This window comes from Promicromonospora iranensis, from assembly GCF_028994775.1.
GTDB lineage: Bacteria > Actinomycetota > Actinomycetes > Actinomycetales > Cellulomonadaceae > Promicromonospora > Promicromonospora iranensis_A.
This window is the reverse complement of the sequence record NZ_JAJQMN010000002.1, coordinates 172,111-229,604: the sequence shown is the minus strand read 5'-3', so window position 1 is coordinate 229,604 and position 57,494 is coordinate 172,111. Positions and strand designations below refer to the sequence as shown.

Below are 57,494 nucleotides of genomic sequence, written 5' to 3'. Positions count from 1 at the left end.
CAACGGGGTCAGCGGGGAGATGGCGGACGCGCTGCTGCCGCGCATGCTCGAGGCGGTGCCCGTGCGGTTCGCGGCGCACACCGAGGACGTGCGCGACCTGGGCTCCGTGCTCCCCGGGGCCATGCAGGCGCTCAAGGCCGTCGCGGCGGAGCCGGGCGTGGTGTCGACGGTCCTGACGGGCAACCTCCAGGCGAACGCCCTGATCAAGCTGCAGGTGTTCGGTATGGAGCGGTACGTGGACGCCACGGTGGGCGGCTTCTCGTCCGACGACCCGCACCGGCCGGCCCTCGTGGCGATCGCCCAGCGCAGGGCGGGCAAGCGGTACGGCAGCGCGTTCGACGTCGGGAACACGGTGATCATCGGGGACTCGCTGGAGGACGTACGGACGGGACGCGAGGGCGGGGCGCGGGTGATCGCCGTCGCCTCGGGTACGACGCCGGCGGACAGGCTCGCCGAGGCGGGGGCCGACGTGGTGCTCCCGGACCTCACGGACGCCGCTCGGCTGCTCCAGGAGATCCGCGAGCTCACCACGGGTGCGGGACCCCGGTAAACACGGCCCGATCCGGGTGCGAACCTCCTGCGGTTACGACATAGTGACTGGCGTCACATGTGGGTAGACTCTGGTCTCTTCCCGCTATCGACGTTGCCGGCGGGACGCAGAGGCCTTGTACGGGTCAACCCCGTGCAGGGCAAAACACTTTCTGGGGGACCTCCCTGGAGCTCGTCGAGGAGGACGAATGCTCGAAGACGGCATTGTTTTCGGCACAGGCAGCTACACCACGGTGGCGGTGATCGCTCTCATCGCGGTCCTCGCTCTCGGGTGCGCCTTCGTGCTGCGCCGCCAGGTGCTCGCCGCACCTGATGGGACTGCGAAGATGCAGGACATCGGCCAGGCCGTGCAGGAGGGAGCCTCCGCCTACCTCAAACGGCAGTTCCGCACCCTCGTGCTGTTCGCCTTGGTCGTGTTCGGTCTGCTCTTCCTGCTGCCTGGTGACAGCGGCATCCGGATCGGGCGCTCCATCGCGTTCGTGTTCGGCGCCGGGTTCTCCGCGGCGATCGGCTATCTGGGCATGTGGCTGGCGGTGCGGGCGAACGTCCGCGTCGCCTCGGCCGCTACCCGTCCGGGCGGCCGGGCCGAGGGTGCCCGCATCGCCTTCCGTACCGGCGGCGTCGTCGGCATGTCCGTGGTGGGCCTCGGCCTGCTCGGCGCCGCGCTCGTCGTCCTCGTGTACGACGTCGACGCGCCCGCCGTGCTCGAGGGCTTCGGCTTCGGCGCCGCGCTGCTCGCCATGTTCATGCGGGTGGGCGGTGGCATCTTCACCAAGGCGGCCGACGTCGGCGCCGACCTGGTGGGCAAGGTCGAGCAGGGCATCCCCGAGGACGACCCCCGCAACGCCGCCACCATCGCGGACAACGTGGGCGACAACGTCGGCGACTGCGCGGGCATGGCCGCCGACCTCTTCGAGTCCTACGCCGTCACCCTCGTGGCCGCGCTCATCCTCGGCAAGGCCGCCATGGGTGAGCAGGGCCTCGTGTTCCCGCTGATCGTCACCGCGGTCGGCGCTTTCGTCGCGCTCCTGGGCGTGTTCATCACCCGGATCCGCGGGTCGGAGAGCGGCCTCGCCGCGATCAACCGCGGGTTCTACGTCTCCGCCGTCGTCGGCGCCGCGCTGGCCGGGATCGCCGCCTTCGTCTACCTGCCGTCGTCGTTCGACCAGGTACCGGGCACCGCCGACCTCTCCGGTGTCACCGCTGACCCGCGGGTCGTCTCCGCGCTGGCTGTTCTCATCGGCGTGGTCCTGGCGGGCGTCATCCTGTGGGTGACCGGGTACTTCACGGGCACGGACAAGAAGCCGACGCTGCACGTGGCGGCGACCTCCCGGACGGGTGCGGCGACCGTCGTCCTCTCCGGCATCGGCGTGGGCTTCGAGTCCGCGGTGTACACGGCGGGCATCATCGCCGCCGCGATCTGCGGTGTGTTCCTGCTGGCGGGCGGCTCCGTGCCGCTCGCGCTGTTCCTCGTCGCCCTCGCGGGCTGCGGCCTGCTCACCACCGTCGGCGTCATCGTCGCCATGGACACGTTCGGTCCGGTGAGCGACAACGCGCAGGGCATCGCCGAGATGTCGGGCGACGTCGACGAGGAGGGCGCGCAGATCCTCACGGACCTGGACGCCGTCGGCAACACCACCAAGGCCATCACCAAGGGCATCGCCATCGCCACGGCGGTGCTCGCGGCCACCGCGCTGTTCGGCTCCTACGCCGACGCCGTGTCGCACGCGCTCGCGCAGGTCGGCGACGTCGGCACGGGCCTGGTGACCTCCATGCTCAGCTACGAGATCATCTCGCCGGTCACCCTCGTGGGCGTCATCCTGGGCGGGGCCACCGTGTTCCTGTTCTCCGGGCTCGCGATCGACGCCGTGACGCGCGCCGCCGGCGCCATCGTGTTCGAGGTGCGCCGCCAGTTCCGCGACCACCCGGGCATCATGACGTACGAGGAGCGTCCCGACTACGCCAAGGTCGTCGACATCTGCACCCGGGACTCGCTGCGCGAGCTCATCACCCCGGGTCTGCTGGCGGCGTTCGCACCCATCGCCGTCGGCTTCGGCCTCGGCGTCGGGCCGCTGGCCGGCTTCCTCGCCGGGGCCATCGGGACCGGTGTGCTCATGGCGATCTTCCTGGCGAACTCGGGCGGTGCCTGGGACAACGCGAAGAAGATCGTCGAGGACGGCAAGTACGGCGGCAAGGGCTCGGACGCGCACGCGGCGACCGTCATCGGTGACACCGTGGGCGACCCGTTCAAGGACACCGCCGGCCCGGCGATCAACCCGCTGATCAAGGTGATGAACCTGGTCGCGCTGCTGATCGCTCCCGCGGTGGTGGCGATGAGCGTCCCGGCGGACGCCAACCACACGCTCCGCATCGGCATCGCCCTCGTGGCGGCGGGCGTGGCGTTCGGCGCCGTCGTCTGGTCCCGGATGCGGGCCTCCCGCGTGGACGCCGAGCAGCAGGAGGAGCAGGACCGCGCGGAAGAGAGCGCGGTCGTCTGACGCCCAGGTAGTCACTTGGCGAGGTAGTCATGAGGCGAGGTAGTCAGCCAGCTCCACTCGGCTGACCACCTCGCCTCATCACTACCTCGGCGGGGTGGTCATTGGCCCACGCGGCCGTCTATGCACTCGCGCAGCAGGTCGGCGTGGCCCACGTGGCGGGCGTACTCCTCGACCATGTGGACCAGGACGTCACGGACGGGGATCTCGTCGTCACCGCGGCGCACGGTGCGGCCCAGCTCGTCCTCGGGCAGAGTCGCCAACCAGGCGTCGGCTGCCGTCACCTCACGCCGCCAGTTCTCCCAGGCGTCCTCGACGACCGCAGGATCCCCGACGGCGTCGTCGAAGTCAGCATCCGGATTCTCCGGCGACTTGCCGAACAGCTTGGGCAGGTCCGGCTGATCCTGCAGGATCCGCTGGAACCAGCTCTGCTCGACGTGTGCGAGGTGCCGCACCAGTCCCAGGAGCGACAGCGTCGACGGCGGCACCGCACGCAGGGCGAGCTGCTCGGCGTCGAGTCCCTCGCACTTCATCTCCAGCGTGAGCCGGTAGTGCTTGAGATAGTTCCAATACGTTTCCTTCTCCCCGACCGGTTTCGACAGCGCCTCGCGCGGGTCCTTGTCGGGGTCGGTCCACATGTCGGGGTAGACGGTGGCGGCGGTCCATCGCTCGGTGGTCATGACGTCAGTGGACCGCCGCATGCCACCGCGGTCAACGGCTTTCTCGGCGTACACGACGGCCGACCGTGGAAACCTCGCCGTGAACTCTCCGCCCCAGATGTTTCCCGTGCGGCAGGGTCGTGGGCCAGAATTGGCCGACTCGCCGCTGGGGAGGCACCTTGCTCGCTCGAACTCGTTCGCTCGCCGTGATGACCGGCGCGGTGCTCACCGGCGCCGCGCTGGCGGCGGGCTCGTTGGCGGCGCCCGCCGTGGCGCAGCCCTCGGGCGCGTTCGTGGACGGCCGGGCGACCACGGGAGTCGTGACCACGGGAGCCGCGACCACGGGAGTCGCGACGGCGGGCCTGGGCCGGGGCGTCGAGGCCGGCGTCCTGACCGACCCGATGGCGGACGACGGCCACGGCACGGCCGACCCGCCGGCCCCGCTGCCGGAGCGCGGCGGGACCGCCCTGCGTATGCCGGCGTCGTACCCGTACCAGCCGGAGCTGCGCTCCTTCCCGCAGGACGAGGCGGATGCCACCGAGCGGAACGGGACGGTCAGCCACGCGGATCTCGCGCCCCGCCTGACCAGGCTGATGGAGCTCAGCGACCGGGTGTCCACCCAGGTCGTCGGCAGGTCGACGGAGGGGCGCGACCTCTACCTCGTCACCGTGACGGCGCCCGAGCGCCGCGGGGAGACCGCCCGGCAGACCGCGTGGCGCGAAAAGATCAAGGAGCGGCCGGACGAGGCCCTCCGGGACGCCGAGCTGCGGGCGGGCTACAAGACGCCGATCTGGATCAGCGCCAACATCCACGGCGACGAGTGGGAGGGCACGGACGCCGCGCTGCGGGTGGTCGAGCGGCTCGCCACCGCGAGCGATGCGGGCACCCGGGGCGTGCTGGAGCACCACCGGCTCGTGTTCAGCCTCACGCTCAACCCGGACGGCCGGACGCACGCGACACGTGCCACGTCCCTGGGCCTGGACGCGAACCGCGACATGATCACGCTCGCCACGCCGGAGGCGCGCTCGTACGTACGCACGGCGCAGGTCGTGCAGCCGCTGTTCGCGGCCGACTTCCACGGCTACACGGACGTGCTCCAGGTCGAGCCGGCCGGCCCGCCGCACGGCGAGAACTACGAGTACGACCTCTTCCTGCCGCACGGCTACGCGATCGCACGCCAGGTGGAGGACGACGTCGTCGCGGCCGAGATCGCCGGCAACACCTACTACGACCCGGACACCGGCGACGTCGCGGCGGAGAACACGGGGTTCATCAAGATCCCGTACCGGGACACGCCATCAGGCTGGGACGACTACCCGCCGGTCTTCACCGCGCAGTACGCGCCGCTCCACGGTGCCGTGACCAGCACCGTCGAGCTGCCGCTCGGTCTGACGGGCCGGACCACCACACGCTTGGACGCGGCGGTGAACACCGAGGTGGCGGTCACGGTGATGCGGTCGATGATCGACTACGTCCACACCCACTCGGACGCGATGCTCGCCGACCAGGCAAAGCTGTTCCGCCGCGGCGTCACGGGCGCGCCGAAGGCCGCACTGACCGCCGAGAACATCGGCGAGGTCCCCGGACCGGACGAGTGGAAGCGGCTCTGGGACGCGGCTGACGACCAGGGGAAGGTGCGCCTGCCACGCGCGTACGTGATCCCGGTCGGCCCCGGCCAGCGATCGGCGTCCGACGCCGAGGAGCTGGTCGACGCGCTGCTGTTCCACGGCGTCGAGGTGGAGCGGCTGTCCGCCCCCGCGCACGTCGCCGGCACCACCTACCCGGCCGGCTCGTACGTGGTAGACCTGCACCAGCCCCTGCGCGGGCTGGCGAGCGCGCTGCTCGCCCTCGGCTCGGACGTCTCCGACGAGGTCCCGGCCATGTACGACATCTCCGCGTGGTCGGCCGCCTACCTCTGGGGCGCGACGGTGGACCGGGTGGGCGTCACCACCGACGACCCGATCGGGCGGACGACGCCGGTGCGCGGTGCGGCCCCGCGCGGGAGCGTCCCGGGCGGCGCCCGGTACGCCACCTTCGACGTGGCGGGCGTCGCGGACCACCGCGCCCTGAACGACCTCCTGGGACAGGGCGTCGCCGTGCGGCTGACGACGGACGGGCGTGCCGCCGTCGGGCCGCGCGGGCTCCGGGCGGCGCGCGCCGTGGCCGACCGGTACGGCATCACCTTCGCGACCGCCTCGCGCGCCGAGTACACCGCTGGGCAGCCTGCCGAGGACCTCACCGTTGCGTACACGGGCAACCAGGACGACCGGCTGTCGCTCCTGTCTCTCGGGTTCGACGACCTGGTGCCGGTCTCGGCGTCCGGTATCGAGGAGAGCGCCGCTGCCGGGACCGCCACCGGGCTCGAGGACGCCGACGTGCTCTGGGTGGGCTCGTCCCTCAACCTGCCGGCGGGCTCGGCGGGCCACGCCCACGTCCGCACCTGGCTGCACGACGGCGGCGCCATCGTCGGGCGCGGAGCGGGCGCGTTCGCGGCTGCGGAGGCGTACGGCCTGGTCAGCGGCACTGCGGTGACGGGTGACCCGGCGAGCAACGGCATCGTCGCGACCGACACCGCGGGCAAGGTGCTGGACGACCACATGCAGCGTCACGGCTTCGTCTACCCGGCCGTCTGGTTCACGGACCTGGGCCCGGGCACCGCCACGGAGCTGACCTACGGCACTTTCCGGGCCGGCCACTGGCCTCGGTCGGGTGTGGCGGGCGGACGCGACGCCGCCGTCGGGCAGGCTGCCGCCGTATCCGGCAAAATAGGACAAGCGCGGGCGTTCGTGTTCGGTACCTCGGTCTTCTTCCGTACCCACCCCCGGGGTGGCCTCAGCCAGGCGGCGACGGCCATCCACTGGGCTGCGCGGTGACGTCTGCGACCTCTTCGGAGGTCGCGACCCTGCACCGTCCAGCATCACCAGGGGTATGGGGAAAACCGGTTGCTACCGCTATCGTCTGCGGTGTTGTGCTCCCGAACGCTCCGCGGTCCGCGGGCGCCGACGAGAGCCCCGACGCAGGAGCCCCCCTCGTGGGAGACCCGGAGCAGGAGAAGGTCCCGTGAGTGCCGACATCGACCCGACCGAGGCCATCCCTCAGGTCACGGCCGAAATGATCGCCAAGGCGGCAGTCCAACCGGCTGCGTCGCCGTCCGCCGAACCCGCATCCGAGCCGCGCCGGGCGGTGCCCCCCGCCCCGTTGTCGGCGACCCGTCCCGACACCTCGCTCGCGCAACCCGCGATCGAAGGCCGCGGGACGTCCGACGGACGCGGTGGTCCCGCCGAGCCGGAGGCCCCGGCGCCGGGGCAGGACGAACGGCGGATCGCGGAGCAGCCCGCGGCGCCGGACGCGGTGCTCGCCGACAAGCCGGGCCCGTCCGCCTTCGCGCCGTCGGAGGCGTACGGCGAGCGGCACGCGTCGGTGGGGCACATCGCGGCAGGGCACCTGTCCTCGCTCGTGCAGATCCCCACCATCTCGTCGTGGGACCCGCAGTACGTGGACCACGACGCGTTCGCCAGGCATCGCGCGGCGCTCGCGGCGTTCTACCCCCGCGTGCACGCCCTGCAGAGCGAGCCTGCGGGCGATCACGGGCTGCTCTACCGGTGGCCGGGCCGTGGTCGGCAGGAGGTGCTGCACCCGTTCCCCGTGGTTCTCATGGCGCACCAGGACGTGGCGCCCGTCCAGGTCGCGGACTGGCCCACCAACCCGTTCTCCGGCGAGATCCGGGACGGGATGGTGCACGGACGCGGCACGCTCGACGACAAGGGCGGGCTCGTGGCGGTGCTCGACGCCGTCGAGACGCTGCTCGGCGACGGCTTCGTGCCCGAGCGTGACGTCTGGCTGTTCTTCGGTGCGGACGAGGAGGCGGCGGGCGAGTCGGCGCAGATCGCCGTCCGGCGTCTGTACGAGCTCGGCGTGCGACCGTGGCTCGTGCTCGACGAGGGCGGTGGCGTCGTGTCCGACGTCTTCCCGGGCCTGGATCGTCAGACGGCCATGGTGGGCGTCGCGGAGAAGGGTCTGGTCGGGATCGACCTCTACACCTCCGACGTCGGCGGGCACGCGGCCACGCCCGGCAGGCAGTCCGCCACGGCACGTCTCGCCCGTGCGGTGACCCGGGTCAGCCGACGCCGGTTCGCGGCGCGGGTCAGCCCGACGACGGCCGCCATGCTGGAGCGCGTCGTCCCGGGTGTGAGCGGCGCCAAGGGTCTGGGCCTCAAGCTGGCGGCCAGGCTGGCCTCCGGGCCGCTGCGCAAGGTGGCGGCCTGGCTGCTCGCCGGGGGCGGTCCGGAGGCCTCGGCGCTGGTCCGCACGACCGTCGCCGTCACCGAGCTCGAGGGCAGCGCAGGGGCGAACGCGGCGGCGTCGACGGCCCGCGCGCGCCTGGACGTGCGGGTGGCGCACGGCGAGACGGTGGACCGGACGGTGGCGCGGCTGCGCCGCGTCATCCGGGACAAGAAGGTGGTGCTCGAGGTGGTCGAGAGCAGCGAGCCCAGCGAGGTCTCGCCCGCGGACAGCCAGCAGTTCGCGTTGCTCGGCGAGGCGATCGGTGCGTCGTACCCCGACGCGGTGGTGGTCCCGTACACGTCGCTCACCGCCACCGACGCACGCACCTTCACCCCCATCAGCGACCACGTCTACCGGTTCAGTCCCTTTGCTCTGTCGCGTGCGCAGCGGCAGTCGATTCACGGCGTCGGCGAGCACCTGAGTGTCGATTCCCTGGGCCGTGGCGTGCATTTCTATCGTGAGGTGCTCCGCAAGATCCCCGGCTGACCTGCGGGTTCAACAAATCGCCGAAATTGGACTAAGTTCTCCCATTACTCAGGTGAGGGAGACGTCCATGAGCAGCTCCGCCGTACCGCCCGCCGTCCCGGGCGGATCCCGCTCGCCCGTGCGCGTCAACGTCCACACCTACCCGGCGCAGCTGCAGTATCCGCCGCGGACTTATCTGCTGTTCTCCGTGCTGGTGACCATCTTCTGCTTTCCGCCCACCGGCTTGGTCGCACTGGTGAACGCGATGCGCGTCAATTCCCTGTGGAAGGCTCAGCAGCACGACAAGTCCAGGAAAGCGTCGCGCCGGGCACGCAACTGGGGGCTCCTGTCGCTCGCGATCGGAATCGTCGTGGTCGTGTTCGTCGTGTTCTGGTCGAGCATCAACTACCTGAACGGGTAGTGACTTCACCCGCGGTTCGCGACGTATCACACGATTGCCCCTCCTGTCCTGGTGGGACTTGCGGGTAAAGTTCGCGGCTATGAGTGCGACACGACGCAAGGGTTCGCGGGGCGGTCGTGCTGCGTCTCGCGCTGGTGGTCCCCCCGCATCGAATGCGCTCACGTGGGCGGAGAGCCTTGCCGCCGGGGAGTCCGCGCCCAGCGCCAGCGCCCTCGAATGGGCCGAGAGCCTCAAGGAGAACGAGCCCGCACCGAGCCCCTGGGGCAGCGGAGCGGCGGTCGACGTCCCCGCGGAGCCGTCGCCCGTCGACGAGCCGACGGGCTCTCCCTGGGGTCCGGTGCCGGCGCCCGTCGTCGCGGACGGCGACAGCGACGGCGACGCGAACCCGTGGGGCGCCGTGGCGGCGACGGAGCCACCGGTCACCCGCGGACGCGGCAAGAACGCCGGCGGCAAGGCAGGTAAGGCCGCCAAGTCCCGGTCGAAGGGCAAGGCCGCCAAGTCGGGTCCGAAGGGCGCACCGAAGAGCGATCCCGCGCCCACCCCGGCAGGTGGCTTCCCGCTGAACGTGGGCCCGGGACCCGCCCCGCTGAGCCCTGGCCCGGCGGTCGACGACGACTTCGCTGCCGAGCCACTGGCGGACGAGGAGGTCGCGTCCGCCCCGCTGCCCGACGACACCCCGCCCGCCAGGCCGGTCGAACCAGGGTCCAGGAAGTCGGGTAGGCAGGGGAGCAAGGGGCCGAAGGGCGCCAAGAGCGCCAAGGACCCCAAGGGGCCCAGGGGGCGCATGTCGGGCCCCAGCACGGCGCAGCAGAAGCGGATCAAGCGAACGCTGCGCCGCGGGCTGCCCAAGCTGCTGGACAAGCCGCTGGTCCTGGTGCTCGCGGGCGTCATCGCCGCGGCGCTGGGCCTCGGTACCGGCTGGGGGACGACCCTGCTCCAGGACGACGACGTCCTGTCCAGCGCGGACGCCGCTTCCTGCGCGCAGACGCAGATGGCGTGGACACAGGCCGCCAACGCGCAGTCGGCGATGGTCGAGGACCAGCCGGAGACCCTGCGCAAGGGGTTCATCAACGCGCGCAACGCGCTGGAGGGCGTGACGCCGCCCGAGGCCATCGCGGAGGACTGGGCGATCGCCTTCACCTACTACTCGACGGTCGCGAACAACATCGAGAAGGTGAAGCCGAACGACGGCCCGGCGGTGAGCGATGCCGTGGGTGGTGCGCAGCGCGAGCTCGACACCGACGCGATGGTCGAGGCGTCCCAGCGTGTGCAGGAGTTCGTGGCCTCGAACTGCCGCGGTTAGCCGGACGGCTCCGCGTGGTGAGGGTGCGGAATCTGCGGGCAGGATAGGCCCGTGCAGCCTCCCGTGACCGACCCCGCCCTCGTCGGCGCCCTCCGTGACGACCTCGCCGCCTCCGACTACGACGTCGACGGCGTCGAGCGTTTCCTCGGACCGCTCGCCGCCGCCGCGCTGCACCGCGAGCAGTCCTTGCCGGCGCGCCGGGCGGTGGCCACGGCGGAGGGCGGCAGGCCGCCGTCGGACCGCGATCCGCTGGCGACCCTCGTCGGCCTGTTCCTCCTGGGCACGGCGGTGCCGCGCGCGGCACTGGACCGGGCGCTGCCGGCGACGGGGACGGCAGCCGCGGAACGGCTCGGCCTGGTCACGGCCCAGGGCACGGGAGCCGACGACGAGGTACGTGCGGTCGTGGACCTGCGCCCCTACTCCTCGGTCGACGCCGTGGGCGACGCCAGCTGGTGGCTCGCCTCCGACCTGGGCGAGCTGGCCACCGGCGGGCGTCTGGCCACGGACCACGTGCTGGGCGCCGGCGGTGCCTCCCTCACGCTGGCACAGGTCACGGTACGGAACCCGACCGGCCGGGTGCTCGACCTCGGCACCGGCTGCGGGATCCAGGCCCTGCACGCCGCGCGGCACGCGCAGCACGTGGTGGCGACGGACATCTCGCGGCGTGCGCTGGCCTTCGCGGCGTTCAACGCCGCGCTGAACACCCCGGCCGGTGCGGAGCTGGACCTGCGGCACGGGTCCATGCTGGAGCCGGTCGCGGGGGAGCGGTTCGACCTGGTGGTCTCCAACCCGCCGTTCGTGATCACCCCGCACGCCGGGGCGGCGGGGCGCGCGGTCGCCGACGCGCTCGGCGACTACGAGTACCGCGACGGCGGCCGCGCGGGCGACGACCTGGTGCGGGACCTGATCCTCGGGGTGGGCGGCGTGCTCGCGCCGGGCGGCACCGCCCAGCTCCTCGGCAACTGGGAGCACCGGCGGGGCGAGCCCTGGACCGAGCGGGTCGGCGCGTGGCTCGACGCGGCAGGCCTGGACGGCTGGATCATCCAGCGCGAGGTCCTCGACCCCGCCGAGTACGCCGAGACATGGATCCGGGACGGCGGCACCACTCCCGACCGTGAGCCGGACGCCTGGGCTGCCGCCTACGGCGCGTGGCTCGACGACTTCGGGTCCCGGGACGTCGAGGCGGTCGGCTTCGGGCTGGTGACCCTGCGCCGGCCCGTGTCCGGGGCGGCCACGCTGCGCCGACTCGAGGAGCACACGGGCTCGGTCCGGCAGCCGCTCGGCGCGCACATCGCCCGCAGCCTCGCCGACCATGACTGGCTCGCGGCCCGGGACGACGCCGCGCTCGCGGCGGCACACCTGGTCACGGCCGCTGACATCACCGAGGAGCGCTACCTGACGCCGGGTGCCGCCGACCCGAACATCGTGATCCTGCGTCAGGGGGACGGGCTGGGGCGCGGGGTGCAGGCGTCGAGCCCGCTCGCCGCTCTGGTGGGGGCCTGTGACGGCGAGCTCTCGGTCGGACAGATCGTCGGCGCGCTCGCGTCGCTGTTCGAGGTCTCGGCCGCCGACCTCGCGGCGGAGCTGCTCCCCGCGGTGCGCGGCCTGGTCCGCGACGGCTTCCTGGCGGAGTGACGTCCCGGCTTTTCAGCGGGTCCGCTGTCGGTGCGCTGTCCGTTTCGCGGACGTAACGGTCAGGCGCTCGCCCCGATAAATCTTGTTCAGAACAGAGACATACGCGCCCATGACAGATATTTTCCACCGTGTGGAACTCGACATGCGGCACTTGAGGATGGTTGTCGCTGTTGCCGAGTCGGGCAGCGTCACGAAGGCGGCCGCTGCTCTCGGCATCGCGCAGCCGGCGTTGACTGCGCAGCTCAACCGGATCGATCGGTCGCTGGGTGGGAACGTGTTCGTCCGCGACCGCTTCGGCGCGCGGCCGACGGAGCTCGGTGAGCTGATCCTGCGGCATGCCCGTGTGCTGCTGCCGGCCATGGCCGCCCTGGCTGACGATGCCGAGCGTCTGGTCAACGGCGACGTGGCCAGGGGTGAGACGGTGCGGGTAGGCATCGCGGGTACCGCGCTGGGCGGCCTTTTCGTCAACCAGCTGCACATCGCGATACCGGGCGCACAGGTCACCACCGCCATGCCCCACCTCGCGGACGACGTCGCGTCCCGGCTCGCGAGGGGCACGATCGACGTCGGGCTGGTCGGGATGTGCTCCGACGTCTCCCCTCCGGCCGCCGGGGAGGTCGCCTGGACCCGGGTCTGCACCGACCCGATGTTCGTCCTCATCGACGAGCACCACCCCTACGCGGGCAAGCCGGAGGTCTCCCTCGCCGAGCTCGCGGAGGAGCAGTGGCTCTGCGTGCCGTCGCACGGCTGCCTCGAGGAATGCTTCGTGTCGGCGTGCGTGCGCGCCGGGTTCACCCCGCGCGGCATGGGCGAGGCGGAGTGGACCACCGCCGTCGACCAGGTGCGAGCGGGGCGTGCCGTCGCGCTCGTCGAGCCCGGTCAGCTGGACCCACCGGGCGTCGTGACCGTCCCCCTCGCCGGGGCGCCCCTGCGGCGGACCCACTATCTGGGCTGGCGGCACGACGCCGACCTGCGCGTGGACCTGGAGGCCGTCGAGGGCGCCGCCCACCGCGCGCACCGTGACGCCGTGCGACGCAGCCCGCAGTACGAACAGTGGCTCGCGATGTACGGGATGCTCGGCTGACCTCAGGTGCTGGCGGGGGTCCTGGCAGGGATCCCCCCTACGCGTTTTGCCCTCCATAGGAAATATGTATGACCTGAGTGTGATCTGTACGTGAAGTCTGGCTGCTCCTAGGTTGAGCGCACGGGTGAATAGTCGCCCGGAGGTGGCACTTTCACCTCCTCTCCGACACAAGGAGTCGCCGAGATGAGTCGTACTTCCCTCCGGGGTCTTGCCGTGGCAACCGCCACCGTGGGCCTCTTCGCCGGCACCATCAACGCCGTCGCCGCTGCGCAGCCCGACACCGAGGCGGCTGCCTCCCAGTACGCGCCGGGCATGGTCGCGGCCATGGAGCGCGACCTCGGCCTGAGCACCACCGAGGCCGTGGCGCAGATCAAGGCGCAGGAGGTCCTGGCGGGAACGCAGCGGAGCCTCGAGAAGTCGCTGGGTGCCTCGTACGCCGGCGCCTGGGTCGAGGGCGCGGACGAGCTGCACGTCGCGGTGACCGACGCCGCGGACGCCGCGGCGGTCCGTGCGGCCGGCGCCACCCCTGTGGCCGTGGACAACTCGCTCGCGGCCCTCGACGCCTGGACGGCGGACCTGGACGACGCGCTGTCCGAGTCCGACGTGACCTCGTACCACGTCGACGTGGAGACCAACGAGATCGTCATCGACGTGGTCGAGGGAGCCACGGCGGACGTCGAGGCGGCGATCGCCGAGGCCGGTGTGCCCGCTGACGCGGTCTCGCTGTCGACGGCCGCGGAGCGGCCCACGACGCTGATCAACGTGGTCGGTGGCAACGCCTACTACATCGGCGGGTCGCGTTGCTCGGTCGGTTTCTCGGCCACCGGTGGCTTCGTCACCGCCGGTCACTGCGGGTCGCGGGGTGCGACCACCAGCCAGCCGAGCGGCACCTTCCAGGTGTCCTCGTTCCCCGGCAACGACTACGCCTACGTGAACACCGGCACCGACGACACCCTCATCGGCGCGGTCAACAACTACAACGGCGGCACGGTCAACGTCACGGGGTCGTCCGCGGCCGCCGTCGGCGCCACCGTCTGCCGCTCGGGTTCCACGACCGGCTGGCACTGCGGCACCATCCAGGCGCTCAACGCCACGGTGAACTACGCCGAGGGCAGCGTCACCGGCCTCATCCGGACCAACGTGTGCGCCGAGCCGGGTGACTCGGGCGGCTCGCTGCTCGCGGGCACCCAGGCCCAGGGCATGACCTCCGGCGGGTCGGGCAACTGCTCCTCCGGCGGCACCACGTTCTTCCAGCCGGTCGGCGAGGCCCTCAGTGCCGCCGGCGTGTCCCTGCTGACGAGGTGACCGTACCGAGCTAGCACGATGGTCCATCGCCCGAGAGGCGGGTAGGGGCATTCCCTACCCGTCTCTCGGGATGCCCGCATATTGCGTCGATATGTCCAAATCGGTATCTGGGAGTTTCCTGGAAGCGACTCTACGCTTTGCCGCACTGGGTGAATTCATTGCCCCGACGACAAGGGAGTCGCTGGACATGAGACGCACATCCTTCAGAGCGTTCACCGTGGCTACAGCCGCGGCGACGCTCCTCGCCGCCAGCATCACGGCTGCTACCGCAGGCACTGCCGCCGGTTCCGACAGGCCCGAGGTGGCCGGGTACGCCCCGGGCATGGTCGCCGCGATGGAGCGCGACCTCGGTCTCACCACCGCACAGGCGGTGGACCGCCTCAAGACGGACGAGTCGCTGTCCGAGAAGCAGCACACCATCATCAAGACCCTCGACAAGGGCTACGCGGGGGCGTGGGTGGACGGCGACGAGCTGTTCGTCGCCGTCACCGACAAGGCCGGAGCCGCCGAGGTCCGTGCCGCCGGTGCCACCGCGGTCACCGTCGACAAGTCGCTGAGCCAGCTCGACCGGCTGGCCGCCAAGGCCCACCGCGCCGCCCCCGACGCCAAGGTCGCCGCCACATACGTGGACGTCGAGTCGAACTCGGTGGTCATGGAGGTGGCCAAGGGCGCGAAGGGCGCCGTCACCGCCGCCGTCAGGCAGGCGGGTGTCTCGGCGGGTTCTGTCTCCGTCGTCGAGGTGACCGAGATGCCGCGCACCCTCATCAACGTGGTCGGTGGCAACGCCTACTACATCGGCGGGTCGCGTTGCTCGGTCGGTTTCTCGGCCACCGGTGGCTTCGTCACCGCCGGTCACTGCGGGTCGCGGGGTGCGACCACCAGCCAGCCGAGCGGCACCTTCCAGGTGTCCTCGTTCCCGGGCAACGACTACGCCTACGTGAACACCGGCACCGACGACACCCTCATCGGCGCGGTCAACAACTACAACGGCGGCACCGTGAACGTCGCGGGCTCGTCCGCGGCCGCCGTCGGCGCCACCGTCTGCCGCTCGGGTTCCACGACCGGCTGGCACTGCGGCACCATCCAGGCCCTGAACTCGTCGGTCACGTACCCCCAGGGCACCGTGTCCGGCCTGATCCGGACCAACGTGTGCGCCGAGCCGGGTGACTCGGGCGGCTCGCTGCTCGCGGGCACCCAGGCCCAGGGCATGACGTCCGGCGGGTCGGGCAACTGCTCCTCCGGCGGCACCACGTACTTCCAGCCGGTCGGCGAGGCCCTCAGCGCCGCCGGCGTGTCGCTGATCACCGGTGGCGGTGGCACGACGCCGCCCCCGGGCTGCGCGAGCCAGCGGACGCCGTTCAGCGGCTCGCTCAGCTCCGGTGGCCAGGCGGCGAAGCCGGGCGCCACCGGCTTCTCCGCGCTGTCGGGCACCATCACGGGCTGCCTCGACGGGCCGACCGGGACCGACTTCGACCTCCACCTGCAGAAGGCGAGCGGCGGCTCCTGGGTCACGGTGGCCCAGGGCATCACGTCGTCGCCCGACGAGAACGTGCGCTACACGGGCACGTCCGGCACCTACCGCTGGGTGATCCAGGCGTACTCGGGCTCGGGTTCCTACACGGGTGGCTACACCACCCCGTGACGGCCCTCGCTCGAGCGCGTGGCGTATGAGCACGTGACGTCGGACGCCCAGGTCACCCGGTGACCTGGGCGTTCGGCATGCGCGGAGCGGGCCGGCTCAGGGTCGCGCCGTCGACTGCCGCACGAGGAGCAGCAGCGCGAACGAGGCAAGGGTCACCGCGACGACGCCGAGCATCCCGCCCATGTACGCGGTGAGGTCACCGCCCAGCGGGAGGCCCCAGCCGTCACCCCGGACGCTGCCGAGTGCCCCGACCGCGAGAGCTCCGGTGCCCACCGCGCCGAGCAGGAGCAGTCCGGCCGCACCCGACGTCCCGCGGTCCGGGCCGTCCTGCGGCGCGTCCAGCGAGGAGGACGTGCTCAGCAGGCACACGCCCGCACCCCAGGCGAGCACCACGAGGATGGCGGCGACGACGTCGGAGGGCCGGTGCCACTGTCCGATCAGCGTCGACACACCGGTGGCCCCCGTATAGGCCGCTCCGGCCACCGCCACGACGGGACGCCAGCGCCGGGGAACCGCGATGAGGAGACCGGCCGCGATGGACGCGGCGACCGTCGTGTGCCCGCTGGGCAGGGTGTTGATGTCGGCCCGCGGGACGTCGAGCAGCGCGGGCCGGTCGAGGACCGCGTGCTTGAGCACCTGCGTGGTGAGGTTGGACCCGGCCACCAGGATCGCCACCTGCGCCGCGAGCCACCAGCGCCCGCGAGCCAGCGCGAGGATCACGGCGGCCGCGAGACCCAGGCCGATGAACGTGTTCGACACCACTCCGAGCACCGGCTCGGCCAGCTCCCAGAGCACGCCCTGGCCGCGGGCGGCGCCGTCGAGCGCGAGCTGGTCCGCGCGCTGGCCGACCGACGACACCACGAACGTGTCCCACGTGGCCCACACGGCCCACAGCGCGAGCACCGCCACGACTCCGGCGATGATGCGCGGCGCCAGCCGGGGCTGGTGCCCGGGCGTTCGTGGACCGGCCTCGTTGGTGCTGCTCCGGTCCGGCTCGTCCGACGTCGGCCGCGGGCCCGCGGGCGGGTTCTCCGGGAGCTGAGCCGGGCGGAGGGCGCGGCGGGGCCTGCGGACCTTGGGTGCCGGCTCGGCGGGCGGCGTGTACCCCTTCGCCGTGCCGACGACGCGGCCGTGCGCGGGCTGCGGAACGTCAGGCAGCGGGAGGGTGTGGTCCGTCATAGGCTCAACCGTAGGGGAACGGCCTGAAGAGACCGTGTGCCCGGTGTGAGGCTCCGTTGTCCACGGCGTCGTTCACATCACGCCACGGGTGAAAATCACCACGGTCATGCGAGACACCGGGCAACCGGCTGTCGGCCCGGATAGGGTGCGAGCCGTCGTGTCTGGCGTACCGTGAACTCTCCAACGGCGCTCGACGCCCTCCCCCAGACCCCGCAGGAAGCAGGCAGGACCGGATGTCCCAGGCACGCAAGCTCGTGATCGTGGAGTCGCCCACGAAGGCTCGCAAGATCCAGAGCTACCTCGGCGACGACTACGAGGTCGAAGCCAGCGTCGGGCATATTCGCGACCTCCCGCAGCCCAAGGACCTGCCGGCGGAGATGAAGAAGGGCCCGTACGGCAAGTTCTCCGTCGACGTGGACAACGGGTTCGACCCGTACTACGTGGTCCACGCGGACAAGAAGAAGAAGGTCAGCGAGCTCAAGAAGGCGCTCAAGGACGCCGACGAGCTCTTCCTCGCGACCGATGAGGACCGCGAGGGTGAGGCCATCGCCTGGCACCTGATCCAGGAGCTCAAGCCCAAGGTCCCGGTCAAGCGCATGGTGTTCCACGAGATCACCCGCGAGGCGATCTTCCGGGCGCTCGAGAACACGCGCGAGCTGGACCAGGACCTCGTGGACGCCCAGGAGACCCGGCGCATCCTCGACCGCCTGTACGGCTACGAGGTCTCGCCGGTGCTGTGGCGCAAGGTGCGACAGGGTCTGTCCGCCGGCCGCGTGCAGTCCGTGGCGACCCGTCTCGTCGTCGAGCGCGAGCGTGAGCGTATGGCGTTCGTCTCAGCGGACTACTGGGACGTGGCGGGCACCTTCGCGGTCTCGGACGACGACGGCGCCGCCTCCGGCCAGCCGTCCTTCCGGGCCCGGCTCACCCAGCTCGCCGGCGACAAGGTCGCCTCCGGCCGCGACTTCGACGATCGCGGGCGGCTCAAGGTCCGCACCGGCGTCGTGCAGCTGAACGAGGCGACGGCGCACGCCGTCGTCGCCGGGCTGGAGACCGCCGACTTCGCGGTCCGCAGCCTGGAGACCAAGCCGTACACGCGCCGCCCCGCGGCGCCGTTCACCACCTCCACGATGCAGCAGGAGGCGGGCCGCAAGCTGCGGATGTCGTCGCGCCAGGCGATGCGTACCGCGCAGGGCCTGTACGAGAACGGCTACATCACGTATATGCGTACCGACAGCCCTTCCCTCTCGAAGGAGGCGACGGACGCCGCCCGCCGTCAGGCCGCGGAGCTGTACGGTCCCGAGTACGTGCCTGGTGCTCCCCGGCTCTACCAGTCCAAGTCGAAGGGCGCCCAGGAGGCGCACGAGGCGATCCGCCCGGCGGGTGACTCGTTCCGCACGCCCGCGCAGGTCGCCGGTGAGCTGAGCGGTGACCAGTTCCGCCTGTACGAGCTGATCTGGAAGCGCACGGTGGCGTCGCAGATGGCTGACGCGAAGGGCTCGACGGCGTCCGTCCGGCTCGGCGCGGTCATCACCGGCGGCGAGCAGGACGGCAACGAGGCGGTGTTCTCGGCGTCGGGCACGGTGATCTCGTTCCGCGGGTTCCTCGCGGCCTACGAGGAGAGCGCCGACGCCGACGCCGAGGCGGCCGAGGGCGCCGCCGCGGCGAAGGAGACGCGTCTGCCGACGATGTCCGAGGGTGACGCGCTGGTCGGGACCGACCTCGCCGCCGACGGGCACTCGACGGCACCGCCGGCGCGCTACACGGAGGCGTCGCTGGTCAAGGCGCTGGAGGAGCGCGGGATCGGCCGCCCGTCCACGTACGCCGCCACGATCTCGACCATCCAGGACCGCGGCTACGTGATCACGCGGGGCCAGGCGCTGGTGCCGACGTGGCTCGCGTTCGCGGTGATCCGCCTGCTGGAGGAGCACTTCGACCGGCTGGTCGACTACGACTTCACGGCCACGATGGAGGCGGACCTCGACCAGATCGCCGCCGGGTCGCGGGAGCGGGTCGCGTGGCTCAAGGAGTTCTACTTCGGTGAGACCCCGGGCAACATGGGCACGTCCGACGCGCTCGGCGTGGACAGCGACGGCGGCGGTCTCCGCGCTCTCGTCGAGAACCTCGGCGAGATCGACGCCGCGGCGATCAACTCCGTCGATATCGGCGAGGGTATCCGCGTGCGGGTCGGCCGGTACGGTCCGTACCTCGAGGACCTCGCGGCGGAGGTCGAGGAGGGCAAGACCCCGCCCCGCGCCTCGGTGCCCGACGACGTCGCGCCCGACGAGCTGACCGTCGCGAAGGCGCGTGAGCTGCTCGCGGCAGGCGCCGACGACGGCCGTGTGCTCGGCACGCACCCCGAGACGGGCAACCCGATCGTGGCGAAGAACGGCCGGTACGGGCCGTACGTGACGGAGCAGCTGCCGGAGCCGGACCTTGACCCCGACCTGTCGGCCGCGGCGAAGAAGCGGGCGCTGGCCGCCCTGCCCAAGCCCAAGACCGCGTCGCTGCTCAAGTCGCAGGCCCTCGACTCGGTGACGCTGGAGGACGCCCTGCAGCTCATGTCGCTGCCGCGTGTGGTGGGCGTGGACCCTGAGTCGGGTGACGAGATCACCGCGCAGAACGGGCGCTATGGTCCGTACCTGAAGAAGGGCACGGACTCGCGCACCCTGCCGTCCGAGGAGGCCATGTTCACGGTCACCCTCGACGAGGCGCTGGAGATCTACAAGCAGCCCAAGCGGGGCCGCGGCCGGACCGCGACGCCGCCGCTGCGGGAGCTCGGGGACGACCCGAACAGCGGCAAGCCGATCCAGGTCAAGGACGGCCGCTTCGGCCCGTACGTGACCGACGGCGAGACCAACCGCACGTTGCCGCGAGACGTCACGCCGGAGTCCGTCACCGCGGAGCAGGCCATCGAGCTGCTCGCGGAGAAGCGCGCCCAGGGGCCGGCGAAGAAGCGCACGACGCGCACCGCCGCGGCCAAGAAGCCCGCCGCGAAGAAGGCGCCGGCCAAGAAGGCCCCGGCCAAGAAGGCGTCGAGCTCCAAGTAGCGTCGGACGTGCGGGTCGCTCCGGTGACCTGCACGTCCGAGCCGTCGGACCAGGCCTTCTCGCCAAGCGAGCCGTGCGCGCCGAGCGCACGATGGACGCATGGACGTCAACGAGCAGATCACGCCGATGACCGAGGACGAGTGCTGGGAGTTCCTCTCGATGCAGCCCATCGGGCGGCTCGGTACGGCCGTCGCCGGGGAGCCCGAGATCTTCCCGCTGAACTTCGCCACGGCGGACCGGAACATCTACTTCCACACGATCCCCGGCACCAAGGTCGCGGAGGTCGCGATCAACGAGAAGGTGGCCTTCGAGGTGGACCAGTGGGGTCCCGAGATCGCGTACAGCGTGGTCGTGAAGGGCACCGCGGAGATCCTGGAGAATGACGCCGACATCGCGGCGGCCGAGGCGACCAACCTGGTCAGCTACCTGGAAGACACCCGGGACACCTGGGTGCGCATCACGCCCACGCGGGTGACCGGCCGCAGGCTCCGGCGCTGACCCGGTACGGGCGCCGGCCCGGTGCCCGGGCCGGCCGGTCGATGTCGGTGGGCGCGGTTAGGGTTGCGGCGTGAACGCACCGGGCTACTTCATCTCCTTCGAGGGCGGCGAGGGCGTCGGCAAGTCGACGCAGTCCCGCCTCCTCGGCGACTGGCTGGCCGACCTGACCGGCCGCGAGGTCGTGCTCACCTTCGAGCCCGGCGGCACCGCGCTCGGCAAGGAGCTGCGGGCCGCGGTCATGCACGGCCAGGACATGGGCCCGCGCGCCGAGGCGCTGATCTATGCGGCTGACCGCGCCCACCACGTCGAGACGGTCGTACGGCCCGCCCTGGACCGCGGTGCGGTGGTGGTCACGGACCGCTATCTCGACTCGTCCGTCGCCTACCAGTCGGGCGGCCGCGACCTGCCCGGCCACGAGGTGGAGCACCTCTCGCTGTGGGCCACGAAGGGCCTGCGGCCCGACGTCACCGTCCTGCTCGACCTCGAGCCCGCCGCGGCGGCGGCCCGGCGCGCCAAGGCCGAGGGCAAGGGCGAGCTGGACCGCCTGGAGCGAGCCGGCCTCGAGTTCCACACCCGGGTCCGGGACACGTTTCTCCAGCGCGCCGCCGCCGACCCCGAACACTGGGTGATCATCGACGCGACGGCGCCCGTCGACGACATCCAGGCGCAGATCCGGGTGGACGTCTCGGCCCGGCTGGGCCTCACCCCGGTGGTCACGGAGGCCAGCAGCATGGCCGAGGCCGCCGGTAACGCCGAGTCCGCGAGCCTGGCCGAGGCGGCTGGTGTCGCCGAGGCCGTCGCCGAGGACCGTTCATGACGGTGTGGGACGACGTCGTCGGGCAGGAGCATGCCGTCGCCGCGCTCCAGGGTGCTGTGGCGAACCCCGTGGCGATGACCCACGCATGGCTGGTGACCGGTCCGCCGGGGTCCGGCCGTTCGGTCGCCGCGCGTGCCTTCGCTGCGGCGCTGCAGTGCCCCCAGGGCGGCTGCGGCACGTGCCAGGCGTGCACCACCACCATGGCGGGCACCCATCCGGACGTGACGCTGCTGGCCACGGAGAAGGTGGTCATCGCCATCGACGAGGTGCGGGACCTGATCATGACCGCGTCCCGGTCACCGTCCGGCGGGCGGTGGCGCGTGATCATCATCGAGGACGCCGACCGCATGGCGGAGCGCACCACCAACGTGCTGCTCAAGACCATCGAGGAGCCACCGCCGCACACCGTCTGGGTGCTGTGCGCGCCGTCGGTCCAGGACGTGCTGCCGACCATCCGGTCCCGCTGCCGCGCCGTGGTGCTGCGTGTGCCGCCGCCGCAGGCGGTCGCCGACCTGCTGGTGCGGCGCGACGGAGCCGATCCCGCGGTCGCGCTGAGCGCCGCCCGCGCCGCGCAGAGCCACGTCGGCCTGGCGAAGCGGCTGGCCCGTGATGCCGGCGCCCGCGAACGGCGCACCGCGGTGCTGAGCATCGCGCGGCGCATCCGCGGTGTCGGCGACGCGGTGCTCGCGGCGGGCGAGCTCGTGGACGTGGCCAAGGCGGAGGCCGTGTCGGCCACCCAGGAGCGGGACGCGGCAGAGAAGGCGGAGCTGATGCGCGGGCTGGGCGTGGCCGACGGCGAGACGCTGCCGCCGCGCCTGCGTTCCCAGCTCAAGCAGCTCGAGGACGACCAGAAGCGGCGCGCGACCCGGCACCAGCGCGACGTGCTCGACCGCGCCATGGTCGACCTGCTCTCCCTCTACCGGGACGTGCTCGTGGTGCAGCTCGGCGCGGAGGTCGACCTGGTGAACGCGGAGCTCGCCGAGACCGTGCGCTCGCTGGCCGCCGACTCCACCCCGGAGCAGACGGTGCGGCGGATGGACTCGATAGGCGTGGCGCGGACCCGTCTGGCCGGCAACGTCGCTCCGCTGCTCGCGCTCGAGGCGATGACGATAGCGCTGCGCCCGCAAGGGTGACGCGGCGCTCATCGGCTCCTGTGAAGATTTGGCACGGGTGAAGTTGAACGGCCAAGGCAGATTGTCCCGGTTGGCGTCCGTGGTTAGGCTGCGGGACGCCCCCAGAGCTTTTTCGTGCGACAAGGAGTCCACCGCCTGATGAGGATCCTCCTGCTGGTATCAGCCTTCAACGGTCTCACCCAGCGGGTCTGGTGTTCCCTGAGGGAGCAGGGGCACGACGTCGGCGTCGAGCTGGCCCCGACGTTCGAGTCGGGTGCCGCCATGACGCGGGCCGTCGAGCGTGCCGACCCCGACCTGATTCTGTGCCCGTTCCTGAAGCACCGCGTGCCGGACACGATCTACGACCGGTGGCCGACGGTCATCGTGCACCCCGGACCCGTGGGTGACCGTGGCCCCTCGTCGCTGGACCACGCGATCCGCGACGGCCGCGACCGGTGGGGCGTCACCGCCTTGTCCGCGGTCGAGGAGCTGGACGCCGGCCCCGTGTGGGCGACGGCGGTGTTCGACATGCCCGACCAGCCGATCGCCAAGAGCGCGCTCTACAACAGCCGCGTCGCGGACGCCGCGATGGCCTGTATCGGCGAGGTCGTGCGCAAGGTGGCTGACGGCGAGCGGCCGATCCCGGCAGAGGCCTGCCTGCGGATCGTGCCCGTCGACGGCGAGCTCCCGCTGCTGCGCCGGGAGGACTTCCGCATCGACTGGAGCCGTCCCGCGACCGAGCTGGAGCGGCTCGTCGCGGCGGCCGACGGCGCCCCCGGCGCCCCCGCCGGCGTGAACGGCCGGTCGGTCTGCGTGTTCGACGCCGTCGCGTCGCCGGAGCACACCGGTGCCGCGCCCGGCACCGTGGTGGGCCGCAACCTCGACGCCGTGGCGATCGCCTGCGGCGTCGGTACGCTCTGGGTCGGCTACGCCGCCGAGCTCAGCGGCCGCCGTGGCGCCAAGCTCCCGGCCGCCCAGGTGATCGACGCGAGCGGCGCACCGTTCCGCCGTGTCCCGGACGCCCTGGCGGAGACCACGTACGTGCGGGACGGCGCGGTCGGCTACCTGACGATCCGCTCGTACAGCGGCGCGATGTACACGGAGCAGTGCCGCCGCCTGACCAGCGCCGTCGAGAAGGCCCTCACCGAGGACACGCGGGTGCTCGTCATCAAGGGCACCGAGCACGCGTTCTCCAACGGCATCCACCTGGGCACCATCGACGCGTCGCCGGACCCGGCCGCCGAGGCCTGGGACAACATCTGCGCCATCGACGAGCTGTGCCTCACCATCGCGACCGCCGAGCAGCTCACCGTCGCCGCGTTCACCGCGAACGCCGGCGCGGGTGGCGTCATGGCGGGGCTCTGCGCCGACGTGACCCTCGCCCGCGAGGGCGTCGTCCTCAACCCGTACTACGACATGGGGATCTACGGCTCCGAGCTGCACTCCTGGAGCGTCCCGGCACGTGTGGGAGAGCACCGCGCGTCGCTGCTCCTGAACCGTAAGCTGCCGATCTCGGTGGCCGAGGCGGCACGCATCGGGCTGATCAGCGCCGTCGGGCCGCGGGAGTGGGGCGAGTTCACCACCTGGCTGTCCTCGGCCGCCCAGGGGTACGAGGAGCCGGCCACGCTCGGCTGGATGCTCGCCGCCCGCGCGGAGCGTCGGGCCACGGACCGGCCGCTGTCGTACTACCAGACGATCGAGCTGGCCGAGATGGCCCGCGACTTCTTCGACGACCGCAACGCGTTCTCGGTGCACCGCCGCGCCTTCCTGCGCAAGGCGGCGGCCGACTCCACCCCCGAGAAGCTCCGCTTCTCCACTGCCCGCGTGTGAGCCGTCGGCGCGCGTGATGCCGCGCGAACGCGGATGATCGGTGACAGGTCGGGTGACCGGTGGCTCGGGGCTGCCGGTCACCTGGCATGTCACGGATCATGGGGTGCGGTGCAAGACACGTGTCGCCCGCCACATGACCAGGGTGGAGGTGTCGCAATCCTGCGACGCACATCCGGTGGTGTCAGGCGAGTGGAAGGATCTGGGCATGAAGATCAGGCGGATGGACCGATCCGGTGCAACGGCACGACCTCTGGGACGTGCCGGCGCGGCGGCCCTGGGCCTCGGCGTGACGGCGGCGCTCGCGCTGTCGGGGTGCGCACAGTCCGACGTCGGAGGATCCGAGGCGGCGGACTCGAGCGTCACCACGTCCCCTGCACCGGAGGAGAGCGACATGGTCAGCCCCAGCCCGACCGACGGCACGGAAGAGAGCGGCGGAGCGGGTGAGGACGGCAAGCTGCCGCAGGCCGCCGACATGGAGGTCACGGCCGGGAGCACCGGGCGCGGTCTTCCGCCCGGCCTGGAGGGCAACACCAGCTCGACCATCGGTGCGGCCTGGGCACCCGTGGAGGGCCTCCTGTACGTCGTGACCAACGGGTCCAGCTCGTGCCCCACGTTCGCTGAGCCGGAGGCGACCCTCGGCTCGGGCGGCAAGTCAGGCGGGGTCGACGCAGAGAACGGCGTGCTCACCGTGCAGCTCGTGCCGCCGAGCGACGGCATCTGCACCATGGACTTCGTGCCCACGACCACGGTGGTCGAGGTACCGGCGGAGTCCGACACGGGAGAGGCCGTACCGGTGGTGCTGGGTGACAAGGGCACGGTCGAGCTCGAGCCCCGTCCCGCGGAAGGTGAGCCCGGACCGGTGGCCTGGCTCGACTCGTGAGGGTCGCGTGTCGGTTCGCCAACGGGTAAGAAATCTACCCAGCACAACCGATAGGTTGTGCGGGTGATTCGCCCCGCCCGCCGTCGTCAGCCCGCGGCCGTCGTCGCCACGCTGCTCACCACCGTTCTCCTGCTCGCCGCCTGTGGTGCACCGCCCAAGGTGCAGACGGCGCTGGAGGACGTGGGCAAGTCGGACGGCTCGGCGACGGTGGGCGCGCCGAAAGGCTTCGAGGACTACTACGGGCAGTCGCTGGAGTGGACCGACTGCGGCGAGGGCTTCCAGTGCGCCACGGCCTCCGCGCCGCTCTCCTGGCAGGATGCCGGGGCCGGCAGCATCGAGATATCGCTCAAGCGAATTCCCGCCGAGGGGCAGAAGGTGGGATCGCTGCTGGTCAACCCGGGTGGGCCGGGCGGTTCGGGCGTGGACTTCGTGAGCGACCCGGCGCGGTTCGGGCAGTCGCTGCGCTCGTCGTTCGACATCGTGGGCTTCGACCCCCGTGGGGTCGGGAAGTCGACTCCCGTGAAGTGCTATGACGACGCGGGCAAGGACGAGTTCCTCAGCACCGACTTCCCGTACACGGAGGCGGGCCTGGCCGCCCGGCAGGACGCGGTCCGGGACTGGGGTCAGGCGTGCGCCGAGAACACCGGCCCGCTCCTGGAGCACGTGGACACGCAGTCCGCCGCGCGCGACATGGACATGCTCCGGGGTGCGCTCGGTGACGACAGGCTCAACTTCCTCGGCTTCTCCTACGGCACCCAGCTCGGGGCCACCTACGCGGGGCTGTTCCCGAAGCGGACCGGACGGCTGGTGCTCGACGGCGCGCTCGACACCACGCTGGGTTCGGACGAGGTGGCGCTGCAGCAGGCCGAGGGTTTCGAGAGCGCTCTGCGCGCGTACGTGACCGACTGCCAGGCGGGCAGCGACTGCCCGCTCACCGGCGACGTCACCAGTGGCCTCCAGCAGATCCAGTCGATCGTCGAGGACGCGGAACCCAACCCGATCCCGACGTCGTCCGGACGTTCCGTGACGAAGAAGCTCGCGTTCTACGGCGTGGCCGTGACCATGTACGACGAAGGATCCTGGTCGTTCCTCACGCAGGCTCTCCAGGAGGTCCTGTGGGAGGGCACCGGCGACGACCTGCTGTACCTGGCGGACGTCTACAACGACCGCAACGAGGACGGCACGTTCAAGTCCAACAGCGAAGAGGCGTTCCGCGCGATCAACTGCGCCGACTCCCGCGCCGAGGAGGACATGGCCACGATGCAGCAGCTCGCCGCCGAGATCGAGGCAGCGGCGCCCACGCTCGGCGAGTCGTTCGGGTACTCCGGCATCGAGTGCACCGACTGGCCGTACCCGCCCGCCAAGGAGAAGTTCGACCCTGCGGCCAAGGGGGCGCCGCCGATCGTCGTGGTCGGTACCACCAACGACCCCGCCACCCCGTACCGCTGGGCCGAGTCGCTCGCGACGACGCTCTCGTCGGGCACCCTGGTGACGTACGAGGGTGAGGGGCACACGGCGTACGGCCGGTCCAACACCTGTATCAGCACGGCAGTCGAGGACTACCTGGTGGAGGGCAAGGTGCCGGAGGACGGCCTCACCTGCTGACCCTCCGGAGCCTGGACCCGGCGGGTTGAGGACGTCACACGGTTTCACTTTGAAACCTGGGCCCTCCATTGGGTACAGTGAGGGCCGCTCACCGATCCGGTTCGTACCGGCTCGCGGTGCGCACGCCGCCTTAGCTCAGTCGGTAGAGCATCTCACTCGTAATGAGAAGGTCGTCAGTTCGATTCTGACAGGCGGCTCAGCCAGCAGAAGGCCCGGAACCTCGACGGTTCCGGGCCTTCTGCGTGTCGTGCCGCCAACCCCCGAACTGCGGATCAAACTCTCTACATCTAATGTTATCTGTAGAGAGTTCGATCCGACTGCTGAAGGAAGGCCCCGGTGCACGATCTCCTTGCTCGACCTGGTCCGTTCCGCACCGCTGAGGCGCGTGCTCGAGGGATCAACGCGCGGACGCTTCGCGCCTGGGTGGACAGCGGTCTCGTTACTCAGATCTCGCGAGGGTTGTATCAGCCGACGGATGCCGAGGCGGGGGATCCTGACTTGATTGAGATCGTCACCAGGTCTCCGCGGGCCACGATCTGCCTCACGACCGCCCTTGCCCAGTACGACCTGGTCGATGACATTCCAGCGGCGTACGATCTGGCCCTCCCGCGCGGCGCACACCGACCGCTGCTGGCGGCGCGCGTTGCATGGCGATCCTTCGACGCCGCGACGTTCTACATCGAGCGTGGCAACGAACAGATCGGTGGTGTCGCTGTTCCGATCTACTCACCTGCCCGAAGCATCGTCGATGCCTTTCGGATGCGCGGCTACGAGGGCTATGAGGCAGCGACCTCCGCGTTGCGCCGTTGGCTCGTCATACGCGGAAACCACCCATCAGAGCTGCTGCGCATCGCGCATCTGCTGCCTCGTGCCGAGGGGCCCCTTCGTACCGCTCTGGAGATCCTGACGTGACCGAGAGTGCGGCGGCAACCACCATCGGCCAGGCCAGGGTGGCCTATCTCGCGCTGCGGAGGGTGGCCAAGGAGGAGGGCGTCAACTTCGCCGAGGCGCTCGTCCTCTACAAGCTTGAGCGAACGCTCCACAGGCTTACGCGCACCGTCTACGGAGACAAGTTCGTCCTCAAGGGGGGCTTCCTCCTGGCGGCGTATGTCGAGCGCCGGCCAACCAAGGACATCGATGCGATGCTGAGTGACCTCAACCTGGACGAGGCCACCGTTCGTCAGGTCTGCCGTGCCGTCATCGCAGTGGACGAGCCAGATGGCCTGACGTATGACGTCGAGTCGTTGACGATTACCGAGATTCGCGAGAACGAGGACTACACCGGCTTTCGCGCGGCTATGACCTGCAATCTGCACACCGACAGACAGAAGATCGCCTTCGACTTCTCGGCTGGTGACCCTGTAGCGCCCCCGGCGGTTGACGTCGTGCTGCCGGGGCTGCTCGGTCAGGACGTGGTCGTGCGCGGCTATGTGCCCGCGATGATCGTCGCCGAGAAATACGTCACAGCATTGGCGCGTGGCGAGACGAATACCCGCTGGCGTGACTTCGTGGACCTGTACACCATAGGTAGGACCATTGCGGTCGATGCGGACGAACTCCTGACGTCGTTGCACGCGGTCGCCGAGCATCGAGGCGTAGTCCTGGCTTCTCTTGCCCAAACGGTCGACCTGGTGGTGTTTGCCGAGGCCGCACAGGCTCGGTACATCGCTTGGAGACGCAAGCACGGGCTTTCTGAACTTGCACCTGAACAATTCTCCGACCTCCTCGCCGCGATCGGGAAGTTCATCGATCCCGTCCTGACGCGGTGACCGACGGCGCGGGTGCTCAGTAGCCTGCGTGAGGTCAGCCCACGAACGCCTCCGGCCCGAAGCGCCCCCAGGCCACGAAGGCGAGCAGCACCACGTAGACCATGTCCAGCAGCATGAGCTTGTACTCGCGCCGGCTGATCCGGGTGACCACAGCGCCGACCATGATCATCACCAGACCGAGCGCCGCGACCGGTACCAGGTCCGGTGCGATGCCGACCACGGCGGGCAGGGCCAGACCGAGGCCGCCCAGCACCTCCAGGACTCCGATGACCTTGATGGCGGCCGGACCGAAGTCCTCGGTCCAGCCGGCGGCAGGCCCGGTGCCGGCGATCCACTGCTTGCTCGCGAGCACCTTGAGCCCGCCGCTGCCCACGTAGACGACGGCGAGCAGTCCGGCAACGATCCACAGGGCGATGTTCATGCGTTCTCCTCCGAGCAGGGGTGTTCACTGCCCCGCCGACGACACGGCTGCCCTGTGTGTGACAGTGCCCGCAGGTGAGCCTGGGCCTGCCACGCGGGCTACCCCGCCGGCGCCGGGATCGGCTCCTCGGCCGCGCGGCTCACGGCCTCCCACTCCTTCCAGGTCCGACGACGTTCGTCGGTGACGTCGAACGCGATGTCGTACGCCGTGCCGCCGAGGAGCAGCCGGCGCGGTGGGCGAGGGCTCGCGACGAGCTCGAGGATCGCCGCAGCGGCACGCCTCGGGTCGCTGTCGACGCTGTTCTCGGCGAACTGCGCGGCCAGGCGATCGCGCAGCCCGTCGTACTCGGGCAGGGGCGTCGCGGTGTCCATCGCGGTGTAGAGATCCGTCCAGTAGCCGCCCGGCTGGACGATCGTCACATCGACGCCGAACTCGGCGAGTTCGTGCGCCACCGCCTCGCTCAGGCCCTCCAGGGCGAACTTGCTCGCGCTGTACAGGCCGGTTCCCGCGAAGCCGGCCAGGCCGCCGATGCTGGAGACCTGGATGAGGTGGCCCGACCGCTGCCGGCGGAGCACCGGGGTCACTGCCTGCGTCACCCAGACTGCGCCGAAGAAGTTGGTCTCGAGCTGGGCGCGGACCTGCGCCTCGGTGAACTCCTCGACGAACCCGTACGACAGGGTCCCGGCGTTGTTGATCACGATGTCGAGCCGTCCGAAGGCGTCGACGGCCTGCTGGACGGCCGCGCCGACCGCCGCCGGGTCACGGACGTCGGCGGTGATCTGGACCAGGCCGTCGCGGTGGTCGTCGTCCCGGATCGTGCGCGATACGGCGGCGACCTGGTCACCCGCGGCCAACGCCGCATCGGCGAACGCGCGGCCCAGACCACGGCTGGCCCCGGTGATGAACCAGGTACGCCGACGCGGGGTGCTGGTTGGTTCGTTCATGGGAGATCCCCTCATAGTTTGTCGAGACGGTGCGTCTCGGAATGAACCATGACAGGCGAACGATCCGTTTGTCAATACGCAACGTCTCGTCTTGGTGAGATATCCTGCGTGCATGCCGACCGCACAGCAGGCGTCCACCGGGCGACGTCGCAACCCCGCCACCCGCGCGGCGATCCTCGCCACGACCTTCGACGTCGTCGCCGAGCTCGGTTACGCGCGGCTGACCATCGAGAAGGTGGCCGCCCGGGCCGGTGTGGGCAAGCAGACGATCTACCGGTGGTGGCCCACCAAGGGCGCCCTGGTGCTGGACGCCGTCCTCGAGCGTTCGCTCGGGCCGGGGGAGCCGACAGACCTCCCCGACACCGGTGACCTCGAGGAGGACCTGACGGCCGTGCTGGTCGCCACCGTCGAGGAGTTCGCCGATCCTGCGTTCGACCGCGCCCTGCGTGGTCTCACCGCGGCGATCATCGAGGACCCGGAGCTGAGCCAGGCCTACCGCGAGCGGCTGGACGAGCCCATGCGGGAGCTCAAGCGGCGTCGGCTGCGCCGGGCCCAGGCGGCGGGCCAGCTCGATGTCGACGTCGACCTGGACCTGGCTGTCGATCTGGTCTTCGCGCCGGTCACGCGGCGTTGGACCGAGCGGTCCGGCGACCTCACGCCCGATGGCGTGCGGGCGATCGTCCGGCGCGCGCTGCGAGGGCTGGCCGGCTCTGCCTAGCGGGAGTCCGTGGCGCGCCGCCGCGTCGACCGGACCCCCCGCGCGGTGCGGTGCAGAGCCCACCCGAGCGCCGCCCCCACGGCGTAGAACGGCAGGTCCGGCGCGTTGAAGGTGGTGCCGAGCACCATCCGCGCGAGCGTGCTGTGCGCGCCGAGCTCGGCGGGGACACCGGTGAGCTGGAAGAGCTCGACCGCCACACTCACCCCGAACGCCACGGCTGCGGCTGTCGAGGCTCGGGTACGTGGCGCCACCACGAGCACGAGCCAGAAGATCAGCAGCGCGTAGAGCGCATCACCCGCGTACTTCGCGAGGTCACCGCCGAGCACCGACCGTACGGACAGCCCTGCCGCCACGGTCACCGCCGCCGCGAGGACAGGTACGGTCCGACGCCGGAGCCGGTCCCGGACCGTCACCTCGCCAGTCGCCTCACCCATCACGGGTGCCGCTCATCTGCGCAGTCTGCCGCAGCTGCCGCAGGCGGCTGGAGGCACGGGCGAGGTCCGGCGGCGCAGGGCGGCCGACGGGCACCGCGAGCACCTCGTCGAGCGGCCGCGGCGCCGTCAGCACCAGGGGCAGATCCCGGTCGTACAGCACGTCCACGAGGCTCACGAACCGCTGCTGGGTGGTCACATGACAGTCGGCGAACGGCACGACGTCGGACACCACCCACCGCCCGTACCGCTCTGCGAGCGACAACATGTCCAGCGCCGATATCGGGGCAGCGCACAGGCCGGCGAAATCGAACCACACGGCGCCGGCCGTCGCCCGGAGCGCCCGCACGCTCCGGCCGCCGCCAAGTGGGACTGCCACGGCCTCGCGAGAGCTCGGTGGGACCAGGCCGGCGTCGGCGAGCTGCCGAGCGGAACCCGGTACGAGGGCGGCTCCACCGCGCCAGCCCGGAGCGACCGGCGCGGCGTCGGGCACCCGGAGCTCGCGGTAGTCCACCGGACCGTCGACGCGCAGGACATCCAGCTCCGCCTCCAGGAGGGCGATGAGCGGCTCGGCGAGCTCGTGGAACAGCGGGTCGGGCAGCAGGCCCTGCGGCGGGTAGTTCGACGTCGCGACAAGCGTCACCCCGCGGGCCAACAGGTTGCGCAGGGCGCGGGACAGGAGCATGGCGTCTCCGGCGTCGTGCAGGTGCAGCTCGTCGAAGCAGAGCACAGACGTATCGCCGAGGAGCGCGTCGAGCGCGCCGTCCATCGCGTCCGGTGTGCCTGTGCGCGCCCACACCTCGGCGTGCAGCGCGCGGTAGAACTCGTGGAAGTGGAACCTCGGGCCGCCCGCGAGACCGTGGAAGCGGTCCAGGAGCCAGGTCTTGCCGCGGCCCACGGGCCCCCAGAGATAGACGCCGTGCGCGCCGTCACGGCGCCGCCTCGCGGGACCCGCCTGCATCCGGTCCAGCACTCCCTCGAGGTGCTCCGCCGCGGCCTGCTGTGCGGCGTCGAGCACGTACCCCGCCTCGCGCGCGGCGTCGCGGATCGGCGTGGACTGCATGCGTCGAAGGTACCCTCTGTGCCATGGCATGGACCCGCGCCCGACGGCGCAAGCCCGTCACCTATCTGCTCGGCGAACCGGTCGAGGAATATCCCGCGACAGCGCCCGAGGTGCACCGCGGCCGCGTGCTGCGCATCACCGAGATCGGTGAGCCGGTGCTGCACAACCCGGCCCGGACGGTCGACGCGTTCTCGACCCCGGAGCTCGCCCGGCTGATCGACGACCTGTTCGCCACCATGGAGTCGGCGCAGGGCGTGGGCCTCGCGGCCCCCCAGATCGGCGTGGACCTGCGGGTGTTCGTGTACGACCTCACCGACTCGACGGGCGACCGCCACGTGGGCCACGTGGTGAACCCGGTGCTCGAGACGGACCCCGAGGCCGAGCCCGAGACCGAGGAGGAGGGCTGCCTCTCGGTGCCCGGTGCGTACGAGCCGCTGGAGCGCCCGGGCCGGGCGACGGTGCGCGGCGTGGACCAGCACGGCGGGCCGGTGCAGCTGTCGGGCACCGGATACCTGGCGCGCTGCTTCATCCACGAGTCGCAGCACCTCGACGGCACCCTCTACTGGGACCACCTGAGCGAGGACCTGCAGGCGGACGCGCTGGAGCAGCGCGACGAGGAGCGTCCGCACATCATCGCGGAACGCCGCGAGATCGCCATCGAGCTCGACAAGACGCCGCCGGAGTACCCCGAGAAGCCCGCCGGCGGCCGCTGACCCGCTCGGCTGACCCGCTCGGCGTTCACAGCGAGGTGGCCCAGCTCGCCACCGCGTCCGCGACCTCCTTCTGCCGGGCGACGCCGCGCATGTCGTGCGCGCCGGACAGGGTCACGGTCGTGACGGGCCGCGGGATCGCCGCAACGTGCTCCGCCAGCTCCTCCGGGGTGCCGAACTGGTCCTTGTCGCCGGACACGAACAGCGTGGGGACCGCGATCTGCCCGAAGTGCTCCACGCGGAGCTTCTCGGGCCGTCCCGGTGGGTGCAGCGGATAGCTGAGCAGCACCAGGCCCGCTGCGGGCAGGCCCTCCGCCACGGCCATCGAGCACATCCGTCCGCCGTACGACCGCCCGCCGAGGAGCAGCCGGTCGGTCGCGACACCGAGCTCGTCCGCCCACGCGGCGGCCTCCGCCCGTAGGTGCGCGACGGCGACCGGCGCCCGGTCCGGCATCCGGCGGCCCTCCAGGCGGTACGGGAAGTCGGCGCGGCGCACGGGGAGGGGCGGTTCGACGTCGGCCAGGGCCTGCTCCACCGCGACGAGGGCCGGGCTGTCCCGGTTCGCGCCCGCGCCAGGGGTCAACAGGAGGCCTGCGGGAATGCTCACACGCTCAGTCTGCCCTGGACGGTGCCGGTCGAGCAGATCAGGTCAGGCGTCGCCAGAGCAACAGCACGCCGCCGGCGGCGAGCAGCGCGCCGGCGCCCAGCACGGCCACCCAGCCGAGCGGCGAGATGATCTCGTCCTGCTGGACGGCGACCGCCTGCGTCTGTGGCTGCTGCTGGTCGCGGAGATTCTGCAGGAGCGCCGCCTGGGGGGACGTGTGGGACGGCGAAGGGCTCGGCGTGCCCGAGACGGACGGCGACGGTGACGGGCTCGCGCTGGGTGTCGGCGCCGGCGTCGGTGTCGGGGGCGTGGGCGACGCGACGGGCGTCGGGGCCGAGGAGGGCGCCGGCGAGTCCTCCGCGACCGGGGCCGGCGGCCGCGCGGGCTTCGGCGCGGCCGGGGCCTGGCCCTCCGCGGGCTCGTCGGCCTTGGGGGGCGTCGGGGTTGGTGTGGGTGTCGACGTGGGGGCCTGCTGAGGGTTGCCCCGGCACGCGGTGTTGTTCCCCGACTCGTGCCAGTTGCTCGCGTCCTCGACCTCCACCCACACCACGCAGTAGCCGTCCGGATAGGCCTGCCAGGCCTCCCAGAACGAGGTCCAGCCCTGGCGCTGCTCGTCCCGGGTGAGCTCGCGGGAGAAGGCCCTGCCACCCCTGCGCTCCCCGGGCGGCCGGACCACGTAGGCGACCTCGTCGCTCTCGCTGCCCCGCTCGAAGGCGACGCCGTCGGCGTTGACCCAGATGTTGTCGTTCGAGAACTTGGCGGCGGTGGCCCGCTGCCCGACGGCGGCGCTGCTTCCCAGGGCGAGCATCGTCAGCAGGAGCACGAGCAGGACCAGAAGGGCGGGGCGTCGTGCCGGGGCAGCACGCACCGTCGGCTGCGGCGTCGTGTCGGAGGCGGTGGCACGTATCACAGCGGCGATCGTACCGCCGCGCGGCGTCTTGCCAAGGATAAGGAGCGGGTTAGAAGCGCGGGCCTTCCTCGCCGTGGAGGAGGTTGCGGATGGGGCGCGTGATCACGTCCACCCGGTCCACCAGGTCGGCGGGCCCGGTCACCACGACCGCGCGGTCGGCGGCCGGGGAGTAGACGGCGGTCACGTTGCGCACGGTGACGCGCATGCAGCGCTTGCCCGTGCCGTCGACCCGGAACTGCCGCGTCTCGCACGGGACGTCGTCGACCTCGGCCACGATCGCCCGCATGGCGCTGCGGTAGTCCTGGTAGGACTCGGCCAGGTCGGTCACGTCGGCGATCTCCGGCGGCGCCGCCGGGTCGACGTCGGCGTGCAGCGGTGCGACGAGCGCGCCGCTGCAGGCGGCGCGGACGATGTCCTCGATCTGTGCCGGCGTCGCGGGCACGCGCAGCGTCTCGACCTCGACGGTCTCGCCGGAGAACGTGCGATAGGAGCGCAGGAAGCGCTCCTCGGTGGGGTCCGTGCTGTCGGCGATCCCCGTGACTTCCTCCTCGACGAGGTCGAGCCCCCAGGTCAGGGGGTCGTCGACCTCACCGACGACGCCGGAGAAACGCGCGAAGCGCGCGACGATCTGTTCCCAGGACTCGGGGGTCGGGCTCGGTTCGTCCGCCATGTGGCCTCCCCGGGGCGGGTTCGGGTCTGACACCGAGACTGCCGGGTGCGGCGGAAGGCGTCAACGACCTCCACCGGAATCGGCCCGGAATCAGCCGGGACTCGCCATCGAGAGCCTGCGCCCGGGCGTGTCGCCGCGCGACGGGGGGTCCGACACCTCTCAAGGGCCGGACATCGTCACGCCCCTGGCGAACATGGGCATCAACCGGCCCATGGGCGCGTTGTGACCGCATAGAGTCGTTGCGGTCAGGCCTGGTACCGCCGGTGCAGGTGTACGCCGCTCGTGAGGGAGCAGCACATGTTCGAGAGATTTACGGATCGCGCCCGTCGGGTCGTCGTCCTCGCCCAAGAAGAGGCGCGGATGCTGAACCACAACTACATCGGCACGGAGCACATTCTGCTCGGCCTCATCCACGAGGGTGAGGGCGTAGCCGCCAAGGCGCTCGAGTCGCTCGGGATCTCGCTGGACGGCGTCCGCACCCAGGTCACCGAGATCATCGGTGAGGGGCAGCAGGCGCCGAGCGGGCACATCCCGTTCACGCCGCGTGCCAAGAAGGTGCTTGAGCTGTCGCTCCGCGAGGCGCTGCAGCTCGGCCACAACTACATCGGCACGGAGCACATCCTGCTCGGTCTCATCCGCGAGGGTGAGGGCGTCGCAGCACAGGTGCTCACCAAGATGGGTGCCGACCTGAACAAGGTGCGCCAGCAGGTCATCCAGCTGCTGAGCGGCTACCAGGGTAAGGAGCCGGTCTCCGCAGGTGGTCCTCAGGAGGGCCAGCCCGCGGGTTCGGCAGTGCTCGACCAGTTCGGCCGCAACCTCACCCAGGCCGCGCGCGAGGGCAAGCTGGACCCGGTCATCGGTCGTACGCAGGAGATCGAGCGGGTCATGCAGGTCCTGTCCCGCCGCACCAAGAACAACCCGGTGCTGATCGGTGAGCCCGGCGTCGGCAAGACGGCTGTGGTCGAGGGTCTGGCGCAGGACATCGTCAAGGGTGATGTCCCGGAGACGCTCAAGGACAAGCAGCTGTACACGCTGGACCTCGGCGCGCTGGTGGCCGGTTCGCGTTACCGCGGTGACTTCGAGGAGCGCCTCAAGAAGGTGCTCAAGGAGATCCGCACGCGGGGCGACATCATCCTGTTCATCGACGAGATCCACACCCTGGTGGGTGCGGGTGCCGCCGAGGGCGCGATCGACGCAGCCTCCATCCTGAAGCCCATGCTGGCTCGCGGTGAGCTGCAGACCATCGGTGCCACCACGCTCGACGAGTACCGCAAGTACGTCGAGAAGGACCCGGCCCTGGAGCGCCGCTTCCAGCCGATCCAGGTGTCCGAGCCGTCGCTCGAGCACGCCATCGAGATCCTCAAGGGCCTGCGCGACCGCTACGAGGCGCACCACCGCGTGTCCATCACGGACTCCGCGCTGGTCTCCGCGGCCACGCTCGCCGACCGGTACATCAACGACCGGTTCCTGCCGGACAAGGCGATCGACCTGATCGACGAGGCCGGCGCACGCCTCCGCATCCGTCGCATGACGGCGCCGCCGGAGCTCAAGGAGCTCGACGAGAACATCGCCGAGGCGCGCCGCGAGAAGGAGTCGGCGATCGACGAGCAGGACTTCGAGAAGGCCGCCGGCCTGCGTGACAAGGAGAAGCAGCTCACGCAGCTCCGTGCGGACAAGGAGAAGGCCTGGAAGTCGGGCGACCTCGACACGGTCGCAGAGGTCGACGACGAGCTGATCGCCGAGGTGCTGGCGATGTCCACGGGCATCCCGGTCGTCAAGCTCACCGAGGAGGAGTCCAGCCGGCTGCTCCACATGGAGGACGAGCTGCACAAGCGGGTCGTCGGCCAGGAGACGGCGATCAGGGCGCTGTCGCAGGCCATCCGCCGTACGCGTGCCGGCCTCAAGGACCCGAAGCGCCCCGGTGGCTCGTTCATCTTCGCCGGCCCCACGGGTGTCGGTAAGACCGAGCTCGCCAAGGCCCTCGCGGAGTTCCTGTTCGGCGACGAGGACGCCCTCATCCAGCTCGACATGTCCGAGTTCTCGGAGAAGCACACGGTCTCGCGACTGTTCGGCTCCCCGCCCGGATACGTCGGCTACGACGAGGGTGGCCAGCTCACCGAGAAGGTGCGTCGCAAGCCGTTCTCCGTGGTCCTGTTCGACGAGGTGGAGAAGGCGCACGCCGACATCTTCAACTCGCTGCTCCAGGTGCTCGAGGACGGGCGGCTCACGGACTCGCAGGGTCGAGTGGTCGACTTCAAGAACACCGTGATCATCATGACCACCAACCTCGGCACGCGGGACATCGCCAAGGGCGTGCAGACCGGCTTCAACTCCGGCGGCGACCTGGTGACCTCCTACGAGCGCATGAAGGCGAAGGTCAACGAGGAGCTCAAGCAGCACTTCCGGCCGGAGTTCCTCAACCGTGTCGACGACACCGTCGTGTTCCCGCAGCTCTCCCAGGACGAGATCATCCAGATCGTCGACCTGGAGATCGCGAAGCTCGACCGTCGTATGCGCGACCGGGACATGGGCCTCGAGCTCACGCCCGCCGCCAAGCACCTGCTGGCTGAGAAGGGTTACGACCCGGTCCTCGGTGCCCGTCCGCTCAAGCGGGCGATCCAGCGGGAGATCGAGGACTCGCTGTCCGAGAAGATCCTGTTCGGCGAGCTCACGGCTGGTCAGCTGGTGATCGTCGACGGCGAGGGCGAGGGCATCCTCGGCGAGTTCACGTTCCGCGGTGTGGAGCGCGACGAGCGCCGTCGTCCGACCCAGGCCGAGCCGCAGTCGGTGCCCGCGGGCGCCGGGCTGGTGCCGCGCGACCTGCCGCCGTCGGGCCAGATGGCTGCCGGCGGAGCCTGATCACCCGGTAGTACTCCGGACCACAGAGGCCCGGTCACCCCGAGAGGGGTGGCCGGGCCTTCGTGCGTTCGCGGCAGGACCAGCCTCGTCCGAACGGGGCCGAGTTTGACATGTTCGACCTCAAGATGGTTCCGTACAACAGAACTCAGTTCCGCTAGGCGGACCACCCGTACCGATGGAAGTCCCGCTCGACGTTGAGCAGAAGGAGAAGCGATGAGGCTCAAGAAGATGGTTGTCGCCGGCACGGCGGCGCTCGTGGCTGTGGCGCTCACGGCCTGTGGCAGTGGCTTCGAGGCCCCCGCCGAGGGTGGCACCGACGCCGCGGGCGGGGCCGGCGCCCCGGAGGCGGAGACGGTCTTCAAGGTCGCCTTCAACCAGAACGCGGACCAGCCCGAGGCGGTCGCCATGACCAACCTGGGTGAGCGCCTCGCGGAGCGGACCGACGGCCGCTACACGCTCGAGGTGTTCCCGAACGAGACGCTCGGCGCGCAGAAGGACACGGTGGAGCTCGTCCAGTCCGGCACCGTCGACTTCGCGCTCGTCGCCGGCTCGCTGCTGGAGAACTTCAACCCTGACTTCGTCGCGCTGAACCTGCCCTACGTCTACGACTCGCAGGAGCACCAGGAAGCGGTGCTCAACGACCCGGAGATCACCGGCGACCTGTTCAGCTCGATCGAGGACCAGAACCTGCGCGTGCTGGGCGGCTTCTCCGCCGGCGTCCGCAGCGTCTACAACTCCTCGCACCCGATCGAGAAGCCCGAGGACCTCGACGGGCTGAAGATCCGGGTCATGGAGTCGGACACCAACACCCGGATGCTCGACCTCATGGGTGGCACGGGCACGCCGATGGGCCAGGGCGAGGTCTACACGGCCATTCAGTCCGGCGTGCTCGACGGCGGCGAGAACAACGAGTCCATCTACGCGAACCTCAAGCACGCCGAGGTGGCGCCGTACTACTCGTACACCAAGCACCTCATGATCCCGGACTACCTCATCACGAGCCCCGCGGTCTTCGACGCGATGTCCGAGGAGGACCGCGCCGTGTTCCTCGAGGAGCTCCAGGTGGCGTACGAGGAGTCCAGCGAGCTGACCACGGAGATCATGACCGAGAGCCAGGCAGCCGCCGAGGAGGCGGGCGCCCAGTTTAACGAGCCGGACATCGAGCCGTTCCGGAAGGCCGTCGAGCCGCTCCTGGACGAGTCGCTCACCACCGACACCGCAAAGGACCTGTACGACAGCGTCCGTGCGGCCGCCGAGTGACCCGGCACTGAGGTTCGGAACCGATGACACACGTCAAGCAGGGTCTCGATACCGCGCTGAAGTGGTTCTGCGTCGCGCTGTTCGCGGTGCTGGTGCTGGTCGTGGTGTGGCAGGTCTTCACCCGGCAGGTCCTGTCCGCGCCGAGCACCTGGTCCGAGGAGCTCGCCAAGTACATCTTCATCTGGCTCGGCCTCTTCGGTGCGGCGCTCGTCTTCGGTGAGCGGGGGCACATCGCCATCGACGCGGTCGTCCAGAAGCTGCCGCAGCGCTGGCAGCGTTGGAACGCCGTGCTGGGCCAGGTGGTGATCGGAGCCTTCGCGGCCCTCGTGCTGGTCTACGGCGGGTGGCAGGTCTCCGAGCTCGCCTGGAACCAGAACCTGCCCGGCCTGCCGCTGAACGTCGGCTGGCTCTACCTGGCGCTCCCGCTGTCGGGCGCCCTGGTGCTCTTCTACACCGCCTACCACCTGGTGGCCGTCGTGCGAGGCGTGGAGAACGCCACCGCCGACGGCGAGCCGGACGCCATCTGAGGAGGTCGTACACATGGAGGTGGCTGCTCTCGCCGGGCTCGTCCTGGTGGTAGGAATCGCCGTGTTGCTGGTCCTGGGGGTCCCGGTCTCCGTGGCCGTCGGCACGTCCGCCGCGGCTGCGGCGATCACGGCCCTGGGCTTCGAGAACGGTCTGCTGACGTCCGCCCAGCAGATGTTCCGCGGTATCAACAACTTCTCGCTGCTCGCGATCCCGTTCTTCGTGCTGGCCGGCGTGATCATGAACAACGGCGGGATCGCGCTACGGCTCGTCAACTTCGCCAAGATGCTGGTCGGGCGTACCCCCGGGTCGCTCGCGCAGACCAACGTCGCGGCGAACGCGATGTTCGGCGCGGTCTCCGGCTCCGCGGTGGCGTCCGTCGCCGCCGTCGGGTCCACGATGGGTCCGCTCCAGGCCAAGGAGGGGTACCCGAGGGACTTCTCCGCCGCCACGAACATCGCGTCGGCGCCCGCGGGGATGATCATCCCGCCGAGCAACCTGATGATCGTGTACTCGCTGGTGTCGAGCACGTCGATCGCGGCGCTCTTCATGGCCGGCTACGTGCCGGGCCTGCTCTGGGCGGCGGTGTGCATGGTGATCGTCTACCTGTACTCCCGCAAGCGGCCGGAGCTGCGTGTCACCGAGCGGCTGTCGTTCGCGGCGGCGCTGCGCGTGACGCTCGAGGCGATCCCCGCCCTGCTGCTCATCGTCGTTGTGATCGGCGGCATCCTGGCGGGCATCTTCACGCCGACCGAGGCGTCCTGCATCGCGGTGGTCTACTCGCTGATGCTGGCGTTCGTCTACCGGACGGTCAAGGTCCGCGACCTGTACGGCATCCTGCTCGAGTCCACGCGCACCACGTCGATCGTGATGTTCCTGGTCGGCGTCTCCGCGGTGATGTCGTGGGTCATGTCGTTCGCGCAGATCCCGCAGCTGGTCACCGACGCGCTGCTGTCCGTGACGAACAACCCGTACGTGCTGATCATCCTGATCGTCGTGCTGCTGCTGGCCATCGGTTGCTTCATGGACCCGACGCCGGCCGTGCTGATCTTCGCGCCCATCTTCCTGCCCGTCGTCACGGCGTTCGGGATGGACCCCGTCCACTTCGGCATCTTCATGGTGATGGCCCTGTCGATCGGCACGATCACACCGCCGGTGGGCCCGGTCCTCTTCGTCGGTGCCCGGATCTCCGGGATGTCGATCGAGAGTGTCATCCGCCGGCTCGTGCCGTACTTCGTCGCGCTGGTGCTCCTGCTTGTGGTCGTCGCGATGACCCCGGCGCTGTCGATGTGGCTGCCCACCGTCCTCGGGCTCGTCTAGCCCGTCCTACCCTGCCAAGGAGGCATCCAGTTGGAACAGCGATACGCCACCGCACCTGACCAGATTCCCGGAATGACCACGGACGACCTGCGTCGGCGCTACCTCGTCCCCGAGCTCTTCGTCGACGACGAGATCCGTACGGTCTACACCCACCACGACCGGGTGGTGCTCGGCGGGATCAGCCCGGTGTCGGCGCCGCTGACGCTGCCCGGCTACCCCGAGATCCGCTCGGAGCAGTTCTTCGAGCACCGCGAGGCGGGCATCGTCAACGTGGGCGGCCCCGGCACCATCACGGTGGACGGCACCGAGCACCGGCTGGACCACGGCGCCTGCCTCTACGTCGGCAGGGGTGCCGCCGACGTCGTGCTCGCCTCCGTCGACCCGACGGCGGAGGCCGGGCCCGCGCGGTTCTACCTGTTCTCCGCGCCGGCGCACACGGCGTACCCGACCACACTGGTGCCGCCGGGCCAGGGCACGGTGCGAGAGCTGGGCGACCCGGTGACCTCGAACCGCCGCACGCTCAACCAGTACATCCACGAGAACGGTGTGCGGTCGTGCCAGGTGGTCATGGGTGTCACGACCCTGCACCCCGGTTCCATGTGGAACACGATGCCGGCGCACACCCATGACCGGCGTACGGAGTGCTACCTCTACTTCGACCTGCCCGCCGAGGCGCGTGTCATCCACATCATGGGGGAGCCCACCGAGACGCGGCACCTCGTCATCGGCGACCGGGAGGCCGTGATCTCACCCAGCTGGTCCGTGCACTCCGGGGTCGGTACCGCCGCATACTCCTTCGTGTGGGCCATGGCCGGTGAGAACCAGGCGTTCGACGACATGGACGGCTTCGACGTGTCCACGATGCGTTGACAACCAGGAGGCAGTGATGAGCGAGGCGACGACGGCCAGCGAGAAGACGCTGATGGTGCTCGAGGCGGCGATGACGCACGAGCGGTTCAGCGAGATCGTGACCGCGGTGAACCTGCCCAAGGCGACGGTCCACCGCATACTCGCCACGCTCGTCGAGCGGGACTTCATCCGGGTCGCCGACGGCGGCGGGCACGTGCCCGGTCCCAAGATCCTCTCGCTCGCCGGCGTCGCCTACGACCGGGTGGACGTCTCGACCATCGTCCAGCCGTACGTCGACGACCTGGTGCGCCGCGTGCAGTGCACCGTGCACGTCGGGGTACTGAGCGGCGACGAGATCATCTACCTGGTCCGCACCGACTCCGACAAGCCGTACCGGATGCCGTCCCGCGTGGGCGCCGCGATCCCGTTGCACACCTCGGCGATCGGCAAGGCGATCCTGGCCCGGCTCGACGACGACGCGATCGAGCGCTTCGTCAACCGTGCCGGGCTCCCGCGCCGGACCGCCCGCAGCCTCACCACCCTGGAAGACCTCCGCGCGGAGCTCGCCGACATCCGCAGGGACGGCTACGCGTTCGACCGCGAGGAGAACGTGCCGGGCGTCGTCTGCATCGGCACCGCCGTCCGCGACCACACGGGGCACTCCAACTACGGGCTGTCGATCTCCTCGCTCGCGCTCGAGCACACGGAGGGGCAGCTCGCCGCGATGGCCGACGACCTGAACAAGGCGGCCGCCGACATCACCCACGCACTCGGGGGCGACCGGTAGGGCATGCGTGCCCGGCCGGGACCGCCCCGGACCCTGACGAAAGAAAACCAAACGTGAGCACTACGAGCACCACCGCCCCCGACATCGACCCGGCAGTGTCCCGGATGTTCAACCTGTCCGGCCGCACCGCCGTCGTGACGGGAGCGAGCAAGGGTATCGGGCTGGGCATCGCGACCCTCCTCGCGCGGGCCGGTGCGGACGTCATCGGCGTCAGCACCACGATGCCGGACGGCGACAGCGACGCCCGCCAGGCCGTCGAGGCGACGGGCCGCAGCTTCACGCCGATCGCCACCGACCTCTCCGACCGGGCCGCCGTCGCCGAGCTGTGCGACCGCCTGGCCGAGCGTGAGGTGGACGTGCTCGTCAACAACGGCGGGACCATCCGCAGGGCTCCGGCGGCCGAGCACCCGGACGCCGACTTCGACCACGTGATCGAGGTGAACCTGCGGTCCGCCTGGACGCTGTCCCGCGAGGTCGGCCGGTCCATGCTCGGACGCGGCCACGGCAAGATCGTCAACACCGCCTCGATGCTGAGCTTCCAGGGCGGCGTCAACGTGCCGGGCTACACCTCGTCGAAGTCGGCGCTCGCCGGCCTGACCAAGGCCCTCGCGAACGAGTGGGCCGGACGAGGCGTCAACGTCAACGCGGTCGCACCCGGCTACGTCGCCACCGCCAACACCGACGCCCTCCGGGGCGACGCGGACCGCAACGCCGAGATCCTCGGCCGCATCCCGGCGGGCCGCTGGGCCACCCCCGAGGACATCGCCGGCGCGGTGCTCTACCTCGCCGCGCCGGCGTCCGACTACGTGCACGGCGCCATCATCCCCGTCGACGGCGGCTGGCTGGCCCGATGAACGCGACGGCGGCACCGGCCCCGACCGCGGGCCTGTCGATGGTGGTCACCGAGTGCGACCACGACGCGTTCGTCCAGGAGGAGGACGTCGCCCGCGCTGCCGGGGCGGCCTTCCGCGTCGAGCAGGCCCACGACCGTGCGGCGCTGGAGCGCGCCTGCGCGGACGCCGACGGGATCCTCGTGCAGTACGCGACGATCGACGGCGCGCTCATGGACGCCCTGCCCCGCCTGCGCGTCGTCGGCCGCTACGGCGTCGGCGTCGACTCGGTGGACGTCCAGGCCGCCACCGAACGGGGCATAGCCGTGTGCAACGTGCCCGACTACGGCACCGAGGCGGTCTCCGACCACGCGATAGGCATGGCGCTCGCGGTGGTGCGCGGCATCCCGCTGCTCGACCGCGGGGTGCGTGCCGGCCGGGTCGACCTGCCAAAGGTGCGGCCGCTGCACCAGATCGCCGGGCGGACCTTCGGCGTCGTCGGGCTCGGCAGGATCGGGCGGGCCACGGCCCGCAAGGCCGCGGGCCTGGGGTACGACGTCGTGGGCTACGACGTGCTCGCGACGCCGGGCGCCGACTACCGCGGCGTGCGTGCCGTCGGCCTCGAGGAGCTGTGCGCGACCGCCGACGTCGTGTCCGTGCACGTTCCGCTGCACGACGGCACCCGCGGCCTGATCGGGCCCGACCAGCTCGCGCTGATGCGGCCGACGACGGTGGTCGTGAACACGGCCCGTGGCGGGGTGCTGGACACCGAGGCGCTGGTCGCCGCGCTCGACAGGGGCGCGATCGGCGGCGCCGCCATCGACACGCACGACGTCGAGCCGCTGCCCACCGACCATCCGCTGACCCGCTTCGACAACGTGGTGCTGACGCCGCACCTCGCCTGGTACACGGAGGAGTCCTACCGGGAGCTGAAGCGGCGCACGGCGCAGAACGTCGTCGACGTGCTGGCCGGCCGCCCGCCCCGTGAGGTGGTGAACCCCGAGGCCTGGGGTCGTGGCCGCACCGCCCACCTCGCCACCCAGCCGATCGGAGCCTGACATGCCGACCAACCCGACCACGATGACCGCCGCCGTGTGGGACGCGGCGGACACCATGAGCGTGCGCGACCTGCCGCTTCCGCAGGTGCCGCCGGGCTGGGCCCTGGTGCGGGTGCTGTACAACGGCATCTGCGGCACCGACCTGGCCATCGTGCACGGTGCTCATCCGCGCGCGGAGGCCGGGCTCGTCCCCGGTCACGAGATCGTCGGCACGGTGGTCTCGCCGGGCGACAGCGGTCCGGAGGCCGGCGCGACGGTCGTCGTCGAACCGCTGATCTCGTGCGGGGACTGCCGCGCCTGCCGGGCGGGCGCCACCCACGTCTGCCGTGACCTGAAGCTGTACGGCATCGACGCACCCGGTGGCCTCGCGGAGTACGTGGCCCTGCCCCCGGCGGTGCTGCACCGGCTGCCGGACGGCGTGGACCCGCGCGTGGGTGCCCTGGTCGAGCCGCTCGCGGTGGCGGTGCACGCGGTGAGCACGGCGCGCGTCGACGACGGCGACGTCGTGGCGGTGGCCGGCGGCGGGCCGATCGGCGTCCTCACGGCACTGGTGGCCCGGCACGCGGGTGCGGCCCGTGTGATCGTGAGCGAGCCCTCGGCCTGGCGCCGCGAGGTGCTCGCGGACCTCGGCCTCACCGTCGTCCCCGGTGACCGGACGCTGACGGACGTGGTGCTCGAGCACACCGGCGGGGAGGGCGCGGACCTCACGTTCGACGCGGCCGGGCACCCGGCCGTGACGCCGGAGCTGACCGCTGCCACCCGCGTGCTCGGCTCGGTGGTGGTGGTCGGCGTGCACAAGGCGCCGGCACCCGTGGACCTGCGCGCCGTCTGCTTCAAGGAGCTGTCGGTGCGCGGCGTGCGCGTCTACACCCGGGCCGACGTCGTGCGGGCGATCGAGCTGGTCGCGACGGACGCGCTGGGCCTGGACCGCGTACCCGTGCAGGTCTTCCCGCTGACGGAGGTCTCGGCGGCGGTCGCCGCGGCGGCCGACGGGGGAGCCGCGCTGAAGGTGCTGGTCACCCCGGCGGGGGGCGAGGCATGACCGGCGACCCGCAGGGCTCTGCGGCGTCCGAGCCGCTCGTCCGGCAGCCCGCCGCACCGTTCTCACTGGCTGGCTCGGTGGCCGTGGTCACGGGCGGGACGCGCGGACTCGGTGCGGGCATCGCGCGGTCCCTGCTCGACGCCGGCGCCGACGTGGTGGTCCTGGCGCGGTCCGGGCCCGGGGCCGACCTCACCGAGCACGCCGCCGCGCGCGGGCGGGAGCTGCGGTTCGTGCCTGTCGACCTGGCCGACCTGGCGTCCGTCGAGGCGGCGGCGGCCCAGGTGCTCGCGGACGGCGACGTCGACATCCTCGTCAACAACGCCGGGACGCAGGACCGGCACGCGGCGGTGGACTTCCCGATCGACGCCTGGGACGCCGTGCTCCAGGTCAACCTGCGCGCGGTGTTCCGGCTGTGCCAGCTCTTCGGGCGGCCGATGCTCGACCGCGGGCGCGGCAAGGTCGTGAACGTGGCCTCGCTGCTCAGCTTCCAGGGCGGGATCACCGTCCCGGCCTACGCGGCGAGCAAGGGTGCGGTGGCGCAGCTGACCAAGGCGCTCTGCAACGAGTGGGCGGGGCAGGGCGTGAACGTCAACGCCGTCGCGCCCGGGTACATGGACACCGAGATGAACGAGGCCCTGCTGCGGGACCCGGTGCGGTCCCAGCAGATCTCGGCGCGGATCCCGGCCGGGCGCTGGGGTACGGCGGAGGACGTCGGAGGCGCGGTCGTGTTCCTCGCGTCCGCGGCGGCCGCCTACGTGCACGGCCAGGTCCTCGCGGTCGACGGCGGTTGGCTGGCCCGCTGACCCGCCACCGCCCCCGCCGCTGAGTGCTGGCTATCTGTGCTGTTCTGGCCCCGGAAACCGCAGATAGCCAGCACTCACGGGGTGGTCAGGCCGGCCGGGAGGAGAGGCGGGAGGATCTCGCGGAGCGCCGCCACCCGGTCGGCACGCGCCGTGCCGGTGAGCCGCTCGACCGGCGCGGTGATGCTGACCGCCGCGACGGCCCGACCGGACCGGAGCAGGGGGATCGCTATGCAGGCGATGCCGGGCTCGTTCTCCTCCGTCTCGCCGGCGATCCCGGCGAGACGGGCCGCGGCCAGCGCCTCGCGGAGCCGGCCCGGGCGGGCCTCGTCGCCGGCGAACCGGGCGAGCGCCGCCTCGTCGAGCTCCTGGACCGACAGGAGCGCACGGCCGAGCGCGGTGGTCGCGGCCGCGCGCCGCCGTCCGACGGCGGACCACACGCGGACCGCCCGCTGCGGCTCGACCTTGTCGAGGTAGACGACCTCACGCCCGGCGAGCACGCCGAGGTGCACCAGCTCGTCGGTCTTCTCGCTCAGTGCGGTCAGGGCCGGGTGCAGCAGCGCGGGCAGGTTCTCCTCGGCCAGGTACGAGCTGCCCAGGGCGAGCGCGGCCGGGCCGAGGCGGTAGGCGCCCTCCGGCGTCTGCTCGGCGTACCCGCGGTGGCGCAGCGCGGCGAGCGTGCGGTGCAGGGTCGGCTTGCTGACACCGACGGCCTGCGCGAGAGCGGCCAGGGAGGCGCCCCGGGCGCCGAAGCCGGCGAGCGTGTCGAGCGCCAGCAGCGCCTTGTCGACGCTCCCGAGCGGGCTGGCATCCATGGGGCTCCCTCACGTAGCATGCGTTTCGCAGTGAACAACAGGCGTTCACCATAGCGAAACGGAGATCCGATGTCATCCGCGGACAGCACAGTCCTCGAGACCCTCGCCGCCCACCGGCTCGTGCCGGTCGTGGTGGTCGACGGCGCCGACGAGGGCGCCCGCCTGGCCGACGCGCTCGTCGCGGGCGGCCTGCCCGTCGCCGAGATCACGCTGCGCCTCGCGGGCGGCGTCGACGCCATCCGCGCGGTCGCGAAGAACCAGCCCGACGTCGTGGTGGGCGCGGGCACCGTGACCACCGTGCAGCAGGTGGACGACGTCGTCGCCGCCGGCGCGCGCTACATCGTGTCCCCGGGGCTGTCGGCCGCCGTCGTGCTGCGCGCCCAGGAGCACGGCATCCCCGTGCTGCCCGGCGTGGCCACGCCGTCGGAGATCATGGCCGCGCTCGACCTCGGGATCGACGTCGTCAAGCTGTTCCCGGCGTCCGTCGTCGGCGGACCGGCCGCCATCAAGGCGTTCTCCGCGCCGTTCCCGGGCCTGCGGTTCGTGCCGACGGGCGGCGTCAGCGCCGCCAACCTCGCCGACTACCTGACGCTGAAGCCGGTGCTCGCCGTCGGCGGCTCCTGGATGGTCGACCGCAAGCTCGTCACCGCGGGCGACTGGGACCAGATCACCACCCGCACGCGCGACGCCGTGGCGCTCGCCGCACAGATCTCGACAGGCTCGACCAGCAACGAAGGGAACAACCGATGACCTCGCTCAACGTCCGCCCCGCCGCCGAGAGCGCGTACGACGTCGTGGCCCTCGGCGAGGTGATGCTCCGCCTCGACCCGGGCAACCGGCGCGTGCGCACGGCCCGCAACTTCGACGTGTGGGAGGGCGGCGGCGAGTACAACGTGGCCCGCGGTCTGCGCCGCTGCTTCGGCCTGCGTGGCGCGATCGTCACGGCCCTCGCCGACAACGAGATCGGCCGGCTGGTCGAGGACTTCATGCTGACCGGCGGCCTCGACACGCAGTACGTGCGGTGGGTGCCCTACGACGGCATCGGCCGTGAGGTCCGCAACGGTCTCAACTTCACGGAGCGCGGCTTCGGGGCGCGCGGCGCCGTCGGCGTGAGCGACCGCGGCAACACCGCCATCTCGCAGATGAAGCCCGACGACGTCGACTGGGACGCGCTGTTCTCCCGGGGCGTGCGCTGGCTGCACACGGGTGGCATCTTCGCGGCGCTCTCCGAGAGCAGCGCCGACGTCGCCGAGGCCGCGATGTCGGCCGCCCGCCGCCACGGGACCATCGTGTCGTACGACCTGAACTACCGGCCCTCGCTGTGGAAGGGCATCGGCGGCGAGGAGCGCGCCCGAGAGGTCAACCGGCGCCTGGCCCAGCACGTCGACGTGATGATCGGCAACGAGGAGGACTTCACGGCCTCGCTCGGCTTCGAGGTCGAGGGCGTTGACGAGAACCTCACCGATCTGGACACGGGCGCGTTCCGGGCCATGATCGAGACGGCGTCGGAGGCGTACCCGAACTTCCAGGTGATCGCGACGACGCTGCGCGGCGTCCGCTCGGCGTCGCGCAACGACTGGGGTGCCATCGCGTGGTCGCGCAAGGAGGGCTTCGCCGAGGCGACCCACCGGGCCGACCTGGAGATCTTCGACCGCGTCGGTGGCGGCGACTCGTTCGCCTCCGGTCTGGCGTACGGGCTCATGGAGCTCGGTTCGCTCCAGGAGGCCGTCGAGTACGGCGCCGCGCACGGTGCGCTCGCGATGACGACCCCCGGTGACACCACCATGGTGACGCTCGCCGAGGTCGCCAAGCTGGCCGGCGGAGGAAGTGCCCGCGTACAGCGCTGACCTGGCCTTTGGGTGCAAGGATTGGCGACATGTCGTCCAAGAGCATCCTGTTCATCGGTGGAAGCGGAATCATCAGCCACGCCTCGGTGGCCCGGGCCGCACGGCTCGGGCACCGGGTGACGGTGCTCAACAGAGGCCGGTCCTCGATCCGTGCGCTTCCCGCGGACGTCGAGACCCTTGTCGCGGACGCGAACGACCCTGAGGCCGTGGCCCGGGTGCTCGGCTCCCGGGAGTTCGACGTCGTGGCGCAGTTCCGGGCGTTCAGCCCGGAGCATGTGGCCCGCGACGTCGCGCAGTTCGCGGGCCGGACCGGGCAGTACGTGTTCATCTCGTCGGCGTCGGCGTACCAGACGCCGCCGTCGCGGCTGCCCGTCCGGGAGTCGACGCCGCTGCGCAACCCGTTCTGGCAGTACTCACGGGACAAGATCGCGTGCGAGGACCTGCTGGTCCGCGAGTACCGGGACAACGGGTTCCCCGCGACGATCGTGCGGCCGTCGCACACGTACGACCGCACCCTGCTGCCGACATCGGGCGGGTGGACCGACGTCGCCCGCCTGCGCGCGGGCAAGCCGGTGGTCGTCCACGGTGACGGCACGTCGCTGTGGACGCTGACGCACACCGAGGACTTCGCCGTCGGGTTCGTCGGCCTGCTCGGCCACCCGCTGGCCGTGGGGGAGGCGTTCCACATCACCGGTACGCACGCGCCCACGTGGGACCAGATCTACACCTGGCTGGCCCAGGCGGCAGGCGTGCCGAACCCGGACCTGGTGCACGTGGCGTCCGAGACGATCGCCCGGGTGCTCCCCGAGCTGGGGCCCGGCCTGGTGGGGGACAAGGCGCACTCGATGGTCTTCGACATCTCCAAGGTGCGGACCCTGGTGCCCGAGTTCGGCACCACCATCACGTACGACGTGGGGGCCGAGGAGCAGATGTCCTGGTTCGACGCCCATCCCGAGGCGCAGGTGGTGGACGCCGGGCTGGACGCGGCGTTCGACCGGCTCGCGGCACACGCGCGCGCCCTCTGACCCCGAACGCCCGGTCAGCTCAGCGGCGCCGTCGACTCCCGGACCACCAGTTCGGTCGAGAGGTTGAGGCGGCGCACCTTCGGTGACCGGCCGCGCGCGATGTCCAGCAGGATCTGCGTGGCGGCCGCACCCATCTCGCGGAGCGGCTGTCGCACGGTCGTGAGCGGCGGGCCGACCCACGAGGCGAGCGGCAGGTCGTCGTAGCCCACCACCGACAGGTCCTCCGGCACGCGCAGGCCGAGCTGATGGGCGGCGCGGAGCAGCCCGAGGGCCTGCATGTCGGAGCCGGCGAACACCGCGGTGGGCCGGTCCGGCCGGGACAGCAGGTCCAGGCCCTGGTCGAATCCGGCCTCGACGTAGAAGTTGCCCTCCCGCACGAGCGCGGGGTCGACGGTGGCGCCCACCTCCTCGTGCGCGGAGCGGAACCCGTCGACGCGGGCGCGGCTGCACAGCATGTCCCACGGTCCGGTGATCATCGCGATGCGGCGGTGCCCCAGCGCGAGCAGGTGGCGGGTGGCCTGCAGCCCGCCGTTCCAGTTGTCGGAGCCCACCGAGGCGACGTCGGCAGGGGGCTCGCCGTCGGTGTCGATCACCACGTAGGGGATGCTGCGCCGGTCGAGCTGCTGGTGCTGTCCCTCGGACAGGTTCGCGGCGACGAGCAGCACGCCCAGGGGCGGGCGCGCGATGGTCGTGTCGAGCCACTGGGCGGGCGGGCGGTGCACACCGCCCAGCTCGGACAGGATCACGCTGGTGCGGGACTCGGCCGCGGCGTCCTCGACGCCGCGGATGATCTCCATGGACCAGCCGGAGCCCAGGCGGTGGAACACGAGGTCGATCAGGGCGGTGCCGGGTGGCGCGGTCGCCGGACGCCGGCGCCGGTACTGGTGCTTCTCCAGCGCCGCCTCGACGCGGTCGCGGGTGGCGGGGGCGACGTCGGCCCTGCCGTTGAGCACCTTGGACACCGTGGGCACCGACAGACCGAGCTCGCTCGCTATCGACGCGATGGTGGGGCTGGGCCGTACGTCTGTCATCCCGCAGCCCTTTCGATCTGTCCGCTGAAACTTTCGCTCCTGACCGTACACCAGCCGTAGGCACTCCGGCGCAGAAGTCCGGCGTAATCACATCGTGACGCTGTCAGTCATGGCCCGGCCTTGACGATGTGACGGTAGCCACCCTAATGTCCCAGCCAATGGCTGTCGGTAAGGTCGCCGATAGTTTCGAAAACGTTCCACGAAGACGTGGCGCCCTCCTCGTGAGGCCCGGCACGGCGAGGTGACCGGAGGACTTGATGGCACGAGGCACTGGGACGGTAGACGCCGTTCCCCGGACCGGCGGCGGGCTGCCCGGCCGGGGCGCGGGTGGCGCCGCCGTCGGCGACGGGCTCATGCCGCCGCAACAGCTGCGCAACAACGAGACCTGGCGCGTCTCCCTGCGGAGGCACTGGCGCCTGTACACGTTCGTGGTCCTGCCGGTGATCTTCCTCCTGGTGTTCCGCTACGTGCCCATGATCGGCAACGTCATCGCGTTCCGCCGGTACCGGCCGGGCGGCTCGATGTTCGGCGACGAGTGGGTGGGCCTCTACTACTTCGAGATGTTCATCGGCAGCAAACCGTTCTGGGACGTCTTCTGGAACACCGTCATCCTCGGCGGGCTCACCCTGGCGATCTGCTTCCCGCTGCCGATCATCCTGGCGTTGATGCTGAACGAGCTGCGGTCGCGGCTCTTCAAGCGAGTGGTCCAGACCGTCACCTACCTGCCGCACTTCATGTCGATAGTGATCGTGGCCGGCATGGTCTTCCAGCTCACCGCCATCAACGGCACCATCAACCAGGTCATCGAGGCGTTCGGCGGCGAGGCGATCCCGTTCATGCAACGGGCCGACTGGTTCCGCACGATCTACCTGACCTCCGAGGTATGGCAGACGGTCGGCTGGGGCACCATCCTCTACCTCGCCGCGCTGACCACGATCGACGACCAGCTCTACGAGGCGTCGCGGATCGACGGCGCCAACCGGTGGCAGCAGACCTGGCACATCACGCTCCCGGGGATCCGGCCGACGATGATGGTGCTCCTCATCCTGAACATCGGCAGCTTCATGGCGGTCGGGTTCGAGAAGGTCCTGCTGCTCTACAACCCCCTCACGTACGACACGGCCGACGTGCTCTCCACCTACCTGTACCGCGTGGGGATCGGGGAGGGCGGCAACTATTCGTTCGCCGCCGCGATCGGCCTGTTCGAGGCCCTGATCGGCGTCGCACTGGTCGTCACGGCCAACCAGATCTCGAAGCGAGCGGTGGGAGCCTCCCTGTGGTGACGACGAACACTCCCGACATCACGGCGGTCAGCTCCGCCACGATCACGGTCAAGGACACCCCCGGCTACCGGCTGTTCCGGGCCGTCAACGGGATCGTGCTGGTGGTGATCACGTTCCTGACGCTCTACCCCTTCGTCAACATGGTGGCGAAGGCGTTCAGCTCCCAGGCCTATATCGCCGCCGGCCAGGTCAACCTGTGGCCGCGCGGGTTCAACCTGACCACGTTCGCGAGCGTGATGGGCGACTCGATCTTCTGGGTCAACTACCGCAACACGATCGTGTACACGGTGCTCGCCACGGTGATCGCGATGGCGCTGACCACCACCTTCGCGTACGCGCTGTCCAAGCCGTACCTGAAGGGGCGGGGGGTCATGATCGGGCTGGCCATGGTGACCATGCTGTACGCGGGCGGCCTGATCCCGAACTACCTGCTGATCGACGCCCTCGGGTTCAAGAACACGATGTGGGCGATCGTCGTGCCCGGTGCGATCAACGTGTTCAACCTGCTGGTCATGAAGTCGTTCTTCGACAACTTCCCCAAGGAGCTCGAGGAAGCCGCGGAGATCGACGGCATGTCGCAGTACGGCGTGTTCTTCCGCATCGTGCTCCCGCTGTCCAAGGCGGTCATCGCCACGATGACCCTCTTCTACGCGGTCCAGTTCTGGAACTCATGGTTCCAGGCGTACCTGTACCTGAACGACCGCGACATGTACCCGGTCACGCTCTACCTGCGCAACCTGCTCGCCGCGGCGACCTCCACGACGGACCTCGGCAGCGACACCGTGCAGATCCAGGCGAACGTCCAGTCCGTGGCGATGCTGCTCACGGTCCTGCCGATCATCTGCGTGTACCCGTTCATCCAGAAGTACTTCGTGTCCGGCGTGATGCTCGGCTCCGTCAAGGGCTGACCAGAGGCCGTCCGACACGTGAGGACCACCCGGTCCCGCCTGACCTGAACGACGACGTTCACAACCTGAAGGAGAACCATGAGGATCACCCGCAGACGGGCTGCCGCGAGCTTCGCTGCGTCGGCCCTGGTCGTCACCCTGACCGCATGCTCGACCAGTGGTGGTGGTGAGGAGGAGTCCGGCGCCATCGACATGGAGTCGCAGGTCGGCTACATGGAGGACTTCGAGGTCGGCACCACGTTCAAGGCGACAGAGCCCGTCGACTTCAGCCTGCTGTACCGCGACCACCCGGACTACCCGTTCAAGGACGACTGGTCGATCGTCGAGCACCTCAAGGCCAACCAGAACGTCGAGTTCGACTACGTCAACGTGCCGCTCGCCGACCTGGCGACACGGCGTTCGGTCCTCATCAGCTCCGGCGACGCGCCCGACATCATGCCCTCCATCTACGCGGGCGAGGAGACGCAGTTCCGGAACGCGCTGCTGCCGATCTCGGACTACGTGGAGCACATGCCCAACTTCCTCGACAAGATCGAGAAGTGGGGGCTCGAGGCCGAGGTCGAGCAGCTGCGCCAGGAGGACGGCAAGTACTACCTCCTGCCCGGCATCCACGAGATCGCCAAGCCGCAGTACTCGATCGCGGTCCGCTCCGACCTGTGGGAGAAGGCAGGCCTCACCGAGGACCCGGAGACCTGGGACGAGTTCAAGGAGCAGCTCGCGGCCGTCAAGGAGGCAAACCCGGAGGTCGACTACCCGTTCAGCGACAAGTGGTCGATCAACAGCCCGATGGAGCAGACGCTCAACGCCGCGGCGCCCAACTTCGGCACCGCAGCGGGCACCGGCTTCATCAACGGCCTGTGGTGGGACGACGCGGCCGGCGAGTTCACCTACGCCGGTGCCTCTGACGGCTACCGCGACCTGGTGACGTACTTCGCCTCCCTCGTCGAGGACGGCCTGATGGACCCCGAGTCCGTCACCCAGGAGATGGAGCAGGGCGAGCAGAAGTTCGCCTCCGGCAACGTCGCCGCCATCAGCTCGAACGACCAGGAGCTGGTGAAGTACCGCGACAACTTCGACCAGCTCGGCAACAAGGACGCCGAGGTACGCCAGATCGTCGTGCCGGCCGGTCCCTACGGCAGCTACCTGGCGCCGGGCTCGCGCAGGGAGTCGGGCATCGTGTTCGGCGCCGAGGCGGCGAAGGACGACGACTTCCTGGCGATGCTGCAGTTCGTCGACTGGCTGTACTACTCGGACGAGGGCCTCGAGTTCGCCAAGTGGGGCGTCGAGGGCGAGACGTTCGAGCGGGAGGGCGACAAGCGCGTCCTCAACGAGGAGATCGACGTCAACGGCCTCAACCCCGGCGCACCCAAGGAGCTCCGCAAGGACTTCGGGTACCACAACGGCGTCTGGATGCTCGCGCACGGCTCCACCGAGGACCTGGACAAGTCGATGCTGCGGGACGAGGTCATCGAGTTCCTCGACGGCATGAACTCGAAGGAGGAGCTGCCCCTCCCGCCGGCCATCACGTACGACGAGATGGAGCAGGAGCAGGCGACCCTCTACCAGACGAACCTGCAGGACATCGTCTACCAGAACACCGCGCAGTTCATCGTCGGCGACCGTCCGCTCAGCGAATGGGACGACTACGTCGCCGAGCTCGAGGCGGCCGGCATGGCCGACTACGTCGAGCTGGCCAACGGCGCCATCGCCGGCGGCGAGTGACCCTCGCACAGACCTGACGAGGCGTGCGGGTCGTCGTCGACGGCCCGCACGCCCCACCACGCCCGAACGGACGACCGAGGAGATCCGTGTCCCGCACCATCGTGCCGACCGAGGCCGCCGGAACACTGAGCGACGCCTGGCGTACCTGCGTCGGCACGGGCCGGTTCGGTCTCGCGCTGCGCAAGGACTACCAGGACTCACTGGCCCTGGTGCAGCGCGAGATCGGGTTCCGGTACATCCGGGGGCACGGCCTCCTGCACGACGACGTCGCGATTCACCGCCCGTACGACGCCGGTGGGCACCGCGGCACCGCCTACGTGTTCACCTATGTCGACCAGGTGATCGACGCCTACCTGGGGCTGGGGATCAAACCGTTCCTCGAGCTCGGCTTCATGCCCGGCGGGCTCGCGTCCGGCGACCGGACGGTGTTCTGGTGGCTGGGCAACGTCACCCCGCCCCGCGACCACGCCGAGTGGGCGAGCCTGGTGCGAGCCCTCCTGAGGCACCTCATCGACCGGTACGGCCTCGACGAGGTGCGCACCTGGCCCGTCGAGGTGTGGAACGAGCCCAACCTTCCCCAGTTCTGGGCGGGCGACCAGGCGGCATACTTCCGGCTCTACGAGACATCCGTCCACGCCGTGAAGGACGTCGACGCGTCGCTCCAGGTCGGCGGACCCGCCATCTCACCAGGAGCGGACGACTGGTGGGAACCCTTCGCCGAGTTCGTCACCGAGCGCGACCTGCCCGCAGACTTCCTCTCCATGCACGCCTACAGCTCCGGGCCCGCCCAGCACGTGCCGTTCGGCGTCTACCAGACGTTCAGACGGCCCCAGCACCTGCTCGACCAGTTCGCCAAGCCGCGCAAGATCCTCGCCGGGACGGCGCTCGCGGACCGGCCGCTGCACGTCACCGAGTTCAACACGAGCTACCGGCCCGACAACCCGGTGCACGACACGGCGTACAACGCGGCCTACCTCGCGCTGGTCCTCGCGGAGGGTGGCGAGCACGCGGACTCGTTCTCCTACTGGACGTTCAGCGACGTCTTCGAGGAGGTGGGGGTGCCGGCGTCGTTCTTCCACGGCGGTTTCGGGATGCTGGCCCACCGGCAGGTGCGCAAGCCGACCTTCCACCTGTACGCCTTCATGGCGCGGATGGGGTCGGAGATCCTCGCACGCGGCGTCGACCACCTGGTCACGCGACACCCCGCTACCGGCCAGGTGACGGTGCTCGCCTGGCAGCCCGTCGGCGGGACCGACGACGCGGCCGAGCCCGACCGTCACGAGCTGCAGCTGAGTGTCCCGGTCCTTTCGGCGGGCGAGCTTGTCGAGACCGGTCCAGGGGTCTCGACAGGCTCGACCAGCGGAGCGACCTCGACCGGAAGTCGGGTGTTCGTCATGCGGCACGACGTCGACGAGACCGCCGGCAACGCCTGGGCGGCCTGGCGGGAGATGGGGCGGCCCGCGTCGCCTTCGGGCAGACAGCTGGACGCGCTGCACGAGGCGAGCGAGCCCGCGCGACGGGCGCGCTCGCTACCGATCGACGGCGGCGGCCGGGTGGACCTCGACCTGACGATCGGACGGCACGGCATCACGCTGGTCACCCTCGACGTCGTACGCGACGAGACCCCGTCCTGGCTCGACGACACCCGGATCCTGGGCCGTGGCTGAGCGCCGGGAGTTCGGCGACGGTCCGCTGGGGCGGGCGGCGAACGCTGTCTACTGGTACCTCGTGGTCGAGCTGCTGCTCGTGCTGACCTCGTTGCCGGCCCTGGTCGCCCTCGCGCTGCTGGACCGGTCGGCCGGCAACGCCCCGTTGGTGGTGCTGTGTCTGCTGCCGCTCGGCCCGGCGGCATCGGCCGGGCTGTTCGCGCTGCGTGCCCGGGCCACCGCCGACGTTCTGACGCCGGCGTCCTTCTTCTGGCGGGGATACCGCCTGAACTGGGCCGACGTCCTCCGGGTGTGGGCTCCTGCGCTCGTGGTGCTCGGTCTCGTGGGGTTCTCGCTGGCGAACCTCGGTGCGTCAGGGGTGCCCGGGTGGTACGCACCGGTCCTCCTCGTCATCGGCGCAGGGCTGCTCCTGTGGACGGTGAACGTGCTGGTGATCGTCTCGTTCTTCGGCTTCCGGGCGCGGGACTCGGCACGGCTCGCCGCCTACTACCTCGCGGCTCGCCCGCTCGTCGCGCTGGGGAACCTCTCCCTGCTCGTGCTCGCGGGGGGAGTGATCGTGCTGACCAACGAGGCGTTGTTCGGCATGTTCGCGGTGGTGTGGCTCGCCTTCGTGCTGCGCAACGCGGGCCCCCTGCTGGCCGACGTCGAGGAACGGTTCACCGCCGGCGCATGACGCCCGCACCACCGTTCACCTGGACGTCGGCCCCGGGTCCGGCGTCGGACACCTCGCGGCCGTAGCGTCTGCGCCGGACGTATCAGGTCGACGAGAGGCACCCGGAATGACCTCCACCTTCCACGCTCGGACCCGACGCACGG

General features: G+C 70.9%; 51 protein-coding genes and 1 tRNA gene (2 of these 52 only partly in view). 41 read left to right on the top strand and 11 right to left on the bottom strand.

The genetic code is table 11. The features are described 5' to 3' along the window. Positions 1-550 carry the 3' portion of an HAD family hydrolase gene (locus LUU90_RS03875; RefSeq protein ID WP_275001968.1) on the top strand. It extends 203 nt beyond the left edge of the window, so 550 of the gene's 753 nt are visible here — the last part of the coding sequence; the start codon falls outside the window, past its left edge; it ends in the stop codon at positions 548-550. A gap of 187 nt (positions 551-737) precedes the next feature. After that, a complete protein-coding gene (locus LUU90_RS03870) occupies positions 738-3,047 on the top strand; it encodes a sodium-translocating pyrophosphatase (protein ID WP_275001967.1) in 2,310 nt (769 codons plus the stop codon). Positions 3,048-3,145: 98 nt separating this feature from the next. Here LUU90_RS03870 and LUU90_RS03865 read toward each other — a convergent pair whose 3' ends face one another. Next, a complete protein-coding gene (locus LUU90_RS03865; protein ID WP_275001966.1) occupies positions 3,146-3,724 on the bottom strand; it encodes a DinB family protein in 579 nt (192 codons plus the stop codon). A 158-nt stretch (positions 3,725-3,882) separates the two neighbouring features. On the opposite strand from LUU90_RS03865, the gene LUU90_RS03860 reads away from it, so the two are divergent. The 8 genes from LUU90_RS03860 to LUU90_RS03825 all read left to right on the top strand — a co-directional run bounded on the left by LUU90_RS03860 (position 3,883) and on the right by LUU90_RS03825 (position 15,842). After that, positions 3,883-6,576 carry a M14 family zinc carboxypeptidase gene (locus LUU90_RS03860; protein ID WP_275001965.1) on the top strand — a complete coding sequence of 898 codons (2,694 nt, stop codon included), beginning with the start codon at positions 3,883-3,885 and terminating at the stop codon, positions 6,574-6,576. Positions 6,577-6,763: 187 nt separating this feature from the next. Then, on the top strand, positions 6,764-8,473 hold the full coding sequence (locus LUU90_RS03855) for a M20/M25/M40 family metallo-hydrolase (protein ID WP_275001964.1): 1,710 nt from the start codon (positions 6,764-6,766) through the stop codon (positions 8,471-8,473). 67 nt (positions 8,474-8,540) lie between these two features. Further along, positions 8,541-8,873 carry a CD225/dispanin family protein gene (locus tag LUU90_RS03850; RefSeq protein WP_275001963.1) on the top strand — a complete coding sequence of 111 codons (333 nt, stop codon included), beginning with the start codon at positions 8,541-8,543 and terminating at the stop codon, positions 8,871-8,873. 79 nt (positions 8,874-8,952) lie between these two features. Next, on the top strand, positions 8,953-10,176 hold the full coding sequence (locus tag LUU90_RS03845) for a hypothetical protein (protein WP_275001962.1): 1,224 nt from the start codon (positions 8,953-8,955) through the stop codon (positions 10,174-10,176). 51 nt (positions 10,177-10,227) lie between these two features. Then, entirely contained in the window at positions 10,228-11,811 is a 1,584-nt protein-coding gene (locus LUU90_RS03840) for a DUF7059 domain-containing protein (protein WP_275001961.1), read from the top strand. Between the two features lie 142 nt (positions 11,812-11,953). Beyond that, positions 11,954-12,895: a LysR family transcriptional regulator gene (locus tag LUU90_RS03835; protein ID WP_275001960.1), complete on the top strand. Its 942-nt coding sequence runs from the start codon at positions 11,954-11,956 to the stop codon at positions 12,893-12,895. 183 nt (positions 12,896-13,078) lie between these two features. After that, positions 13,079-14,200, top strand: coding sequence for a S1 family peptidase (locus LUU90_RS03830; RefSeq protein WP_275001959.1), 1,122 nt, complete (start codon positions 13,079-13,081; stop codon positions 14,198-14,200). Between the two features lie 187 nt (positions 14,201-14,387). Continuing rightward, positions 14,388-15,842 carry a S1 family peptidase gene (locus tag LUU90_RS03825; RefSeq protein ID WP_275001958.1) on the top strand — a complete coding sequence of 485 codons (1,455 nt, stop codon included), beginning with the start codon at positions 14,388-14,390 and terminating at the stop codon, positions 15,840-15,842. Positions 15,843-15,938: 96 nt separating this feature from the next. Here the strand turns inward: LUU90_RS03825 and LUU90_RS03820 are convergent, their stop codons facing one another. Continuing rightward, a complete protein-coding gene (locus tag LUU90_RS03820; protein WP_275001957.1) occupies positions 15,939-17,021 on the bottom strand; it encodes a phosphatase PAP2 family protein in 1,083 nt (360 codons plus the stop codon). 233 nt (positions 17,022-17,254) lie between these two features. Here LUU90_RS03820 and topA point away from each other — a divergent pair, with 233 nt between their 5' ends. The 10 genes from topA to LUU90_RS03770 all read left to right on the top strand — a co-directional run bounded on the left by topA (position 17,255) and on the right by LUU90_RS03770 (position 28,579). Further along, the gene (topA, locus tag LUU90_RS03815) at positions 17,255-20,068 is read left to right on the top strand and encodes a type I DNA topoisomerase (RefSeq protein ID WP_275001956.1); all 2,814 of its coding nucleotides are present in this window, start codon (positions 17,255-17,257) and stop codon (positions 20,066-20,068) included. A gap of 99 nt (positions 20,069-20,167) precedes the next feature. Beyond that, a complete protein-coding gene (locus LUU90_RS03810; RefSeq protein WP_275001955.1) occupies positions 20,168-20,566 on the top strand; it encodes a pyridoxamine 5'-phosphate oxidase family protein in 399 nt (132 codons plus the stop codon). Between the two features lie 70 nt (positions 20,567-20,636). Next, positions 20,637-21,383 (top strand): dTMP kinase, encoded by a 747-nt coding sequence (gene tmk, locus LUU90_RS03805; RefSeq protein WP_275001954.1) that lies wholly within the window; start codon positions 20,637-20,639, stop codon positions 21,381-21,383. Beyond that, positions 21,380-22,516 carry a DNA polymerase III subunit delta' gene (locus LUU90_RS03800; RefSeq protein WP_275001953.1) on the top strand — a complete coding sequence of 379 codons (1,137 nt, stop codon included), beginning with the start codon at positions 21,380-21,382 and terminating at the stop codon, positions 22,514-22,516. The genes tmk and LUU90_RS03800 overlap by 4 nt, the downstream gene beginning before the upstream one ends. A 138-nt stretch (positions 22,517-22,654) precedes the next feature. After that, positions 22,655-24,325 (top strand): enoyl-CoA hydratase-related protein, encoded by a 1,671-nt coding sequence (locus tag LUU90_RS03795; protein ID WP_275001952.1) that lies wholly within the window; start codon positions 22,655-22,657, stop codon positions 24,323-24,325. A gap of 205 nt (positions 24,326-24,530) precedes the next feature. Continuing rightward, positions 24,531-25,205 carry a hypothetical protein gene (locus LUU90_RS03790; protein WP_275001951.1) on the top strand — a complete coding sequence of 225 codons (675 nt, stop codon included), beginning with the start codon at positions 24,531-24,533 and terminating at the stop codon, positions 25,203-25,205. 63 nt (positions 25,206-25,268) lie between these two features. Continuing rightward, the gene (locus LUU90_RS03785; protein ID WP_275001950.1) at positions 25,269-26,810 is read left to right on the top strand and encodes an alpha/beta hydrolase; all 1,542 of its coding nucleotides are present in this window, start codon (positions 25,269-25,271) and stop codon (positions 26,808-26,810) included. 124 nt (positions 26,811-26,934) lie between these two features. Beyond that, positions 26,935-27,007, top strand: a tRNA-Thr gene (locus LUU90_RS03780). A gap of 139 nt (positions 27,008-27,146) precedes the next feature. Beyond that, on the top strand, positions 27,147-27,722 hold the full coding sequence (locus tag LUU90_RS03775) for a type IV toxin-antitoxin system AbiEi family antitoxin domain-containing protein (protein WP_275001949.1): 576 nt from the start codon (positions 27,147-27,149) through the stop codon (positions 27,720-27,722). Next, positions 27,719-28,579 carry a nucleotidyl transferase AbiEii/AbiGii toxin family protein gene (locus LUU90_RS03770; protein ID WP_275001948.1) on the top strand — a complete coding sequence of 287 codons (861 nt, stop codon included), beginning with the start codon at positions 27,719-27,721 and terminating at the stop codon, positions 28,577-28,579. The genes LUU90_RS03775 and LUU90_RS03770 overlap by 4 nt, the downstream gene beginning before the upstream one ends. A gap of 34 nt (positions 28,580-28,613) precedes the next feature. Here LUU90_RS03770 and LUU90_RS03765 read toward each other — a convergent pair whose 3' ends face one another. Together LUU90_RS03765 and LUU90_RS03760 are read right to left on the bottom strand one after the other, a co-directional pair. Next, entirely contained in the window at positions 28,614-29,000 is a 387-nt protein-coding gene (locus tag LUU90_RS03765) for a DoxX family protein (RefSeq protein ID WP_275001947.1), read from the bottom strand. 98 nt (positions 29,001-29,098) lie between these two features. Next, positions 29,099-29,944, bottom strand: coding sequence for an SDR family NAD(P)-dependent oxidoreductase (locus tag LUU90_RS03760; protein WP_275001946.1), 846 nt, complete (start codon positions 29,942-29,944; stop codon positions 29,099-29,101). A 112-nt stretch (positions 29,945-30,056) separates the two neighbouring features. Here LUU90_RS03760 and LUU90_RS03755 point away from each other — a divergent pair, with 112 nt between their 5' ends. Then, positions 30,057-30,662 (top strand): TetR/AcrR family transcriptional regulator, encoded by a 606-nt coding sequence (locus tag LUU90_RS03755; protein ID WP_275001945.1) that lies wholly within the window; start codon positions 30,057-30,059, stop codon positions 30,660-30,662. Here LUU90_RS03755 and LUU90_RS03750 read toward each other — a convergent pair. Beyond that, the gene (locus LUU90_RS03750; protein WP_275001944.1) at positions 30,659-31,096 is read right to left on the bottom strand and encodes a DUF2809 domain-containing protein; all 438 of its coding nucleotides are present in this window, start codon (positions 31,094-31,096) and stop codon (positions 30,659-30,661) included. The two genes, LUU90_RS03755 and LUU90_RS03750, sit on opposite strands and share 4 nt — an antisense overlap. Further along, positions 31,089-32,156 carry a cell division protein ZapE gene (gene zapE / locus LUU90_RS03745; protein WP_275001943.1) on the bottom strand — a complete coding sequence of 356 codons (1,068 nt, stop codon included), beginning with the start codon at positions 32,154-32,156 and terminating at the stop codon, positions 31,089-31,091. The genes LUU90_RS03750 and zapE overlap by 8 nt, the downstream gene beginning before the upstream one ends. A 23-nt stretch (positions 32,157-32,179) precedes the next feature. On the opposite strand from zapE, the gene def reads away from it, so the two are divergent. Beyond that, complete coding sequence (def, locus tag LUU90_RS03740; RefSeq protein ID WP_275001942.1) at positions 32,180-32,869, top strand: peptide deformylase; 690 nt, start codon at positions 32,180-32,182, stop codon at positions 32,867-32,869. A 25-nt stretch (positions 32,870-32,894) separates the two neighbouring features. Here def and LUU90_RS03735 read toward each other — a convergent pair whose 3' ends face one another. From LUU90_RS03735 to LUU90_RS03725, 3 genes are read right to left on the bottom strand one after another with little or no spacing between them, the layout of a single operon-like run. Further along, on the bottom strand, positions 32,895-33,473 hold the full coding sequence (locus tag LUU90_RS03735) for an alpha/beta family hydrolase (protein WP_275001941.1): 579 nt from the start codon (positions 33,471-33,473) through the stop codon (positions 32,895-32,897). A gap of 37 nt (positions 33,474-33,510) precedes the next feature. Then, positions 33,511-34,380: a hypothetical protein gene (locus LUU90_RS03730; protein ID WP_275001940.1), complete on the bottom strand. Its 870-nt coding sequence runs from the start codon at positions 34,378-34,380 to the stop codon at positions 33,511-33,513. 49 nt (positions 34,381-34,429) lie between these two features. Then, positions 34,430-35,050 carry a hypothetical protein gene (locus LUU90_RS03725; RefSeq protein ID WP_275001939.1) on the bottom strand — a complete coding sequence of 207 codons (621 nt, stop codon included), beginning with the start codon at positions 35,048-35,050 and terminating at the stop codon, positions 34,430-34,432. 297 nt (positions 35,051-35,347) lie between these two features. Here LUU90_RS03725 and LUU90_RS03720 point away from each other — a divergent pair, with 297 nt between their 5' ends. From LUU90_RS03720 to LUU90_RS03675, 10 genes are all read left to right on the top strand, one after another. Further along, on the top strand, positions 35,348-37,909 hold the full coding sequence (locus tag LUU90_RS03720) for an ATP-dependent Clp protease ATP-binding subunit (protein ID WP_275001938.1): 2,562 nt from the start codon (positions 35,348-35,350) through the stop codon (positions 37,907-37,909). Between the two features lie 213 nt (positions 37,910-38,122). Beyond that, a complete protein-coding gene (locus tag LUU90_RS03715; protein WP_275001937.1) occupies positions 38,123-39,169 on the top strand; it encodes a TRAP transporter substrate-binding protein in 1,047 nt (348 codons plus the stop codon). 23 nt (positions 39,170-39,192) lie between these two features. After that, positions 39,193-39,696, top strand: a complete 504-nt coding sequence (locus LUU90_RS03710; protein ID WP_275001936.1) for a TRAP transporter small permease — start codon at positions 39,193-39,195, stop codon at positions 39,694-39,696. Positions 39,697-39,709: 13 nt separating this feature from the next. Further along, complete coding sequence (locus LUU90_RS03705; protein WP_275001935.1) at positions 39,710-41,014, top strand: TRAP transporter large permease; 1,305 nt, start codon at positions 39,710-39,712, stop codon at positions 41,012-41,014. 30 nt (positions 41,015-41,044) lie between these two features. Beyond that, positions 41,045-41,884: a 5-dehydro-4-deoxy-D-glucuronate isomerase gene (kduI, locus tag LUU90_RS03700; protein WP_275001934.1), complete on the top strand. Its 840-nt coding sequence runs from the start codon at positions 41,045-41,047 to the stop codon at positions 41,882-41,884. Between the two features lie 16 nt (positions 41,885-41,900). Next, the gene (locus LUU90_RS03695) at positions 41,901-42,650 is read left to right on the top strand and encodes an IclR family transcriptional regulator (protein ID WP_275001933.1); all 750 of its coding nucleotides are present in this window, start codon (positions 41,901-41,903) and stop codon (positions 42,648-42,650) included. A gap of 104 nt (positions 42,651-42,754) precedes the next feature. Further along, positions 42,755-43,504 carry an SDR family oxidoreductase gene (locus LUU90_RS03690; protein ID WP_275002288.1) on the top strand — a complete coding sequence of 250 codons (750 nt, stop codon included), beginning with the start codon at positions 42,755-42,757 and terminating at the stop codon, positions 43,502-43,504. After that, on the top strand, positions 43,501-44,538 hold the full coding sequence (locus tag LUU90_RS03685; RefSeq protein ID WP_275001931.1) for a C-terminal binding protein: 1,038 nt from the start codon (positions 43,501-43,503) through the stop codon (positions 44,536-44,538). Before LUU90_RS03690 ends, LUU90_RS03685 begins: the two co-directional genes overlap by 4 nt. A 1-nt stretch (position 44,539) precedes the next feature. Beyond that, positions 44,540-45,580: a zinc-dependent alcohol dehydrogenase gene (locus LUU90_RS03680; RefSeq protein WP_275001930.1), complete on the top strand. Its 1,041-nt coding sequence runs from the start codon at positions 44,540-44,542 to the stop codon at positions 45,578-45,580. Next, the gene (locus LUU90_RS03675; protein WP_275001929.1) at positions 45,577-46,383 is read left to right on the top strand and encodes an SDR family oxidoreductase; all 807 of its coding nucleotides are present in this window, start codon (positions 45,577-45,579) and stop codon (positions 46,381-46,383) included. Before LUU90_RS03680 ends, LUU90_RS03675 begins: the two co-directional genes overlap by 4 nt. A gap of 74 nt (positions 46,384-46,457) precedes the next feature. Here LUU90_RS03675 and LUU90_RS03670 read toward each other — a convergent pair whose 3' ends face one another. Then, the gene (locus LUU90_RS03670; RefSeq protein WP_275001928.1) at positions 46,458-47,195 is read right to left on the bottom strand and encodes an IclR family transcriptional regulator; all 738 of its coding nucleotides are present in this window, start codon (positions 47,193-47,195) and stop codon (positions 46,458-46,460) included. Positions 47,196-47,264: 69 nt separating this feature from the next. Between LUU90_RS03670 and eda the strand changes: the two genes are divergently transcribed. The 3 genes from eda to LUU90_RS03655 are packed head-to-tail and all read left to right on the top strand — an operon-like array spanning position 47,265 to position 50,067. Then, positions 47,265-47,945: a bifunctional 4-hydroxy-2-oxoglutarate aldolase/2-dehydro-3-deoxy-phosphogluconate aldolase gene (gene eda / locus LUU90_RS03665; RefSeq protein ID WP_275001927.1), complete on the top strand. Its 681-nt coding sequence runs from the start codon at positions 47,265-47,267 to the stop codon at positions 47,943-47,945. Further along, entirely contained in the window at positions 47,942-49,042 is a 1,101-nt protein-coding gene (locus LUU90_RS03660) for a sugar kinase (protein ID WP_275001926.1), read from the top strand. The genes eda and LUU90_RS03660 overlap by 4 nt, the downstream gene beginning before the upstream one ends. 29 nt (positions 49,043-49,071) lie before the next feature. Then, complete coding sequence (locus LUU90_RS03655; protein WP_275001925.1) at positions 49,072-50,067, top strand: SDR family oxidoreductase; 996 nt, start codon at positions 49,072-49,074, stop codon at positions 50,065-50,067. A gap of 14 nt (positions 50,068-50,081) precedes the next feature. On the opposite strand, the gene LUU90_RS03650 is transcribed toward LUU90_RS03655, so the two are convergent. Then, positions 50,082-51,098 (bottom strand): LacI family DNA-binding transcriptional regulator, encoded by a 1,017-nt coding sequence (locus LUU90_RS03650; RefSeq protein ID WP_275001924.1) that lies wholly within the window; start codon positions 51,096-51,098, stop codon positions 50,082-50,084. Between the two features lie 257 nt (positions 51,099-51,355). On the opposite strand from LUU90_RS03650, the gene LUU90_RS03645 reads away from it, so the two are divergent. The 6 genes from LUU90_RS03645 to LUU90_RS03620 form a co-directional block, all read left to right on the top strand. Next, positions 51,356-52,381 (top strand): ABC transporter permease, encoded by a 1,026-nt coding sequence (locus LUU90_RS03645; protein ID WP_425596175.1) that lies wholly within the window; start codon positions 51,356-51,358, stop codon positions 52,379-52,381. After that, positions 52,375-53,289: a carbohydrate ABC transporter permease gene (locus LUU90_RS03640; RefSeq protein ID WP_275001922.1), complete on the top strand. Its 915-nt coding sequence runs from the start codon at positions 52,375-52,377 to the stop codon at positions 53,287-53,289. The genes LUU90_RS03645 and LUU90_RS03640 overlap by 7 nt, the downstream gene beginning before the upstream one ends. Before the next feature lie 78 nt (positions 53,290-53,367). Continuing rightward, a complete protein-coding gene (locus LUU90_RS03635; RefSeq protein ID WP_275001921.1) occupies positions 53,368-55,011 on the top strand; it encodes an extracellular solute-binding protein in 1,644 nt (547 codons plus the stop codon). Positions 55,012-55,097: 86 nt separating this feature from the next. Then, positions 55,098-56,678, top strand: coding sequence for a GH39 family glycosyl hydrolase (locus tag LUU90_RS03630; protein ID WP_275001920.1), 1,581 nt, complete (start codon positions 55,098-55,100; stop codon positions 56,676-56,678). Continuing rightward, on the top strand, positions 56,671-57,351 hold the full coding sequence (locus LUU90_RS03625) for a glycosyltransferase (protein WP_275001919.1): 681 nt from the start codon (positions 56,671-56,673) through the stop codon (positions 57,349-57,351). The genes LUU90_RS03630 and LUU90_RS03625 overlap by 8 nt, the downstream gene beginning before the upstream one ends. 106 nt (positions 57,352-57,457) lie before the next feature. Next, positions 57,458-57,494: the start of a metallophosphoesterase family protein gene (locus LUU90_RS03620; protein WP_275001917.1), read on the top strand. Its footprint extends 1,658 nt past the window's final position; 37 of the gene's 1,695 nt are visible here — the first part of the coding sequence; the start codon lies at positions 57,458-57,460; its stop codon lies off the right edge, out of view.

Bases quoted from the DNA above. Each gene is read 5' to 3' on its own strand.
- LUU90_RS03870 (WP_275001967.1), top strand. From the start codon at position 738: ATGCTCGAAGACGGCATTGTTTTCGGCACAGGCAGCTACACCACGGTG.
- LUU90_RS03865 (WP_275001966.1), bottom strand. From the start codon at position 3,724: ATGACCACCGAGCGATGGACCGCCGCCACCGTCTACCCCGACATGTGG.
- LUU90_RS03850 (WP_275001963.1), top strand. From the start codon at position 8,541: ATGAGCAGCTCCGCCGTACCGCCCGCCGTCCCGGGCGGATCCCGCTCG.
- LUU90_RS03845 (WP_275001962.1), top strand. From the start codon at position 8,953: ATGAGTGCGACACGACGCAAGGGTTCGCGGGGCGGTCGTGCTGCGTCT.
- LUU90_RS03835 (WP_275001960.1), top strand. From the start codon at position 11,954: ATGCGGCACTTGAGGATGGTTGTCGCTGTTGCCGAGTCGGGCAGCGTC.
- LUU90_RS03830 (WP_275001959.1), top strand. From the start codon at position 13,079: ATGAGTCGTACTTCCCTCCGGGGTCTTGCCGTGGCAACCGCCACCGTG.
- LUU90_RS03825 (WP_275001958.1), top strand. From the start codon at position 14,388: ATGAGACGCACATCCTTCAGAGCGTTCACCGTGGCTACAGCCGCGGCG.
- LUU90_RS03820 (WP_275001957.1), bottom strand. From the start codon at position 17,021: ATGACGGACCACACCCTCCCGCTGCCTGACGTTCCGCAGCCCGCGCAC.
- topA (WP_275001956.1), top strand. From the start codon at position 17,255: ATGTCCCAGGCACGCAAGCTCGTGATCGTGGAGTCGCCCACGAAGGCT.
- LUU90_RS03810 (WP_275001955.1), top strand. From the start codon at position 20,168: ATGGACGTCAACGAGCAGATCACGCCGATGACCGAGGACGAGTGCTGG.
- LUU90_RS03800 (WP_275001953.1), top strand. From the start codon at position 21,380: ATGACGGTGTGGGACGACGTCGTCGGGCAGGAGCATGCCGTCGCCGCG.
- LUU90_RS03795 (WP_275001952.1), top strand. From the start codon at position 22,655: ATGAGGATCCTCCTGCTGGTATCAGCCTTCAACGGTCTCACCCAGCGG.
- LUU90_RS03790 (WP_275001951.1), top strand. From the start codon at position 24,531: ATGAAGATCAGGCGGATGGACCGATCCGGTGCAACGGCACGACCTCTG.
- LUU90_RS03765 (WP_275001947.1), bottom strand. From the start codon at position 29,000: ATGAACATCGCCCTGTGGATCGTTGCCGGACTGCTCGCCGTCGTCTAC.
- LUU90_RS03760 (WP_275001946.1), bottom strand. From the start codon at position 29,944: ATGAACGAACCAACCAGCACCCCGCGTCGGCGTACCTGGTTCATCACC.
- LUU90_RS03755 (WP_275001945.1), top strand. From the start codon at position 30,057: ATGCCGACCGCACAGCAGGCGTCCACCGGGCGACGTCGCAACCCCGCC.
- LUU90_RS03750 (WP_275001944.1), bottom strand. From the start codon at position 31,096: ATGGGTGAGGCGACTGGCGAGGTGACGGTCCGGGACCGGCTCCGGCGT.
- zapE (WP_275001943.1), bottom strand. From the start codon at position 32,156: ATGCAGTCCACGCCGATCCGCGACGCCGCGCGCGAGGCGGGGTACGTG.
- def (WP_275001942.1), top strand. From the start codon at position 32,180: ATGGCATGGACCCGCGCCCGACGGCGCAAGCCCGTCACCTATCTGCTC.
- LUU90_RS03725 (WP_275001939.1), bottom strand. From the start codon at position 35,050: ATGGCGGACGAACCGAGCCCGACCCCCGAGTCCTGGGAACAGATCGTC.
- LUU90_RS03720 (WP_275001938.1), top strand. From the start codon at position 35,348: ATGTTCGAGAGATTTACGGATCGCGCCCGTCGGGTCGTCGTCCTCGCC.
- LUU90_RS03715 (WP_275001937.1), top strand. From the start codon at position 38,123: ATGAGGCTCAAGAAGATGGTTGTCGCCGGCACGGCGGCGCTCGTGGCT.
- LUU90_RS03710 (WP_275001936.1), top strand. From the start codon at position 39,193: ATGACACACGTCAAGCAGGGTCTCGATACCGCGCTGAAGTGGTTCTGC.
- LUU90_RS03705 (WP_275001935.1), top strand. From the start codon at position 39,710: ATGGAGGTGGCTGCTCTCGCCGGGCTCGTCCTGGTGGTAGGAATCGCC.
- LUU90_RS03695 (WP_275001933.1), top strand. From the start codon at position 41,901: ATGAGCGAGGCGACGACGGCCAGCGAGAAGACGCTGATGGTGCTCGAG.
- LUU90_RS03690 (WP_275002288.1), top strand. From the start codon at position 42,755: ATGTTCAACCTGTCCGGCCGCACCGCCGTCGTGACGGGAGCGAGCAAG.
- LUU90_RS03685 (WP_275001931.1), top strand. From the start codon at position 43,501: ATGAACGCGACGGCGGCACCGGCCCCGACCGCGGGCCTGTCGATGGTG.
- LUU90_RS03680 (WP_275001930.1), top strand. From the start codon at position 44,540: ATGCCGACCAACCCGACCACGATGACCGCCGCCGTGTGGGACGCGGCG.
- LUU90_RS03675 (WP_275001929.1), top strand. From the start codon at position 45,577: ATGACCGGCGACCCGCAGGGCTCTGCGGCGTCCGAGCCGCTCGTCCGG.
- LUU90_RS03670 (WP_275001928.1), bottom strand. From the start codon at position 47,195: ATGGATGCCAGCCCGCTCGGGAGCGTCGACAAGGCGCTGCTGGCGCTC.
- eda (WP_275001927.1), top strand. From the start codon at position 47,265: ATGTCATCCGCGGACAGCACAGTCCTCGAGACCCTCGCCGCCCACCGG.
- LUU90_RS03660 (WP_275001926.1), top strand. From the start codon at position 47,942: ATGACCTCGCTCAACGTCCGCCCCGCCGCCGAGAGCGCGTACGACGTC.
- LUU90_RS03655 (WP_275001925.1), top strand. From the start codon at position 49,072: ATGTCGTCCAAGAGCATCCTGTTCATCGGTGGAAGCGGAATCATCAGC.
- LUU90_RS03650 (WP_275001924.1), bottom strand. From the start codon at position 51,098: ATGACAGACGTACGGCCCAGCCCCACCATCGCGTCGATAGCGAGCGAG.
- LUU90_RS03645 (WP_425596175.1), top strand. From the start codon at position 51,356: ATGGCACGAGGCACTGGGACGGTAGACGCCGTTCCCCGGACCGGCGGC.
- LUU90_RS03635 (WP_275001921.1), top strand. From the start codon at position 53,368: ATGAGGATCACCCGCAGACGGGCTGCCGCGAGCTTCGCTGCGTCGGCC.